This window comes from Flavobacterium sp. NKUCC04_CG (assembly GCF_019345525.1).
Classification (GTDB): domain Bacteria; phylum Bacteroidota; class Bacteroidia; order Flavobacteriales; family Flavobacteriaceae; genus Flavobacterium.
The window spans coordinates 1-57,671 of sequence record NZ_JAHKRA010000015.1 but is presented as its reverse complement, the minus strand read 5'-3'; the positions used below and the strand labels follow the sequence as shown (position 1 = coordinate 57,671).

Below are 57,671 nucleotides of genomic sequence, written 5' to 3'. Positions count from 1 at the left end.
GGTCAGCAATTTACATTACCGCATATTGATAATATCGATTCCTTTGAATACACTTTTACCTTGAGCAAAACCCAAACGGCTAGCCCGAATGATACTTTGCCGTGGGTTATATTTAACGGAGAAGCCTTTGCAGCAACTCTCGAAGAAACGGTCAGCCTTTCCTATAAGCTGTTAGACGTAGAAAAGCAAAGGGTCCAAAATTTTCAGCAAATTACCATTAAACCGTTGATTACGGAAGGTCCTAAAGCTTTAAAACTATATCAAGATCAAGAAAAAACCTTTGCATTTGCCAATCCGATTTTATGGGAAAAAGAAGGGGGCATTTCAGCTACTGCTATATGGAATTTTTCCAAATCGTTAAACACCGTTTTGCATCAAACTCCTGAAATCGATATAAAAGTAGCAGTACAAGACAGACCTGGAGCCAAACGCAGCATAAAAGACTTGGAAAAAGACAGCTATTCCTTTAGCACTTTTATACCTTTAACCGTAAAAAGAGCATCGTCCAAAAACGGATCAAAAATCAATAAATGCACCTTTGAAGTATTTGGAACCGACGCTACGGGTATTGATTTGCTTACCGCCTTGTTGGAAGATGATCAAAAGGAATTCCGCCCAAAGGAATTGACCATACTTTTTTCTTCGGATGCTACACAAGATAAGGTAAAAGCATTGCATTCTTATTCCTCAGAAGATTTGTTGCTTTTATTGATTAATACCAATCTATCTACAGAGACAAATCCAAAGTTTTCAAGCTTAGCCTTAACGGAACAAAAGATTTCCAATACACCTATCGCCACCTGTATCGAGCGAATTTGGAAATCATCCTTGGTGAGAACTGGGGGATACTACCTATATTTGGAAACCTCGGATGGAGGAACTTTGCCCGACAGTGTTTTCTCTGCAAACGGTGAAGCAGAACTCTATGTAATGATTACTTACGAAGGTGTAGTAAATGAAGTATCGCATAAACTTAAACCGTTTATGAATGCTTTGGTAACGACCAAAGCCATCAATGCTAGTCAGGAATTGTTGTTTGGAAGCTGGAAAGTCGATTTGGAAAACAACCATAACAACGTACTTGTACAAGAAGGTAAATTGGAGAGAAATGCCATACTAAAACCGGGTAATATAGGATTTGAATTGACTAGAATAAACCCAACCGCTCCAACAGAGGAGTTAATGGCAGAACTTTCACCGGATTATCAATACGAATTGGAACAACAATATAATTTAATCAACTTTAAAACGGTTGGGAGTGGTGATTTTAAAGCGATTACTTCCCTTTTACCGTTGAGCCCGCAAGACGTGGAAAACCAGGACAATGCCAACGATATCGACCAAGACTTATGGCGTTATGCTAAAGCCTTGCCGGTGGCACGTATTTATCAAACTGCGCAGACCAACTCCAAACCGTTGTGGTTTTCCGCTCAATCATCACCCTATTTAGGCCTGTCGAAAACCCTGGAACTCGATTTTAACTGGCAGGATAATTATGGTAATGTTTTGGATACTGCCATACCGAGTTTGGCGACTAAAATTGGCTATTTTGATCAACTGATACCGCTGTCAGCATGGCCGGTATTAACCGTGGATTTTGCGTTTGAAAAACAGCCGCAGTCCCAAGACAACTTCAGTTTAAATCTGGACTTTTATCCGGCAGATAATTACAGTTGGAATCCGGGAAGTCAAGATGCTGCAAACGACAAGATCTTGGTATTGCAACGAGCAGTAGCTGATTTAGAACAATATATCTCGATCTATTATCAGGTTGTAGAGCTTGATTTTAACGTTTCGTTTCAAGTAACCTTAGATCCTACACATACGTATCCTAAAACAGAAACAAAACAGACGGAATTAAAAAAGGGACTGCTCGTTTACTTAGAAACGGTTATCGAGTGGATAAATAATTTTATTGAAAATCCTGATTCAAACAATCAATTCGAAGGCGTAGCTGTTGCACACCAGCGTTACCGCTATCATTATAACTATAGGGATTGTATTGCGGATAGCCAGCCTAATGATATATTTGCACTTGCTGTGACCGTAGGTTTTTCGCGTTCAGAAGACCTTATCGATTCGCAATTCGTCTTATCAGCATCACCAAAGGTTTTTGTGCCGGGTGTACAGTCCGTAAGCTGTTCTATTAAGCCTAAATTAAAAGGATTCGAGTCGGATTCGGAGCAGCAACTGCAAAAAAGTGCCGACACGTTAATGCTAACAGCCTTTGCTAAACAATTTGAAAGCACTTTTAAGGAGGAAAGACTAAAAATGGCAGCTACTTATGTAAGTGAAACTGCCAGCAGTATTACTGGAGCAAAAGAAGAAGCTTTATGGGTAATCCGTTTTAAAGATATAAACAGTAAAAAAGCCGGAATTGGCTTTGACATCAAGTTTGAAGAAGTCGTTTGCTTTGCGCCACAGCCTTTAGTTAATTTTCTAGCAAATCTTACCAATATACCTATTTATCCATTTTCTCATTATCTAACAACTGAAGTGGAAGCCCCTGTTGTTATGAGTTTTAATAATGTGGATACAGAATTATGGGCGACTAGATTACTAAGCGGGTTAGAGGAGGTTTTGGCGCCCGATTTAAGTTTGCCTATAACGATGATTGATCATCTTAATGGTAGTAAAGAAAGCGCGGGAATCTTAGCGAACCTCCTAGAAGCTAAAGAGATATTAGCACAGGCCATAGCCTTACAAACCATTCCTATTCTAGAATACGACACCAAGCTTTTAGGAGGACAAGAGTTGGCTAGGGAGAAAATAAAACAACAATTATTAATCAATTTAGCCGATGGATATGCTTTAAATGCAGTTGTTCAATACCAAACCGCAGTGGATTCTCCTTACCCCGACAGCGATCAAATCGTGGCGCCTAATTTGTATGGAAAACCGTTTGCAGCCGTATCTTCAGATGCGGAAACCAATGAGAATTATGTGTTTTCGACGGCAAAAATACCGTTGCGGAATTTTAATACCGATTTATCAAAAAAATCAAATTCGTATCTTACTTATACCTTTTCGACCCAAAAAGCCAAATTGGATTCCAATCTCAGCTTAGCGATTGACTATCAAATTAGCCATTTGGAATTTGATATCACCAAACTTAAAGTTGCCGCTATTTCGGAATATTCTAGCGACTTGAGTGATTATGAACTATCGAAATGGTTAACGTTTATAGTTCCGCTAAAGGCTCAAAATCAAACCGACAAAATCGGCACTCAGATTCCGATACCTATTCGTCAATATCCGAACTTACCTGCATTTGGAAGTCAAATCTTTGTAGCTCCAATACCCGATAAGCGCATCAGTATTAACAAAGTCAAGTATTCCGATTTTTTGTTTGATTATACGATACAGGAGTATACCGCTCAGGACACTTATCACTTTGAAGTCTATTTCAATGCGAAGCAATCGGATTGGAAGGTGCTAGAAGAAGAAAAAGACCTAAGTATCAAGCAAAAAGAACTTTTTGTTGAATTGGCACAATTCGAATCGGTACGCGAAAATTTCAATGGATTTTTCAAAGATGAATTGCCTAAAGTCAACGCAGCAATCAGCGAAGCAGAATTAAAACGATTAAGCAATGCGTTAAATAGCTATAGGGATTTGGTTGGGAAAGTGGCGGATAAATGGCTTAAATTATATAGTCCAGATCCATCTTTATTGATGGATATTCCACCATTAGATGTTGTAAAAGTATCTTTTGATATTACGGAAAGAGATTCCGATTCGAGTACCGAATCTGGGTTATTTGAAATTATAGTTAGTAATTGGTCGGCTACGGCAAAAGATAAAGCGGTTGATTATGTGAACTATCCTATAGTACAAATCAATGGATATATAGCAGAAGTTTTCGTAACAAAGCAGTCCAATGCGTCGCGTAAAATACGTTTGCCAAGGCAAAGTTTTCCTCAAGATTATGTTGAAGTGAGTTACCGATATTATCAAATTATTGCAGGCAAAAAACAATATTTGTCCTTTACCGACGGAATAGCTATTAGAGAAAGAAGTATTTGTTTTGTAAATCTCAGTGTGCTTCAGATACAAAACGGCTGGGCTGGCTTATATATACAACGCAATGCCAACCTCAGTGGTAGAGAAAATGGCTTAAATACAAGTCCGGAGTTTGTTTATGCTACACCTGTAAAAAGGTTTAGCAATCCAATAACACCATCGCAAAAAATAACGCAGGAGATTCCATTGTTACCGCTATTGCCAGTATCAAATAGCTTAATGGATTATCTTAAAGGCTTACTAACAGAATTATTAGCCTCGTCAACAGGGCCTGTAAATCCAGTTAGGCTCAAGATTTGGGTTAATTATACTTATTGCTTACACGAAATTCCTATTCAATTACCTGTAGTACTAATGCCACCTACAGTATTTGATCAAACGGATGCCGCAGGTACAGGAATTGCAATAACAGCCCTAAATAAAGCCATTTTAGATTGGTTTCATAACAAAAAGCCCGCTCAACAGAAAGGTATATTGAGTTTTGCTGTTACGTTCTACTCCAGTATAGATGAAGACAATATTTTACCCTTGCTCAGCTTAGAAAAAATTACTCTAAAGATTGCTGCAGTTGCTGATATTACCAACCAAGATTTGGAATAAACCAGGTGACCGCTATAAATAAAAATAGCGGTCCAATATTATTTTTGAAATAGCCCGGGTATTGCTATTGCAGTATAGGTGTTTTTTTAATCGACGATAATTTCATCGATATTTAAAATTTTTTGTTGGACGCCATAGACAATTAGTCCGACCACATTTTTGACACCTGTTTTTAAAAACAAACTGTTTTTATGGCCTTCGACTGTTTTGGGCGAAATAAATAAAATATCTGCAATTTCTTTAGCTGTTTTTTGTTGTGCGATCAATCGCATTACTTCGATTTCTCGATCGCTTAAAGCCAATTTTAAATCGGGGGTAAAAAGGTGGTTTTTGGAAGTCATTTGTTCCCTTAATAGCGCAAATTGCTCGGGTTTCATATAAAAACCTTTACTATTGACTTCGCTGATAATTTCTATTAAGTCAGTGGGTTTGGTGTTTTTGGGAATAAAGGCGGCAAAACCGGATTTAACCATAAAACCGATTAATCCGTCGTTATAATGCGAAGACATCAAAATTATGGGTGTTGGAATACCCAATAAACGTATTCTTCTTAATAGTTCCACACCATCAATGTCCCCAATACGAAAATCTATAAGGAGCACATCGGGTAAAACCGTAAGATGCTCAAGGTTTTCTAAAAAGTCAAGACCGGAATTATAGGTGTTTAAAACCTCCATGTTTTCATTGCGCTCCAAAAAACCGGATAATAAATCGGTAATTAATACTTCATCGTCAACCAAGATTACTTTTGTTTTCATACGGGGTCTCTTTTTAGTAAAAACAAGAAAACAGTGCCGCTGGATTTCTCTTGTTTGTATTTGAAATTGGCATTTAATATATCGGATCGCACTTGGATGTTTTTAAGTCCTAAGCCTGGTGACCGTTTATCATAATCAAATCCCTTTCCATTGTCTATCATAGAAAAGATAAAAAACTTATTGGATAATCGTAAATTAAAATGGATCATACTGGCTTGAGCATGTTTATAGATATTGCTCATAAGTTCTTGAACTATGCGCATCAGATGCATTTTTTGATCGGTATTTAAGCTAAAATCTTCCTGTTTAGAAATGTAAAAATGAATGTTATAGAAAGCATTCCATTGGTTTAGTAAGTCTTTAAGGAGATGCTCTATGTTTTCATATTCCAATAAGGGAGGATTTAAATCATGAGAAATACGTCGGGTTAATAGTATGGTTTCTTGAATATTATCTACCATAACCTCTTCGCTTAAACCCGATTGAGATTTTAGATATAATATATTTAGAGAGTTTATCACCGAATCATGTAAATCACTACCTATTCTTTTTCGCTCTTTTTCTTGTGTTTCTACAGAAGTTAATTCAAGCTTTTTGATGTGTTTTAACCTTAAGTCTTTTATTATAATTTTGTTTTTCAGATGTTTTTTATAGTTTGCCTTTAGTAAAAAAACAAAGGCAATACTCAATAGTAGAACTAATATTAAACCAATTATAAACCATATTACTACGGTGTCTTCATCTTGCCAAGGGTGCATAATATTCTAGTATTTACAAAATAAAAAATTAAAGTAACAATTATATTTATAAGCCAAAACCAAAATTTCATTTGAGAACCCCAATTGATTAATAAGTTAATCGGTAGGTAATAAAAACAATTGAAAGAGGCATATACCAGTACACTTGCATTTAATAAAAAGAAAGGAGAACTAAATCGCTTCCAATTATTTTTTAGAAGTAAATAACAATAAAATAGGGCTAATATATTTAACGACAAGGTCGAAAGAAACCGAGTATAGGATTGTAAATTTTCAACATTATTAAAGTCAACAGTCATCAGCTCGTAAATCAAACAAATAAGCGTAGGTATGGGAATTAAAAAGCAAATCTTTCGTCCAGTTAAGGAAAAATATATCCAGGAAAACCACCCCAATTCTAAAACGCCAAATACCGGTATAAGTATTAAATTATTTCCGTAAAATTCTCCCATAAACCAACCTAAAATAGCAAAGACTAAACAAGTGCTTAGGTAGCCTAAGATCGTATATTTATAGATGCTATATGGTGCAAAATAAAAGGAATAAAAAAGTAAAGCAAATAAAGAAATGGGGATTAAAAAAGACAAATAATTGACAAATTCATAAATCTCCATAAACGACTATTCTTGTGGCTTTCCTAATTTTTTGACATATAACAATAAGGCAAAAGAACTTTCCTGATCATATTTAAACGGCGGTACCGGTCTGCAAGTATCTAAAAAATCTTGTCTACCATCCAAATTACTTAACACCAAATCGACTTGTAATTCATTGGAATTTACGTTTTCTTTTAGAGCAAAATTCACTTTTAATGGCATATTGGATTGAAAGTTGTTATTTGGTATAAAAAAGGCATTATAGAAAATGCTGCTTTCGATAACTTTATTTCTGATTTCTGGGTTTCTCCAGTTCGCAATCCGTTTTAGTCCATCTTCCGTTTCTATAGGATCGTCAAGTTGGGGTATTTCTTTACATGCCAAACAACTATAGATTTCTTTTGGTATCTGTTGCTCGTCAAAAAAGGATTCTAAACAATCGACGGAACTCGGAATAAAGTGAATAAAAAGCTGGTTTTTATAAAACCCTAAATAAGCATGTACATCGTCTTTGCTAATTTGTCCTCGTAAAAAATAGAAAGTATCTAAATCTTGATTTAATATTTTTATTAAACTAGATCTGTTTTCAGAAAATTTAGACCAATCCATAATACTTTGATAGACCCAATGTGTATTTTTAATTTGCATAAAACATCTAATTTTTTAAAGAATTGATTCGTCAAGAAAAGAATCAAAAAATAGTGAATAATCGGTTTTTGTTCGAACACAAATTAAGGAAAAAATTATAATAAAATCTAGTGAATTAAGGTTTATTATGTATTTTATTATTATAGAAAACCGTTAAATGATAAAGTATTTTTAGTTTAATTGGAATTGGATATTAAAAAAGTCATTTTGAGCTAAAAAAGGGATGTTTTTTATATTGCTGTGAAGCTATAGAAAAGCATACATCAAAATAACTTAAAGATTAACTAAACAAAAGAGGGCATAAGTATTGCGGTCAATGCATAGCGTATACTTATGAATTATAAAGAGAAAAAAAACTGTTTTTAACTGGATTTTCTTAGAAAATTTTGTTTGCTATAAAACAAGATATTGTGGTAAATATGTGCTTGAATCGCGCTGGGGTCAAGGGTGGTTAGAAGTAGTTTGTCATAAAGCTTTTTATAGGCTGCTGTTGGTCTAAAGCGTTCCCATTGGTAATCCTTAAATGCTTTGTATTGTTTGTAATTAAAGAGGTTGGTATTGATAACAACACCGCGCTTGGTTTCAAATACAAAATAAGTATTATAAACAGGGTTTAAAGTGTCTTTGGTATCAGGATAATTGGGGTTTCCTATTCCAACATCAAACAAACCGTCTATCCAATGTAATTTTAAAGGCGCAGCATTTTCTGTAATAATGTTCTTAGTATTGCTTATCAGATGTTGGTAATTGCCTTCTAGGGGAGTTTTTAAATCGCGTAAATACATTTGATTATTAACAATTTCATATTCTGCTATATACCCACGAGAAATAATGGTCGAATCCTTATTAACCACGGGTCTTTTCTGAGGATAGTAGTTAAAATAGGTCTCCATATGATGGTATCTATAATCCGATATCATACCGTCAATACGTATTTTGTCGGGATGATAGGTTTGGGCAACCAAAGATGTTGTACAACAAAAAATAAAAAAGTAGAAGTATTTCATGGGTCAACGATTATAAATCGCACAAATATAACAGTTACCTTGGGTTTTACACAACTTATCCACAAGGGAAATTGTTATATAAACCTTGTTTTCCAATGCACAGTACAGTCAATCTCTCATAGATATAGTGTTTTGTGTTGTAACCCATTTTATAAATTGTGATCAGTCCGTTGTGCACAGGAAATGGAGATTTCGTAATTAGAGGGAAACTGCTTTAAGTGGTTAATTGTATAAAGAGACTAAATACAAAGTAATAAAAAGCATAAATCCATTGAACAACAGTATGTTTTGAAATTGATTTTTGGAAATATTTTTCTTTCTAATCAGAACTACTATACTGATAATACTGGAAATAACTATAATTTGGATAAACAGTAAACAGACGCCATTTATACCCGAAATTAACTTGCTACTATAATCGTGTTTGTCGGTTTCAGCTGAGCTAATGTTTTTAAACAAAAGCGTTTGCTTTAATCGAATGTTGGTAGTGCTGATCCACTTTTTATCTGCTTCTATCGTAAATTCATGACCTTTTTCCGTGTAATAATGGTAACCAATCGACATTTCGCTCGAGCCAAACTTTGTGTGGCGCTTGAGGGTAAGTTTTCTGTAACCTATTAATTGATCGGCAATTTCTTTTTGCGGTAGCACCCAACGATCAATTAAAAACAAACTGGCTACAGCGACAATAGCAATTAAAATATAGAGGGTGGGTTTTCTGTATTTTTCCAACATACTATCGAGTAATTCTTTTTAAATTAAAAACGGTAAATCCGGTTTTTGAACACCACACTAAATAGCTGAAGCTTCGAGATTAATGATCGGCTTATGGTATCTCTTTTTTAAAGCAGGGTTTAGTGTTAAATAGCGAAAGTAATAAAAATAAAGAATCGTCTGACGAATTCAATTTGGTAAATTTCTAACAGTGGTACTGTTTTTATCGCTTTTAAAACATAAGACTATCCTGAGAATAAATAAAAAATTGCCGATAATTGTACGATTTTGTTTTGTTGTGAAAATGTATTATATTTAAGTAATGATGTTGTGTGCTGATGTTATTTGTTTTTTAATTGGTATTTGTTAACAAAAATTTATGTTTGTGTTTGTTTTATAATTAAATTAGCATTCAGTTTAAATCTTAAAAATACTAGAATCATGATTCGAAAAATACAAAACTCAGTTTTTTTGGTATTACTCCTAATATTTGGTATGGGGTGCAGTCAAGACGACACAGGAGAAATTGGAACAGAACCGATACCGGTACTGCAAAAAAAGCAATTTATCGTGGACAAAATATACGATTATAACGACGAATTGTTGGCAGAATATTTCTACAACAGCAATAACCAATTGATTAAGAGGACGGTTTATAGCCCTGTAGCTTATCCGGGTATTAAAGTGGCCGATAACGAGCTGACTTATACGGACGGAAAAATTACTAATATTAGTTTTGTGGATTATACCCATCCAGAATTCAATCACGATATCAAAGTATTTTATGACAGCGAAGGGAAAATCAGTGCAGACGAAACCATACAATTTGGAAGAAAAATAAGTCGTAGAGACTATTTGTATTTTCCGAATGGACAGCTTAGAAGTTTTGTTTCAGAAGGTCAGATGGAAAACTTCTTTTTTAATTATAAAAATACACAGAATGCTTTAGAGGTTAGAGTACTGCACTTAGACGACGACTCTGTAGTAATTAATGCGATGGACAAATATATTGAGAATTTTAGGAATTTTGTGTACGACGACAAGTCCAAACCCGATTTTGGCATTGGAAATATATTTCAGTTCGAACCCATGCCGCTATATGGAGAGGAAGCACAGCTAGAGAAAAACATCTCAAAAAACAACCTGATAGAATTTGTTAACGGTACCCAATGGAAGCACACTTATAATGAACAGAATTTACCTGAAACCATTGACGTAAAATGGAAAGATGTGGAGTTCAGTACTCCTATGGTCTTTAAAATTAAATACAAAGAGGTAATAAAGTAAGCATGGCTTTCATGTTTATTGAATTAAGGGTTTAGTGTAAATAGTTGTATAACATAAGGAATTAAAAACGGTTTGATTTAAGATTAAACCGTTAATAACCAATTGAAATCAAGCAAGACATCCGTTTTTAATCATAAAAAAAATCATCGTGCAAGAGCAGTAAGTTTTTTGGTTTGTATTTGCAAACTACAATTCAGTCGATATAGCCATTTTTTAAAGTAGTATTGTAAGGAAATTTAAAAAAGTATATCTTTAAATGATGAAACGATATGCAATCCTTTTTAAGCTGTTTTTTTTGACCTTGCCCTTAGTGGCACAATCCCACAAGTTAGCATTTAAAACTCCCCAAGGTGTTTTTAAAGTGGTGTTATATGATTTTACACCACGCCACCAACAATTGATATTGGAATCGGTTAAAAACTCGGTATATCACGACGCTTTGTTTAATAGAATTATAAAAAATTTTGTAGTTCAAGGCGGTGAGCATGACGACGATATTGCCCTTCGTGAAAGTGATCTTCCCGTAGAGCAACGTGTTAGATTAGCTCCGGAAATAGATAAACGGGCTTTTCATAAAATAGGCGCTTTAGGTGCTGGAAGAGATGATAATCCACAAAAAGCATCTTTTCTAAATCAGATTTACTTCGTAGTGGGAAAACCGGTTTCTGAAGCGGAATTAGCGCAACTGGAAATTAAAAAGAGCGTGAAATTCACTGCAGAACAACGGAAACATTATAGGGAACAGGGAGGTTTGCCGCGTTTGGATGGCGATTATACCATTTTCGGTGAAGTCTATGAGGGATTCGAGGTTTTAATGGAAATTAGCCAATTGCAAACCAATGCAAAAGACGCTCCAATCGATAAAATACCTTTTCAAATTACCGAAATTACAGATTAAGTGCTGGGTGAAAATCACCCTAGATTTTCCCATATACGGTTTTTTCTGATATTTTTGGTCAGCCAGGATATGTGCCAACCAAGCTGTGCAATCCTGGTGGATAATGGTTGTACCAATACCCAAAATCTTTTGGTCTATACATACTTTTATCCGATCTGAATTGCCACAGAAGTCAGGCAAGTACAATCTTAATAGAGCTTTTAACTTAAAATATCATCTCGTTAATTAGACTAGGGTGAATTGATAAATTTACTTGTTTTGCTAAAAACTGATAGTATATTTATTTGCTAACATTTATTTAAGAAGGATTATGTTTATAATTGTACCGTATGCTTTACTGTTAAAAGCATAAAATTTAACAAATATAAATGAAGTAATGAGGGAAATTAAAATCATAATTTTATTGTTTTTTATGTTTTTAGCATTTGCTAAAGCTCAGGAAAATCCAGGTAATTTTAACTTTGAAACGTTTGAAGAAGGTAACCCTACCACCTGGAGCATGATGGGAACTGATGATTATACAGTGAGTAAAGATAGCAAGGTCTTTAAAGAAGGTAAGTCGTCAATACTAATTGAATCTAAAACAGATTTAGATTCGACCTCTTTTAAAGCTGTGGTTCAATCGCTGCCTAATTACGATGGAAAATCCATCACCTTATCGGGATATATTAAAACCCAAGGAGCGGCAGCTGATGGTGGGGAGTTGTTTATTCGAATAGATCCGAACATCAACTATATAGGGATGAAAGGAACAGAGGTTACCGGAGATACAGACTGGAAATACTATGCGATTACGTTGCCTTTAGATCCCGAAAATACAGAGAGTATCGTCTTAGGTGGTTTATTTTCAGGAGGGGGAAAGCTGTGGTTTGACGATTTTAAAGTGACTATAGACGGTAAAGATATCAGTGAAGCCAAGGTTTATAAAAAAAGCTATAAGGCACAATTGGATACTGCATACGACCAAGAATCAGCTATAGTTTTTCCCGAACTCAGTAAACAAAAACAACTAGATTTAACTTTATTGGGCAAAATATGGGGTTTTTTAAAGTACCACCATCCCGAAATAGCTCAGGGAAACTACAATTGGGATTACGAACTATTCCGTTTTTTACCTGCCTATTTAAAAAGTCGTTCGATTGTGGAACGAGATGCCTTATTGTTGCAATGGATCGATAAGTACGGTGAAATTTCTTTGTGCGAATCTTGTGAAACCACTAGGGATGAAGCTGTTTTAAAACCGAATTTGTCAGCTGTAAAAGAATTGATTGGTTCTGTTGATTTAAAGCAAAAACTAGATTTTATATATGCCAATCGTTCTCAAGGACCACATTATTACGTAAAAAGCGTATTGCATGTGGGCAACCCAGAGTTTACCAATGAAAGTTCTTATGAAAACATGACTTTACCCGATGCGGGTTATCGCCTGTTAAGTCTTTTTCGCTATTGGAATATGATTGAATATTACTTTCCTTATAAACATTTGACCGATACGAGTTGGACAGAGGTGTTGTCGAAGCACCTTGTCAAATTTATTGAAGCAAACAATCGACTGGCTTATGAAACCGCGGCTTTACAATTGATTGCAGAAGTCAATGACACTCATGCCAATTTATGGGGTGGCGCAGAGGAAATTGACAATTACCGAGGTAAAAAATTTGCGCCAATTCGCGTTGGATTTATCGAAAACGAATTGGTTGTAACCGATATTTATAACCCGGAATTGTTGGCTGATTTAACGATAAAGGTAGGTGATGTAATCACCCATATAGAGGGGAGGCCTGTTGACGTTATAGTCGATAGTCTGAAACCTTATTTCCCCGCTTCAAATACAGCAGCACAATTAAGAGATATCGAGAATAAAGATTTGCTTCGATCTACTAAAGAACGTATGACCATTCAATACAGGGATTCAGAGAATAAAACTCAAACAGTATTACTCCATTTATATGACGAGGCTAACTTAAAAATGTATCATTGGTATAAAACGGACGAAAGTAAACCGAGTTATCACAAGATCAATGAGGATATAGGATATGTTACCCTCAGTACTATTAAAGATGAGGATGTAGTACAAATCAAAACGCTTTTTAAGCATACCAAAGGGATGATTATAGATATTCGGAATTACCCGTCGGCCTTTATGATTTACGCATTAGGGCAGTATTTTGTATCAAAACCCACTCCTTTTGCCACCTTTATTGCCTTTAACCACAACAATCCGGGCGAATTTTTGTTTGGGGAGCCTGCGATTCTAGAGCCCGAAGAGCAAACCTATTCCGGCAAGGTGGTGGTTTTAGTTGATGCAAATACGCAAAGTTCTGCCGAATATACCGCTATGGCATTTAGAGCGGGTAATCGCACAACCATTATCGGTAGTCAAACCGCAGGAGCAGATGGGAATGTAAGCAGGATCACATTACCTGGAAATTTGCGCACATTGATTTCGGGTATAGGAGTTTATTATCCAGACGGTAGAGAAACGCAACGAATCGGTATTGTTCCCGATATCGAAGTGAAGCCGACGATCAAAGGGATTCGCAAACAAAAAGACGAAGTTTTGGAACGGGCAATCCAATTTATAAATGAAAATTAAGTTGGTAAAAAACAAACTTATGTAAGTAATATCCGAATTTAGGAATGTGTTTTTACTTAAATTTTTTAAAAGAGACTAGACAATTATTAAAATGCCTAGTCCCTTTTAATAGGGATTTAACTTGATTAAAAAAAGCTAGTGTTACTGTTTTTGTGTGATTACCGGTTTGACCTTATTTGTCATCTTTTTTTGCTTTAAGAAAAATAAGTTCAGTTGCTAGCGTTTTTTAAAATACAGCTTGGAAATTGAAAGTTTGGAAAATTACCGTCACAGCTCTTTCACTTAATAGAACCATCATAAGTTGATAAACGAGTTAAATATCGCTAGAATGCTGTTTTTTTGGGAGGTAGAAATTTTGCTGTACCCCAAGACTGTTGGCCTATTCCTGTCAATGTCTGAGATACCAAGTTGGCATTGGGTGGGTTAAAATTTATGACGATGGGACATGTATAAAATGCGTAGCAATGAGGTTAGTTACAAACATTATACTGTAGTCGATGTCCAAATAAATCGCAATACAGAAGGGGACATCAGTTTTTATTAGTAGTTTTTTTGAAGTAGTTTTGTTTGACAGGGCAAGGGTTTCTTGAACAGTGACCGGGATGGATGCAGTATAATTAACCATAAACGGTTTTTAAATATGAGAATTTATGAAAGTAGGTTTTTTTCAGTACAACGTAATTTCAAGAGATAGAAAGGCTAATCTAGCGTATATAACTTCCAAGTTAAAAGATCAGAAATTCGATTTAGTAGTTTTACCGGAATTATTTACCAGTGGGTATGCCTTTGATGACAAAGAGGAGTTGTTGCCATTGGTTGAAAATTTAACCGATAGCGAAACCGTAGCAGTACTAACCGAACTAGCTAAGAATTGTGGCGGTTGTATAACGGGAACCATACCCGAGGGGTTCAACGGACGAATTTATAATACAGCCATACTCGTAGATTCTACGGGATTAATTGGGTATCAACGGAAAATTCACTTACCGGATTACGAAAAGCGCCTGTATGCATCTGGGGATGCTATTGAAGTGTTTCAATATCGGGAAACTACTATTGGTATGATGGTGTGTTTTGATTGTTGGTTTCCACCGATAAGCACCAAATTAAAACTACAAGGTGCTCAAATTGTCTGTCATTCCGCTTGTTTTGGCGGAGAGGTGACGCCTCGTATTTTACCGATCCGAGCTTTGGAAAATCAATACTTTATCATCAGTTGTAATAGAGTGGGGGCCGAATTGTTCGAGGGTGTACTCGAATCTTACCGCGGAGAAAGTCAAATCGTAGATACGGATGGCAATACGCTGTATAAGGCGGGAAATCAAGAAGAATTGTTTTTTGTAGACATTGATTTGGCTACGGTCAATAAACCGAAGTTCGGTAGTCTAATTACAGCTGATTTTTTGACCGAGCATCAAAAATACACTATAGAGCTTACACCAAAGCCTCTATAATTATTTGACAACGAGACCTTAGTATACAATTAATTATACTAGTGTTTATAATAGCAGTTATCCGCTGAACCGGCAGTTTGCATCCAACAATAATACAATTGATAGTCTGAGCTTTTGTTGACCGGGATTCTAAGGCATGACAATCGCTGTGATAGACTGCTATTGTTTACGAGAAACTCTTTGTTGGTAAGTCGGACATAAGCCGTCGGTGAGCAATTGGAAATCGAGCGCGAACTGCGTTTGAACGATGAAAGTCACCGATCCCAAACCTTTAAACAACATCGGGCTATGACTACTACCGTATTTTGAAGCGCGGTTCATTACCTTCTTTGCTTTTTTTTTAAATTTATAAAGTGGTAAAAATAGAAAAAAACAGAAGCCCCTGTAGGATAATTTACTCGGTAAATGACTGACTTATAAATTAAAAAGATTAGTAGGTCTTCAAAAAATGTTTTAAATTTAGGCGCTTATTTATTTTAAGGAGTGGTAAGCCTTCGAAAGGATCGATCTGGTGAACTGTTGCTGTTTTTGTTACGCAGTTTAAGAAGCATTTGCTTAAAAAGAAATTCTAAGGAGTATAGCAAAAAGACTTCCCTTCTTTTACTGCTATTTTAGTTTCATCGTAAAACCGTGAGTTAGAGGGTTTTTTTAGTTAACGAATCCACTGGGTTTGATAAATCCCGAAACGATACTGTCTGTCATACGGTTTAAAAAAAATTCAGATTAAATGTATAGAATTATTTGCCTTTGGTTGCTGTTTTCAACGGCTGTATTTGCACAGGAGAATTCGGTTTTCGAGGCTATCGGAATCTCAGAGCAAGCTTACTGTTTCGCCAAGCTTACAAAAGATCATAAAACCTATTTATATCATACGACAAGCGGTGTCATGGTCGATGCTATTGAAGATTACAATGCCGATATGATTGTCGTGATAAAAGACGGCTATTTCGGTATTATCACTACGCAAGGCCGTTTATTCGGAGCTATTGATTATGATGATGTTGAACTGCAAACGGATTATCGAGGACAGTGGTATCCCGCTATCCCATACAATTACAAATTTGCAATAACCAAACGCGCTGGAAAATATGGGATTGTAAATGGTGATGGAAAAGTTATCAGTGAACCCCAGTATGATGCAGTAAAAATAATCAGTAGTAAATTAATTGCAATAGAAGAAAATGGAAAATGGGGTTGGATATCGGCTGCAGATGGAGCGGTATTGCAAAAGCCGGTCTATGATGAGGTTGGAAAAAATTACGGCGATGAAAATGCCGTTTCGATTTATCGTCAGGGTAAAGCGGGTTTGGCCTTGATGAACGGTACAGTATTGATAGAACCTCAATACCGTTTTATAGGTTATATCAGCATACAGTCAACGAACTACCATAAAATACAACAAGATCAAAAATTTGGCTTGAGCGATACTAGTGGGCGTCCGGTTTTAGCCGTGGAATATGAAGCCTTAAATGCAGTTGGTGATGCCGCTTTGGTCAGTTTTAAGAAAGGTAATCTATGGGGATTGATTGATTTGCAGGGAAAAGAGGTCGTGCCAGCTGTATACACGAATATTTCGGACTTTACCAAAGGCTTGAGTATAGTGGAAAAGGATCATAAAAAAGGAGTGATAAATACAGCAGGTAAATTTGTGTTGGAGCTGAGGTATCAGGATATTGAATTTAGAAACTCCAAAGGGGAAAACTGGTATCAGGATGTCGTGGTCGCTGACGACTTTTATGGAGAACCGACCGAAGCCAGTCGGAAAAGACGCCAAGAAGAACTGGAGTTAACGAAATTACCCTATTATTTGTGGGTCAAACAAAACGAAAAAGTTGGACTGTTCCATTGGAATGGAACTCCTTTGATAGCTGCTGATCGCTTTACGACTATTGAATTTAAATACCAGAAGCAGCTGTTGTATTTTAGAACATTTATCAAGGATACTTATGGCATTTTTGATAAGAGTGGTACAGAACTGCTACCACCAAAGTATCGTTATAATTCCGATAGGTATTACAGCAGTTTAAAATACAGTTATAGTGAGCGCAATAGCGATCCCAACCTTATTCCAATATTTGATGAAAACCAACTGGGTTTGTATAATATGTCACAAAAACGTTTTATAATCCCATTGGGTGAACTCGATATTACCTGGTTGAATTCTCAGTACTTTATAGTACGAAAACCAATTGCGGACAGTTACACCAAGAAGTCGGCACTGTATAATCGTTCGGGGCAACAGCTACTGCCCTTTGACGAAGAAGTTGTGATAGAGAAAATATTCAACGACAAATTTGTCATGGTTCTACAAAACAATCAATACAAATTACTCGATTTAAAGGGTAATACAGTATATGAAAATCCGTTGTGGGACCGAGGTAACTTTTACAATCGGTACAGTACTCCAACAAATGATCAAACCGAAATCGGGGTTTTTCAAAGCGATTTATTAAAAATATATGGGGTAGCGGATAACCTGTTTATCTATCAAAATGGCGATCAAAGACAATTCACCGATTTTGTGTTTGTCAGCCCATTTTATCGGGGTTATGCCTGGGTTGTACAAGAAAAAGCAGCTGTGCCTAAGTATGGAATTATCAATTCTAAAGGGGAACTTGTTGTAGCGCCACAATACGAACAACTCGATGAAATTAGTGACTCACCCGACTTGATTCTGGTTCGTAAGGATCAGAAATATGGAATTATAGAGCGCGGTGGTAAATTGATACTCGATGCGATATATGATTATATAGATATAAATTCGTCTTATTCACTGGGTGAAATATCGCTAAATGGCAAGTACGGATTGGTAGATCGAAAGGCAAACATAGTGGTAGCGCCTATTTATGATGAATTGAGGAGAAATTATAATGGAACAGATCGTACTTGGCCACTGCTGGTCAAAAAGGATGGTTGGTATTATTTTTTAAATGAAAATGGTCAACAAGCTTTGCCAAGGGCCCAATCAAAAATCAATTAAGCAAATGATTAGAATATATTTATTGCTCGGTTTTATTCTTTACAGTACAACTCATGCACAAGTCGATGTTTTACCTCCACCGGCGACTCCAATCTCCCTTGCTCCTCCGCAGGCTGACTATTATGGTGTAGATAATGGTATTGCTGCTTTTATTAGTGGTTTTGCTAAGGTGATTCAAAATCGTAATACTTATTATATCGATGCAAACGGTACGGCAGTTTTTGATTATATCAAAGATAATGGTCGGGCTAGCTTGGGTAATAAATACAGTATTGAAGAATATCAGAAGCAGTTGTTGCAAAGCGATCGATTGCCTTGGGCGGTTTTGGATATTGTGAAACAGGGAAAATACGGTGTGCTGTCTCCGGCAGGCGACCTGATCTTGCCACCGATATACGATGAAATTGACCGGGTTGGAACAGCGTATTGGATGCTGTCATTAGACGGTAAAAAGACTTATTATTTACCTCATAAAAAGTTATTGCCTTTCTTTGATGATATCGGCTATTTGGACGGACGATATTTTGATGTACAGCAACAGGGGAAATGGGGGATATACGATGCTAAAGAAGGAAAAATGGTGATACAAGCCCATTATGATGCTTTCGATTATTGCGGCGGTTGTTCTAAGACAGCCAACTATGTTTATGCTTCTAAAAATGCCAAATGGGGAATCATCGATTGGCAGGAAAAAGTTTTAGTCCCTTTTCAATACGATCATCAGCATCGCAATATGCGCAGTGATAATTGGGTGCAGTCGTTTGCTAAAAACGGGCAAGCGGTCGTTATCAATATTGTTGCAAATAAGGAATTGGAGTGGAATGATGCCTCAGGTTTTATCATCAATAACCTATTGGTGTATAAAAAAGACGGTAAATATGGGATATACAATAAAGAAGGAGAACTGCAACTGCCGTTTATTTACGACAAAATAGAAAATCCGAACGACGAACCCTATGCTACTGGCAACGCTGATTATTTTGTGGTGAAACAAGGAAACTTGAGCGGAGTGATTGATGCAGGTGGTCAAGTAATTATCCCACTGAGCTATGATGCGGTAAGGATTTGTCTCAATCACTTTATAGCGACCAAAGCCAACATCAGCTATTTGTTGGACAAGAATAACAATATGTTGTTGACAGTCCCCAATGCAACAATCACGGCCGTTCATGAGGGGGAATGCAGCAATACAGACGCCTTACCGATTTTTAAGGTCAAACAACGGGCCTATTGGGGTATTTATTTTGCAACGACCCATCAGTACTATGAGCCTCAGTTTTACGATGTGACGATGGATTATCAGCCCAGCGGTGACTCGCCTTATTGGATAGTAGCAGATAGTCAGGGTGTAAAAACGGTTTTTGATGCAGCTGGAACGCTCGTCTTACCAGCGCTCTACAACGGCTATACCGTTAAAAAGGAATTTCCAGAACATTTGATTCAGGTCAAGCAACAGCAAGCGATTGGTATCTATGATACCAAGTTAAAACGCGAATTTATTCCGACCAAATATGCGGATTACTTTGATGTGATTGGAACGCGTAAAAAGGCAATTATATGCAGATCTGGCGATTATACTTCCACAAAAATAGAATTGAGAGATTGGAACGGTCAACGGATTACCAACCACCTTTTTACCGACATCATATCTTTAGACAGTATTTCCTATTTACTGACTGATGTAGAGCAATCGCGTTATGCCCTATATAAAACAGATTCGGGTTCTTTAACCCATTTGCCTTATAAGCAGATTGAGTTGATTGGATCGAATAAAGTAGTCGCTGTGCGTAAAGACAAAGCCGTTTGGTCCTTGTATCATACAAGCCGTTTAAAAGAACTGCCGGGTTCCTATTTGCTGCAATCCACAACAGAAGATTTACCCGCCAGTACAGAAGACCTACCGCTGCTGCATTACTTTAGAAATGGTATGGGGCTAATCAGTCTGCACAATAAAAATGGTTTTATCGATGAAGATGGAAAACAAGCTTTCAAGCCGATGTACGATTTTATAAAGGAGTATAACAGTGCTGGAATCGCTTTTGTGGGGAATTATAAAGAAAACGAGCGAACTATTAAAGGGGGCTATATAGATAAAAAAGGAAAATTCTTACTACCGTTACGAGATTTCAACTACGATGAAATCGACCACAACAATATGCTGGCATCGATGATGATCGTTTCTAAGGAGGATCCAAAGAAGCTGTCAACGAAAAAAGGCCTTATCAACAGCAAGGGAAAAGTATTAATTGATGCGCTATACGATGATATCTTTGCAATCAAAGACAACAAATATATAGTGGTGCTTTCGGGTAAAAAATACGGTCTTTTAGATGATCAAGGGAATTGGTTGATCAAACCGGAATACGACGATTTAGGGGTTATGTCCTATCATTTTGATACTTATTATTTTCCAAATCAATTGTTTCCCATGCCGGTAAAAAAAGACGGTAAATGGTTTTACTTAACGGCTAACGGTGATTTTTTAAAGATTAATGCCGAAAACCTGATTTACTAAAAGTAGATTTACAGCTAGCACGGTCACCAATCATAGTTTTTTAATAGTAACGGGTCTTGGACAAATGGTTTAAGAGTTGGCTACCGATACCACATTGCAAGAGGCGTTTGTTGCTGCCGAAAAATATGGCGTCAAATTAATCGTTTGCGAATTTGCTATGAAAGTCTACGGGGTCAGTATGGATTCGATCAATCCGTATATCAAAGGAACGCCCAATGCACATAAATATCTGTTTCAGTTGCAAGAACGTGGCTACAATACCTTATCGATCTAACGGGAATTAAAAGATTAAAAAAGGCCTTTTGAGTTTTTCAAAGGGCTTTTTTGATTAGAAGGCTTGTTAAAATACAATTTACGAGTATAAGGCAATTTGCAAACGGTAATGGCATAGTCGGCTTTATGGAGTTGATAGCGAGCAATATTTATAACTTTTATAAGTGATGTTAGTCTATACAGTCCATATCAAAAAAAATAATATATTTGATTTAACAATTTATTCCTACCTAAATGCGGTTGAGGAATCAATCGCGTTATAGGGTAATAGTACGAAATGTGCTAAATAAGCTAGTCGCGATCAACAAACGAATGGAAAAATGGCTAATCAAATAATTAGTTATCAAAACGACTTGTACATATTGGACTATATCGACAGTTAAGCAACTAAAAAACAATTATATGGAAATCAAACACAGTGAAACAACGAATAAAGGTGAATTTTATATCGAAGAAAACGGTGAGAAATTAGCCGAAATGACCTATTCCAAAGCGGGTGACGCCATGATTATTATTGATCATACGCAGGTTTCTGACAAATTGAGAGGAACAGGTGCAGGAAAGAAATTAGTGCTCAAAGCGGTGGAATACAGTAGAGCCCATAACATAAAAATTTTGCCACTATGTCCCTTTGCAAAATCGGTGTTTGATAAGGATCCGGACTTATCGGATGTTCTTTAAAATAACTGAATTTAGTGAGATAGGCAGGCAGTTTAAAGCTGATTATCTTTTATAGAAATTGCACTAAAAATCAAAAAACAAAATAACTATGAAATCAAAAATATTTTGCCTGGCTGTACTGAGCTTTGTCATTAATGTTAATGGCTATGGGCAGTCGAAACAGCCCACTAAAGTGCTGATTCAGAATGTTCAAATTTTTAATGGTTTGGACAACAAAGTTACTCAGGGCAATGTATTGATTGAAGGCAATTTAATTGCTAAAATATCGACTACATCCATACCTGCTGCAAACGATCAAACAATCAAAGTCATCGATGGTAAAGGCAAGTTTTTGATGCCGGGATTAATCGATGCCCACGTACACTTAATGTTTGAGTCTGTACCCAAATTACAAGCGATGACTGCAGATTTTGCGATGTTGAATTTTATTGCCGCAAAAGCATCTGAAAAGCAATTGTTACGTGGATTTACCACGGTACGGGATTTAGGAGGAGGCTCCTTGAGCTTGGCAAAAGCCATTGATATGGGATTGGCTGTAGGGCCACGAGTATATTCAAGCGGTGCTTTTATTTCACAAACGGGAGGTCACGGTGATTTTGGTTTACCGACTGATGTTCCCAGAAAAATAGGGGAGTTGTCGTATGCAGAACGCAGTGGTATTGTTGCTGTTGCCGACGGACAAGATGCGGTATTGATGCGAACTAGAGAACAATTAAGACAAGGTGCTACTCAGATTAAACTGATGGCTGGAGGAGGTGTAGCATCAGACTACGACCCTTTAGACGTTACCCAATATACCGATGCCGAGTTTAAAGCAGCTGTAGTGGCAGCGCAAAATTGGGGAACCTATGTCACGGTACACGCTTATACGCCTAATGCGATAAAAACAGCGATTAACGCCGGTGTAACCTGTATTGATCACGGACAGTTGGCCGATGAGGAAACCGCTAAATTAATGGCTCAAAAGGGTATTTGGTGGAGTTTACAACCGTTTCTGGACGATGAAGATGCCAATCCACTACCGGCGGGATCTCCGAACCGTTTAAAACAAATTGAAATGAGTAAAGGTACCGATGATGCCTATGCTTTGGCAAAAAAATATAAAATTAAAACAGCCTGGGGAACCGATGTTTTATTCGATAGCGAATCCGCTAAAAAACAAGGAAAAAAACTGGCTAAATTAAGTCGATGGTATACACCTTTTGAGATTTTAAAAATGGCTACTTCTACCAATGCAGAGTTGTTGGGGATGAGCGGTAAACGAAACCCATATCAAAAGGGAAAACTCGGTGAAATCACTGAGGGAGCTTATGCCGATTTAATACTTGTTGATGGCAATCCGTTGGAAAACATCGACTTGGTTAGCGATCCGGAAAATAATTTTCTACTGATTATGAAAGACGGTGTGGTTTATAAAAATACCTTGACGAAATAAATAATCGCTTGGTTGCAATAACTCTTTTAATGAAAAACCCGGATGCTGTTCGGGTTTTTTTATGTTCAAAATTTGCACAGAATTATTTTTCAGTGAGGTATTTCCAATACCGCTTCGGCACGTGTTGTAAGTGCAATTTCATATTGCGGCGCGCTTCGATATTGGTGCTTTTAAAATACGATTTCCATAGGCTCTGATATAAAACCTCTTTAGGATCTAGGGCCAATGAAACTTCGGACGGATTCAAATCGAGTTGTTCGGATTTGCTCAGTATCACCTCTTCAATAGTTGTTTTATCGTATAGGGCGCCATAGTCGCGCTTTACATCATAAATCAACCAAGTCTGATCGGCGTATCTGTTTTTAAAAAAAGCCAAGATCAGCGGTAATACGTTAAAGTCGGGTTCGATCACCGCCACATAGAGGTTATCCGCACTTTTTTGAAAGCGGATAAAAGCTTTCATTCGATGCCGTTCTCGACTGATTTTTTTGAGTGTTTGATGAAAATAAAGCACCTTGGGATCTCCGTAATCATTGAGGATGTCACGACCTTTGAATTTTTGAACCAGGAGGTAGTGTATGCATTGCCACGCAAAGGGATCTTCCGACAGATATGCGCGATACACCTCATTGGAAAAAGCAGTACCAAACTTCGTTTTTATCGTTTTACCAATACGTTCAGCCTTGTCGTCGATGGAGTCTATCGTTCTAAAAGGTGTAAAGATATCTTGTTGAAAATGCTGTTGTGCCACGGGTACCGCCTCCCATTCGCGCATTTCAAATGTTTCAAATACACTGCATAGCAGTCCGGAATAACTGCCGTCAAATACATAAATCATATTAAAACAAACTCAATTGATTGGCGGCGGGTAAACTTTGAAACTTACTATTGCCACCTTTTAAAATATGGTGTTTGACTTGATGCATTTGCAAGCTCCCTCGCGAAAATGCCGTATCGGCACAAACCATAAAAAAACGAGCTCTGTTATAAGCAATGCCCATCTTTTTTAATTGAAATTCGCGTAAAACTCCAAATTTTCGTGCCTGAATGATTTTCATGGCCGACTGTCTACCAATGCCGGGAATACGAATAATAGCGGGGTAGTCTGCTGTATTGATATCCACTGGAAAAAATTGCGGATTGCGCAAGGCCCAACTCAATTTTGGGTCGATGTCCAGATCCAAATCAGTAAAGCCCGGATTTAAGATCTCATCCAATTTAAATCCATAAAAGCGCAGTAACCAATCGGTTTGATACAGTCGATTTTCGCGAATCAAAGGCGGACGGGTTCCTATTTGTGATAGGTTTTTGTTGTCGTTGTTAATCGGAATATAACCGCTGTAATACACCCGTTTTAAATTGTAGTTCTTATAGTATTCGTCGGCGACATTCATGATTTCCAAATCGCTTTCGGGCGTAGCTCCAATCACCATTTGGGTACTCTGTCCGGCAGGTACAAATAGCGGTTTGTGTTTGATCACTTTCTGATCGCCCTGAAGTGCTTGAATTTTTTCGTTAACAAATTGTAGAGGTTCGCGTACCGATTGGTGATTCTTTTCCGGTGCGACTAATTTTAAACCCGCTTCCGTAGGCATTTCTAAATTGATACTCATTCGATCGACATACAATCCCGCTTCGAGTATCAACTCCTTACTGGCACCCGGTATGGTTTTTAAATGGATATAGCCGTTGTATTGCTGTTCCAAACGCAGTTTTTTAACGATACGTAACAGGCGTTCCATCGTATAATCGGCATCTTTAAAAATACCCGAACTTAAAAACAATCCTTCAATATAATTTCTGCGATAGAAATTCATAGTCAAATCTACGACCTCCTCTACAGTAAAAGCAGCGCGTTGCACGTCGTTGCTCTTCCGACTGACGCAAAAGGCACAGTCGTAAATACAGTAGTTGGTCAACAAAATTTTTAGCAGCGAAACACAACGGCCGTCTTCGGTATAGGTATGACAAATACCCGAAGCAGACGCATCGCCGATTCCCCCAGTGTTCTTGCGCTTGCTACCGCTAGAACTGCAACTCACATCGTATTTTGCAGCATCTGCTAAAATACGCAACTTCTCTTCAATGCGCTCCATTATGGACTATCAAGATATTATAATACAAATTTAGTGTATTTAAAACACACAGACTGAGAAATAATAGGTAACTATTCGTTAAAAAGTAGTCGCTGATTTCCCAAAGCTATATTTTGGGAATTGTATTATTTAATAGTTAAAATTTGTGATACCGTCATTTATTTTAATTAAATTTAAATAATTCTATAGCTTATGTTGAAATTTACTGAGAACGGGATTTATTGTGTGCCGGGTCAATTTTACATCGATCCGTGGAAAGCTGTAGACAAAGCATTGATCACTCACGGCCATGCAGACCATGCACATTGGGGTATGAAATCGTATTTATGTCACCATTTTACGGTACCAATTTTGAAGAGTCGTATTAGTGCGGATATTAATGTACAGGGAATCGCATATAATGAGATTATACGTATTAATGGAGTGCAAGTGAGTTTTCATCCGGCGGGACACATCATTGGATCTGCTCAAATTCGCATGGAATATAAAGGCCGAGTCGTTGTGGTTTCTGGCGATTATAAAATTCAAGATGACGGACTATCGACACCCTTCGAAGTGGTTAAATGTCACGAGTTTGTCACGGAAAGTACTTTTGGATTGCCGATTTACCGATGGCCTTCGATAGCCACACAGCATCAACAATTGCAACAATGGGTTATAGACAATCAGAAAATGGGTAAAACCTCTGTTTTTATAGGTTATTCATTGGGTAAAGCCCAGCGAATTATGAAGGCGATTGAAGGGATCGCTCCGATATATGTACATTACTCGATTGGGAAACTCAACGAGGCTTATAAACAAGTGGGTATAAAATTGCCTGAATACCAGGCGGCAGATTTTAGAGAATCAGTAGCTCATTTAGATCAACAGCTTGTGATACTACCACCGTCATTGGTCGATACCTCGGCTTTTAAAAAGATTCCCAATAAAGCCTATGCCATTTGCTCGGGCTGGATGCAGGTTCGAGGTGCTCGCCGTTGGCGTAGTGCCGATGCGGGTTTTGCAATCAGTGATCACGCCGATTGGGATGGATTAATTACTGCCGTTCAAAATACGGGAGCAGAAAAAGTATATGTTACCCACGGACAAACCGCGGTTTTTGCCAGATATCTGACGGAATTAGGCATAGAAGCAGTGGAACTGCAAACGGAATACGGAAATGAAGAAGACGATAAAACTCCGGAATAAAAGGACCTATGAAAACATTCGCTACTTTAATTCACGCTTTGGATAGCACCAACAAAACCACGCATAAATACGAGGCGATCTACCGTTTTTTGGACACGGCCGACGAAACAGATAAATTGTGGTTTTTGGCTTTGTTTACAGGTAGACGCCCCAAGCGTTCGGTCAATACCACCCTGTTAAAGCAATGGGCGATAACCTTAACGGGATTGCCTGAATGGTTGTTTGTAGAAAGTTATGCCACCGTCGGCGATTTGGGAGAAACCCTTGCTTTAATCCTGCCTCCAAGTGAACAGACCATAGAACAATCCTTATCGCAATGGATGGATCAGATTATCGCCTTGCGCGATGGCACGGAAGAAGAGAAACGCAAATTTGTAATTGATGCGTGGATGCATCTCAATCTCACAGAACGGTTTATCTTTAATAAATTGATCGGAGGTAGTTTTAGAATTGGTGTGTCCTCCAAAACATTAATCAATGCCTTTGCGCACTACTATCAGTTGGAACCCGCCGCGGTGACCCATAGTTTAATGGGGAACTGGCAAATGGATCAAGTCAATTTCGAAGACCTCGTTCACGGCAAATTCACCGAAGTACACAAGAGCAAGCCTTATCCATTTTGTTTGGCTTATGGCTTGGATAAAGAGACAGAGGAATTGGGGGAGGCAGCACAATGGCAGGTGGAATACAAATGGGATGGCATACGGGCACAAATCATCAAAAGAGACGGTGAAGTTTTTATCTGGTCTAGAGGGGAGGAGTTGATAACGGCTCAATTTCCAGAAATCGAACAAGAGTTTTTAAAGTGGACTGATGATTTTGTTGTTGATGGCGAATTACTGGTTGTGATTGAACACCAAATACAAAACTTTACTTCCCTGCAAAAACGACTCAATCGAAAAACGCTAACCAAGAAAATGTTGCAGGAATTACCTGTTGCAGTCTATCTCTACGATGTATTAGAATATCAAGGCACCGACATACGGGAACAGCCCTTAAGGAAAAGAAGAGTGATTTTAGAAAAAATAGTCAGGCAAAACCCGTCCACAGTGGTTGTGATTTCCCAAAGAGAACAAGCGTCCAATTGGCAGCAGGTTGCAAAAATTCGCTCCTTGTCGCGCGAACATTCCAGTGAAGGACTGATGATTAAAAACCTGGATTCCCCTTACCACAGCGGTAGAAAGCGCGGTGATTGGTGGAAGTGGAAATTGGATTCGTTAACGATAGATGCGGTATTGATTTACGCTCAAAAGGGCAGTGGTCGACGCAGCGGACACTATACCGACTACACCTTTGCCATTCGCAATGGCGATACCTTGGTTACCATTGCCAAGGCCTATTCGGGCCTGACTGATAAAGAAATTCAGGAAGTCAGCAAATTCGTTAATAAAAATGCTATAGAAAAGTTTGGACCGGTTCGGACGGTAAAGCCCGAATTGGTTTTTGAAATTGCCTTTGAGGGAATTGGTTTAAGCAGTCGACATAAATCGGGTGTTGCCTTGCGGTTTCCGCGCATCAAACGTTGGAGAAAAGACAAAACAGTAGCGGATATCGATACGCTAGAACAAGTGAAATCATTGATAAGCTAACTATTGAAAACAAAACTCAGCCAAACAGACGGTTATCTGCTCATTCACAATTGGATGGCAGAACGGGGTCAACAGCCTTTTGATTTTCAAAAGAAGGCTTGGTCGTACTATGCTCAGCACTATAGCGGTCTATTGGTTGCACCGACGGGTTTCGGCAAGACCTACGCCATTTTTTTAGCGGTTTTGATTGACTATATGAATCAACCCGAAACCTATGGTAAAGGTTTAAAGCTGATCTGGATCACGCCGATTCGGTCTCTGGCAAAAGATCTGGCAAAAGCGATGAAAGAAGCTATTGACAGCATTGGATTGGACTGGAAGGTATCGGTGCGCAACGGCGATACCTCGATAAAAGAAAAGGCCTTACAAAAGAAAAACGTACCCGATATACTGCTGCTAACCCCAGAGAGTTTGCATCTGCTGTTGGCGCAAAAAGATCGTGAAAAGATATTTGAAAACCTACAATGTATTGCCGTAGATGAGTGGCATGAATTGATGGGAAACAAACGCGGAATTATGGTTGAATTGGCCTTGGTCTATCTAACTCATGTTCGTCCCAAACTGCGCGTCTGGGGCATTACGGCAACCATTGGTAATTTGGATGAGGCCTTGGATGTTTTAATACCCCAAGCGGTAAAAAAGATAAAAATTAGCGCGAAAGAAAAAAAGAAAATACAAATCATACCCGTTTATCCCGATGAGGTAAGCCTGTTGCCGTGGGCGGGGCATTTAGGCGGTAAGTTGGTCGATAAGGTAGTGCCGATTATCTTAAATAGCCGCTCGACTTTGATCTTTACCAACACCCGCAGTCAGAGTGAAATGTGGTATCAATTATTGTTGGAAGCACATCCGGATTTTGCGGGTCAGTTGGCGCTACATCACGGATCCATCGATCATGCTTTGCGACAATGGATTGAAGAATCGTTGAGTGATGGTTTGTTAAAAGCCGTGGTATGTACGTCATCATTGGATTTGGGCGTTGATTTTAAACCCGTGGATACGGTGATACAGATTGGTTCCAGCAAGGGCATTGCGCGATTTTTACAACGTGCCGGACGTAGCGGTCACTCCCCACATGAAGTGTCTAAAATCTATTTTGTACCGACACATTCCTTGGAATTAATCGAGGTAGCAGCACTGCGACAAGCAATGGTCACCAACACCATAGAGGCGCGTACACCTTTGGTTTTGACCTATGATGTATTGGTGCAGTTTTTGGTTACTCTGGCTTTAGGAGGTGGATTTAAATCCGACGAATTATTTGAAGTCTTCCAGCAAACCCATGCCTTTCAATCGTTGGATGCTGAACAATGGGCTTGGTGTTTGCTGTTTATAACCCAAGGAGGTAAATTGGGGGAGCATTACGAGGAATTTCATCGGGTTTTGCGTCGCGACGATGGACTTTATGTAGTAGAAAACCGTAGAATTGCGATGATACACCGGATGAATATCGGTGTGATTGTCAGTGATGCGATGATACGTGTAAAATTCCTATCAGGTGGTTATATCGGTATGGTAGAGGAGTACTTTGTCAGTAAACTCAAAGTAGGCGATCGTTTTATATTGGCGGGGCGTATTTTGGAGTATATTCAGATCAAAGAATTAACGGTATATGTACGCGCATCCAAAGGCAAAGCCATCACACCGAGTTGGTTGGGAGGACGTTTACCTTTAAGCTCGGACTTAGGGCATTTTCTGCGTCAAAAAATAGGTGAATCTCAAAGTGAACACCCAAAGGATAAAGAATTGCAGTTTTTAAAACCCGTTTTGCAACATCAAAAACTGTACTCCCATATCCCCAGAGAAAACGAATTTTTGGTCGAACAAATCCATACGCGAGAGGGATACCATCTATTTATGTATCCGTTTGAGGGAAGAATCGTCCATGAAGTGATGGCAACCTTGATTGCCTACCGCATCAGTAAACTAGTAGCGATTAGTTTTTCGATTGCGATGAACGATTACGGTTTTGAATTGTTTACCGATCAGCCTATACCGCTCAATGAAGATATTTTAAAACAATTACTTACGGTAGAATCGTTGATGGCTGATGTTTTTAGCAGCATTAATGCCACCGAAATGGCCTTGCATAAATTTAGAGAAATTGCCGTAATTTCGGGTATGGTGATTCAGAGTTATCCCGGAGCTCAACGCAACAATAAATCTTTGCAGGCCTCGTCGAGCATTATGTTTAAGGTTTTGGAGGACTTTGAACCCCAACACCTGTTGCTGCGCCAAGCTTATACAGAAGTTTTTAACCAACAATTGGAAGAAGTGCGTTTGATGCAGGCATTTATTAGAATAGCGTCAAGTACCATCATCTATAAAGAATCTGATTTTTTCACGCCTTTGAGTTTTCCGATAAAAGTCGACAGTTTAAGACAGTCCTTATCCAGTGAAAATCTCGCTACCCGCATTGAGAAAATGATACAGCGCAATACCATTAAAAAGAAAAAGAGATAAAATGATCGAGCAGGAAATTCTATTTGCAGACAAAAGATGGATCATATCGAATCAACGAACGCTGTATTGGCCCGATAGGGAGATATTGATTTTATCGGATCTGCATTTGGGGAAAAGCCAGCATTTTCGCAAAAATGGCTTGGCAATTCCATCGTTAGTACACCAACGCGATTTAATCCGTCTGGAACGGCAGCTGGAACATTACAAACCCAAACAACTGATTGTCGTCGGCGATCTCATTCACGCAGCAGCTAATGCTGAGGTACAGCAACTAAGCGGAATTATAGGGTGTTTTCCCGACTTAAAAACCACTTTGATCAAAGGCAATCACGACCGTCATAAAGCGATGGTTTTTGAGCAGTTAGGTATAGACGAAGTGGTTGATTTTCTTGAAATCGATGGCATCGCCTTTGTACATCAACCGATAGTTAAGGCTGATGTCGCAGTGATAAGCGGACACATTCATCCGGGTATAGCCTTAACAATGACTACCAAAAAACAATTGCGATTGCCTTGTTTTGTCGTGCAACCCCAACAATTGATATTACCTGCTTTTAGCCTTTTTACAGGGTTGGATACTCAAAATCAATTGAAGAATGCGGTTTATTATGGCTTAGATGAAGAGGGGATTTTTATTTTATAAAAATGGTATTGCAGTTGCTGACTTAACAAGCTATCAAAATCATAAAAAATGCTAAAAAATATTGAGTACGGCTAGAAATGTCTAACTTTATTTCAGAATTAGGACCAACTTAATTTAGCTAAAAAAATATATTATGAAAATATTAAAAACCAGCCTTTTTATTGCCGCAGTAATCAGTACACAGTGGATGTCGGCCCAATTTAAGCAAGCGCCTTTGCCGTATGCTTACAATGCCTTGGAGCGTTCAGTAGACGCTCAAACTATGGAAATTCACTATTCTAAACACGGTGCTGCCTATACCAATAACTTAAACAAAGCCATTGCGGGTACACCACTTGAAAAGAAATCTTTAGAAGCCATATTAGGAAAAATATCTGCGGAAAGTCCGGCAGTAAGAAATAACGCTGGAGGACATTACAATCACGAATTGTTTTGGACGATATTGACACCAGAAAAAAATACCCAACCGTCTGTTAAACTATCCAAAGCAATAGTTGAATCGTTCGGTAGTATGGATGCCTTTAAAGAGAAGATGAGTAAAGCCGCTGCAGATCGATTTGGATCGGGTTGGGCTTGGCTGGCCGTTGATAAAAGCGGTAAATTATTCGTTAGTTCTACTCCCAATCAAGATAATCCGTTGATGGATGTAGTTGAAGAAAAGGGAACTCCTGTTTTGGGGATTGATGTTTGGGAACACGCCTATTACTTAAAATATCAAAACAAAAGAGCGGATTACTTAGCTGCAATTTGGGATATCGTCAATTGGAACGAGGTGAGTAAAAGATATGAAGCAATTGTTTCTATCAAGAAATAATCATTTAGAGATAATGAATAAAAAAAATCGACTGCCAAACGGCCAGTCGATTTTTTTTTATCGGTTTTCGGGTAATTTACAATTGCTTTATTTTGAATGACTTAAAAACTGAAGTAAATCTTTATTCAAATCATCTTTGTGCGTGATATTCAAACCGTGAGGGGCCTTTTTATACACCTTATAGATGGAGTTTTTAATCAATTGATGTGCTTGATCTCCGGCTGTGGCTATGGGTACGGTCTGATCGGCGTCGCCGTGTATGATTAAAACCGGTACATCAATTTTCTTGCATTCGGCTCTAAAATCCGTATCCATCCAGGCCTGCGCTGCTTTGATTGTAGCGTGTGCAGCAGCCTGAGAAGAAATGCTAAAATCAAAATCCAATTGAGCGGGATGTACCGTAGGATTTTTATCCGTATAGTTGTAAAATCCTTGGTGAAAGTCTTTTAAAAAGGCCAGTCGATCGGTTTTCAATTTTTGCAATATCTGATTCAAATCTTTCTGCGGAACTCCCTCCGGATTGTCTGCATGTTGCTTTACCAAAGGTATAATGGACGATACCAACACAGCTTGACTCACGTGTTTGGAGCCGTATTTGCTCAGATAGCGTATAACTTCACCGCCTCCCATTGAAAAACCGACCAAGGTGCATTTGTCAATTTTTAAATCGAGTATCAATTGATTCAAATCATCAGCCAATTCATCAAAGGAATAACCATCCCAAGGCGTCGCTGATTGACCAAATCCTTTTCTGTCATAAGCAATAACGCGGTAACCGTTGTCCACCAAATGAGTAATCTGGTATTCCCAGGATTTGGAACTCAAAGGCCATCCGTGTATTAATATAACAGCAGGTCCACTTCCGTAATCCATTATGTGTAATTCGCTGTTTTCATCTTTAACTTTTTTCATATGGAGCTATTTATAGTTTCGTAAAAAGGCAGTTGACATTGCGCGATTAAATAGATATAATTCAATCGAAACAGCCAAGGTAAAAGCGAAAATTCGTATCGATTAGTAAGTAGTGTGTATTATAAAAATAAAGGTTTATAGGTGTAAAACCTATTTTTTTTGGTAAAAATTAACAAAGAAATCAATAATTGTTGTTTTTAATGGAACAATTCGGTGTTTGAACGAATGGTCAAACAGCCGACGGTTTTGGATATGTAAAGCTGAAAAAGTAATTTTGATTCAGCTAAGAGTCTGGAGGGGGGTTGAAGAATCTACTGATTTATAAGGAAGGACAGTTGTGATTATCCGTGTAATTATATTAAAAAAAGACCTGTTTTTTGAGAGTCCATAAATACTGAATTAGATTTTAATAGTAACTTGCTGACTCTAGTTTTGGAATGAAGAAATAATAGCAAATAAGAAAAAAGATGTTTGAACGCGTAGTTTTAAATCCTTTACTGACTGCTGAGCTGATCGCGAAGTACGAGCATTTTTTTGTACCACAAAGTTTCGCAGCAAAAACGATCTTGTTGGATGAGGGACAAATAGCAGAAAAGGTGTATTGGATAAAAAAAGGATGTGTACGGGTGTGGATCAACCATCAAGGTAGCGATGTCACTTTCCAGTTTTTCTTAGAAAATAGCCTTGTAGCATCGATGGAGAGTTTTTGGAAGGGCATTCCGAGTCAGATTACTATAGAAACGATTGAAGCCTGTGATCTACTCGTAGCTGATAAAAAAGACATCAAAACCTTGATTGACGGCAGTTTGGATATACCGGTTTTTAGAGACCTGTTTATCGAGGCTCTTTTCGATCGTACTTTTGATTATATGCAGCACAGTTTATCGTTTATCAAATTGACGCCCGAGCAGCGCTATTTAAAATTACTCGCTGAACGCCCGGAGCTCGTTCAGCGGATTGCCCAACATTACCTCGCTTCCTATTTGGGGATTTCTAAAGTGCATTTAAGCCGAATCAAAAGTAAATTAGCTCTTAAATAATTGAATTTGATAACAAATGTTATCGTTCAGTCTTAGGAACTGTATTAATTTTATATTTTAATATTAAAAATTCTAAGGATGAAAGCTATAGCAGTAATGACCAAAGGGAGTGATCCTGTATATGTTGAAAAATACGAACAACCCCTTCCAAAAAATGATGGTGAAATACGTATTCATGTCAAAGCGGTTTCTATTAAAAACTTAGACCGCGCTATCGCGAGTGGCAAGCATTATTCTGCGCAGACTGCTGAATTTGTGCCGCGTGTAATTGGTACCGATGGCGTGGGATTGCTCGATGACAAAACACGGGTTTATGGTTTTGGAATGACGGGGATGTTGGCAGAAAAGGCCTTAGTTAAAAAAAACAGTTTGGTGATGATTCCAGACGGCTTGAGTAACGAATTGGCTGCGGCCTTACCCAATGCATTGATGGGATCGGTAATTGCACTAATGCTGCGTGCAAAATTGCAAAAAGGACAGCATGTATTGATTAATGGTGCAACGGGGATTACCGGAAAAGTGGCGATTCAAATGGCCAAGTACTATGGCGCATCGAAGGTAAGTGTAACGGGTAGAAATGAAGAGGTACTAAGTTCGCTGCTGGATTTAGGAGCGGATACGTTGGTCTCTTTAAAACAGTCCGAAGGTGATTTTATCGAGCAAATTAAAGCGATTGACTCTGAATCACCGGTAGACATCGTGATCGATTACCTTTGGGGACACAGTGCTAAGATGATTTTAGAGGCTTTAAAAGGTAAGGGGCATTATACACATAAAACGAAGTTTGTCAATGTAGGTGCGATGTCTGGGGATTTAATGGAATTGTCATCATCCATTTTACGCGGAACAGATATACAGTTGCTAGGGTCGGGTTTAGGAAGTTGGAATGACGAGGAAGTCAAGATCTTTTTTAAAGCCTTACTTCCTGAAGCCTTTAATCTGGCTGCTGCAGGTACTCTAAAAATGGATATTTCGGTATATCCGATGACAGCGATTGATGAAGTCTGGAACCCTTCCGTAATGTGGAACAGCAGGTTGGTGTTTACTGTAGATTAATAACAAATCGCAACCGACTTTTTTCAACGTTCTAATTGACTTTAAACATAAGACCACATCGGTAGTACAATTAATAAAATCGCATGCATCAAAATTTTTCAGATCATAAACCTGTATTTTTGCAAGGGATATCGATGAATAGGTAGGGACTACGGTACTTTCTGAAGTTTGGTACAGCGATTTTCAATTGCCGTGATTAAGTAACAAATAAAATGGTGTAGGCACAGGTTGCTTAAAATTAGGACTACAAATTCTATAAAAAAATGAGAAAAATTAAATTATATATAGCGACCTCCTTAGACGGATATATCGCGACTCTAGATGGTGGATTGGATTGGTTAACAGCATATCCCAACCCCGAGATATCCGACTACGGTTATAGCGATTTTTATAATACGGTTGATATAATTATAATGGGCGGTAGCACCTATCAGAGCATAGTGGATATGGACATTCCGTGGCCTTATGTGGATAAACAAACCTATGTAATAAGTCGTACTAAAAAATCTAATTCGAATATTGTTGAGGTCGTAGGCGAAGACATCATCTCAAAAGTAGCGGAATGGAAATCGACTCGTGGTGAAGATATATGGTTGGTTGGCGGAGGAGAGATGGTGGCTCTTTTTTTAAATAACAATCTGGTAGATAGTATGGAAATCACCGTAATTCCGACTCTTTTAGGCAGTGGTATTCCATTATTTCCTACAGTACAAAAGGCATCCAATTGGGCCGTCACTGATGTGATTAAACATAGTAATGGAGTGGTTACGACTCATTATAAAAGGGAAGACAAAAACAAAGCGGTAAAATAATATGAATCAAGCAGTTGGTCAGTGGGCAAAGTTGGTCCCCGAGTTGATCGTTTCGGATATCAGCAGCAGTCTGGATTTTTGGTGTGATCTGATCGGATTTTGTGTTGTATATAATCGACCGTTGGAGAAATTTGCCTACTTGAATTTAAATGGAGCTCAGATCATGTTGGAGCAATACAACGATTCGGACCGCGCATGGGAAACTGCGAAATTGGAAGCTCCGTATGGACGGGGAATCAATTTTCAAATAGAAGTATCCGATATACATGCGGTTATACAAAGACTGAAAATGGCAGATTGGCCGTTGTTTATTGCCCTGGAAGAACGTTGGTATACGGCAGATGCCGTAGCATTTGGTCAACTTCAATTTCTGGTACTTGACCCCGATGGTTATCTGTTGCGTGTGATAGAAGATTTGGGAGAACGGCCGATACAACAACCCGATCAAATCGATTGATACCATAACTAGCATACTTTACCGTTCCATTAAAAGCTTTTTTTAATCCTCGCTACTACAACAAAAATGAAAGAATATCTAGCTTCATTAAACATACTATCCACATCTGAATTAAATCAAATCGATGCGTATATCGTAAAACGAACGGTTGAAAAAGCCGCGGTACTACTCGAAGAAAACAAGGTTTGTCGAGAACTTATGTTTGTGGTTTCTGGGGTGTTGCGCAGTTATTATTGGAATTATAAGGGCGAACAAGTAACGAGTTGTATTGCTTTCGACAATGAATTTATGGCGGCTTATCCGAGTTTTATCCAACAACAAAAATCTCAGGAAACCATACACGCGCTGCAACATACCGAAATAGAAGCAATCAGCTTTGAAAATCTAGAAAAACTGTATGATAGCAGTATGGCTTGGCAAAAGATAGGACGTAAACTCGTTGAAAATCAATATGTTTTTATGAATCAGCACTTTACCGAATTTCAGCAGCAAAACGGCTCACATCGGTATGAATACCTATTGAAAAATTACTCCAAGCAACTCAATCTGATCCCACAGCACTATATAGCGTCTTACTTGGGAATCTCTACCCGACAATTGACGCGAATTCGCAAATCGCTTTTATAGACAATTGGCTACTTTTTACAGTCCTTGTCGATGCTACCTTTGAAAGAAAAATCACTACCACTTGTTTGAGTTTGATTGGACAGAAGTGGTCGTGATGTGATTTCAAAAACACTAGCTCAATATGAAAAATATTTTATTGGTAGGAGGCACAGGACTGCAAGGTCAATTGACGCAACAACTCCTGCAAGAACGACAAACTTCAGCGAAGCTTTTTATCAGCAGTAGGAAAGTGGGGTCAACGACAATACTAATCGATGTTGACCAACCACAGACCTTTCAAAACATACTGACGGCTCAAATTGACTTGGTTGTTATGTGTACGGTTGATCCTAAAAACGAATTAATGCAATTTTGTATCGAACGGGGTTTGGATTATTTAGACATTACAAAGACCAGTATGGCTATTGCAACAGCCCATAAACTGGCGCTATCCCAACAATTAAGAAGCAACATTGTCTTGGCATCGAGTTGGATGGGGAGTGCGGTTCCGGGATTGATTCAAGATGTGATGGAATGGCGTGATATAGAAGGGGTGGAATTGCTGATTTACTATTCTATGCGCGATAAAGCCGGTGCGAGTGCGGCGGATTTTATGGCGGAAAATGCAGCGAAGAAATTTCCAATTTACCGCAACGGTAAAGAGTATGATGTCAGGCATTTTGAAGGGCGTAAAAAACACCAGTTTGCTTTTTCCTCCTCTGTTTTTAATTTATATCATTTTGACGCACCCGACAATTATGTATTTCATCACATTGAAGGCATACCCAATGTTTCAACCGCGATAACCTACGGAGATAACCTATCAGGACATTTACTAAGTCTGATGCAAAAATGGCATGTATTTGATATACTGCCCATTTCGTTACGTAAAAAACTGTTCTATGCCAACGGCACAGGAGATAAAACCGCTTTTGACATACAGCTAACATCTAAAAAAGGGGAAGTAATGAAAATCGGTTTAATAAACGAACAAGGACAGGCGAATTTAACGGCTTTTTCTACGGTGATGCACATCGAAAAACTCCTTTCGGACGGGGAGTTATTGCCTGGTGTTTATTTCGGACATCAGCTGTATTCGAAGGGTGCTTTTAGTACCGCTTTAAGTCAAAATGTGAACATAAATATTAGCATTGCTTAACATGAAAAAAATTTTAATAATAGATGGACATCCGAATGAAAACAGTTTGTGTTTTGCATTGGGTGAAGCCTATAGGAGTGGTGCGCTCGACAGTGGTGTTACGGTCAAGAAATTGCGAATAGCGGATCTCGATTTTAATCCCAATTTGCGTTATGGATACCAACAGCGTACCGAGCTCGAGCCGGACTTGCTTGAGGCCTTTGACTTGTTGCAGTGGGCTGATCATTGGGTGTGGGTACATCCGGTTTGGTGGAACGGTATACCGGCATTGATGAAGGGCTTTATCGATCGGCTTTTTCTTCCGGGTTTCACCTACGAGCCTATTATTGGTTCGCTCCGAGTTAAACCGTTAATGAAAGGGAAAACCGCACACATCATCGCGAGCTTAGACCAGCCCAGCTGGTATTATCGACTGTTTTCTAAAGCGCCAAGTGAGTATCAAATGAAAGAAAGCCTAAAATTGTGTGGTGTCAAACCGATTAGAATGACCTATATCGGTATTGTAAAAGATGCTACGGTTAAACAACGTGAAAAATGGTTGGATAAAGTCAGGCATTTGGGTCAGAAACAACTATAATTTCGAATTTTAAATATCAAAAAAGCCTGTCTCATAGAGACAGGCTTTTTAATAACCTACAACCCCGTTAGGGCTGAAAGGATTACAAAACCCCGTAGGGGTGACATGATTGTTAGGCCTATACGCCCATGCGCAAAACAAACCCCGTAGGGGTGAAATCATTATAGAACCCCGTAGGGGTGACATGATTGTTAGGCCTATACGCCCATGCGCAAAACAAACCCCGTAGGGGTGAAAGAATTATGGAACCCCGTAGGGGTGACATGATTGTTAGGCCTATACGCCCATGCGCAAAACAAACCCCGTAGGGGTGAAATAATTATGGAACCCCGTAGGGGTGACATGATTGTTAGGCCTATACGCCCATGCGCAAAACAAACCCCGTAGGGGTGAAATCATTATAGAACCCCGTAGGGGTGAAATGATTATATACGCCTATGGGCTTAAAAAGTATAGGTTTTAGCAGTGACCTTATTGCCGAAAATTTCAATTGCCTTGGTATCTGGTGCTGCATAGCTAGCTTTGGCAGCAATAGACGGATTAGATGGATAAGTTCCGTTGTTATAAACCAATTCCTTCCATTCATTACCCGATTGTACAGACAAGACGTTCCATCCATTTTTCTCGCTAGGTTCGACAAATAGCGGAGGACGAGTTACCGTAAATTTGGTAATCAAGTTTAAATCCTCACTGAGTAATAAAACCGTACATCCGCCAGAACCACAGAAATAAGGAGAATTTAAATACACAAAAACCTCTTTTTTACCATCCTTGTTCAGATCGATTGTATACATTTGAAAGTGGCGCTCTTCGGCGCTAATTGCTTTTAAATCTTCGGCTTTTAAAAAGCTGTTGTTTAGATAATCTGTAATCTTGGCGGCTAATCCGTCATCAACGGTTTGCTCTTGAAATTCGCTGTTTACAGCGGGCTTACCAGCATCTTCAGTCGTCACTACCGTTTCAGTAGATTCTGGAGTTGCACTACTTTCATCTTTGTTTTGTTTACAAGAAGCTACAGCAAAAAGTAAAGCCAAACTCAATAGGGAGATTTTAATATTTTTCATAGTTTATTTTCTTTAGTATAGTCAATATCTATGCCGTTTTAGCGTGTTTATTAGCACAGTGCTTCAAATATCTATACTAATTTTATGATCGTTTCCAATTAACGAACAACTGCTGATAATTACGGTTTAAATTGATGGTATAGCTAACTTTGGTTCTCGGATCATCAAGCACAATACATATAAGATATGGCAAGTAAACAAGGCTAATCCCGTTAAAAACAACAGATCTGCGGGGATTAAATTGGTGATGGCGGATATAAAGAAAGTCACTATCAATTGAAGGGAACCCAACAAGGCAGATGCGGAGCCGCTGTTTTCATTAAACGGTTCCAAGGCTAGTTTTGTAGTGGTTGGGAATAAAATTCCCATACTGAGTTCCAAAAAGAACAACAAAACCAAAATCGGCTCAATGGGTTGTTTGTAAACGCACAACAATAAGAAAATGATACTGAGACCCAATGCTGCGAATACTGTTCCTTTTATGACTTGACGTACGGACCACCAACGCGACAAAACTGAATTAGAAAACCAGGCACCGAAAATTAAACCGATGGCGTTTATAGCAAAGATATAACTAAAGGCATTGGATGACAGTTTTCCGTATTCCATAATTAAATAGGGTGCGTTGGCTAAGTAAATCATCAATATACTATAGGTTAAACTACCGATGAGCGTATACTTTAAAAAGGTTTTTACCCGCAGTATTTTTTTAAACTCTCCGAGTAGATTTACGGGTTTTGAGGCTGACTTAATTCGGGTTTCTGGCAGGAAAAACACCACGGTTAACAAACAGATGATACCCAATATCAGTAGGGTAACAAAAGTGGATTGCCACTCAAAATGGGAGATCAGAAAATTTCCTGCAATCGGACCGATGATCGGTGCCACTCCGGATATGATAGCCAGTAGCGAGAAAATCTGCATCGTATTGCTCGCGTCAAAATATTCATTGACCACAGCTCGTGCAATAACTACTCCGGCACAACCGGCGAAAGCTTGGAAAAAGCGTGCCACCCAAAATTGCTCAATACTATTGGAGTAAATACAGGCTGCTGTTGCTGCAATAAATAACAGCAGTGATAGGATGGTTGGCCATTTTCGTCCATAGCGATCCGAAAGGATTCCCCAAAATAATTGTCCGACAGCAAAACCGGCTAAAAACGTAGATATGGAGAACTGCACGGATTTTAAATCCGTCTGATAATAATTGGCCATCTTTAAAAAGCCCGGTAAATACAAATCAATGCTAAAGGGTTCTAAAGCAGATAACAGTGCTAGAATTAGCACGACAACGAGTTGATTTTTCTTTAATTGTCCCATATTCTTTTTTTTGAGGATACAAAGGTAGTTTCAAATCAACGGCTTAAACTTATATAAAAAGGAGCTATCCTTGCACTTTCTTCACCTGTTCTCTAAAGTCTAATGGGGTTACTAAGGTCAGTTTCTTAAAAAAACGGTTAAAATACGTCACATCTGAGAAACCCAATATATGTGAAATGTCTTGGATATTATCGGTACTATAACCCACAAGGCGTTTGGCTTCAAGCAGCAAGCGGTCTTGTAGCTGTTGTTTAAGACTTTTGCCGACGGAACGCAATAAAATTTCATTCATGCGCTTGACGGACAACGCCACTTTATCGGCATAAAATTCATTTTTTCGCTCACTGATATAATGCAGTTCAACCAATTCAAGCAGTTTGTGAATACGCGCGTCTATGGTCACATGTCGTTGTTGTAATACCGGTAAATCCTGTAAGTGAAGGATTAATAATTCCAAGTATTTCTCCAAAACATTAGCGCGTTGTTGATCGTGAAACTCCTGTTCTATCAATAGCGATAAATGCTCAAATAAAGGTCGCATGCTAGCGGTGACTTCAAACTTTAAAGGAGCATTTTCAGTAAAACCTTGCTGTTTGGCCTCTTGAAATAAAATGCGGTGAAAATAATCTTTATCAATGGCAAGGTAGTAACCCGATACCGCAGTGGGGTCAAAATAATGTACTTGTCCGGGATAGATAATCCATATTTGTTGTGCCTCGAGCGGATAGGCGATAAAGTCAATTTCTTGTTGTTGATCGCTAACTTCTATAAACCAAAAAATCTGATAAAAATCAAATTGATAATGCTGACTAAAGTCGAACAAATCAAAATTGTCCTCAATTCGAAAAAACTCAATCGGAATATTTTTGTCCAGTTGCTGTACTTGAACGACTTGCTTTTTTGATTTCATCCATAGTGGTGTTTAAAGTTGAGTGGATTGAAGTGGGGGTAGTTGCAAATCAAAAGTATTAAAAATATAGGTAGTAAGTGTAGTGGATTTATTCAAATAGGGAAGTCTGATAAAAAAAATCGAATTTTTTTTTGGGGAATAAATTTATTATCGCAATATTGCGATATATAAATGCGGCTATGGGAATTACGAAATCAGAAATGTATACAAACGAGCAAAATCAACTGGCAGCGCTATTTAAGGTGTTGGGGCATCCGGCGCGAATTGCGATTTTGCAATACATCATCGATCAAAAGACTTGTATTTGCAATGATTTGGTCGAAGAGTTGGGATTGGCGCAAGCAACGATTTCGCAACATCTCAAAGAACTAAAAAGCAGTGGTATCATTCAAGGCAGCATTGAGGGAAAATCGATTTGTTACTGTATTGCCCCAGTGGTTTGGAAGGAATTTCAATCGGATTTCAATCGATTTTTTAATCAGGATATCAACGACAACAGCTGCTGTTAGCATAATAGCCTTTTTTTATATTTCAACATCGCAATATTGCGATGTTAAATAAAAATCGGCGAAATAATTATAAAACAAAACCTATAAAACAAATTATGATGTATTTATCAGAAATTAAAAAGGTCTTGCCTACTTTGGAAAATGTGGCATTTCAATTGGAAAATGGAAACTTTGTACCCGAGCACTTTCACGTCACTGAGGTGGGGCAAATCACCAAAACTTTTATTGATTGTGGGGGTGTGGTTAGGCATGAAAAGACGGTTAACTTTCAATTGTGGAATGCGGACGATTTTGAGCACCGCTTAAAACCGGCGAAACTGTTGCACATTATTAGCCTATCCGAAGAAAAGCTCGGTATGCAAGATGCGGTGATTGAGGTCGAATACCAAAGTGAGACGATTGGAAAATATGATTTGGAGTTTAATGGAACGCATTTTATCCTAAAAAATAAAACTACAGCTTGTTTGGCTGCAGATGCCTGTGGGATTCCCGCTGCTAAGCAACCGATGAAATTAACCGATTTGTCGAGTAGTACAGCAAATTCTTGTGATCCTAACTCGGGCTGTTGTTAATATATAGGTTTTTATGTACCCCACTTTAGTCGATTTTATAGGGGGAACTGCAAGCGAATTCGGTTGTTTCAGTTCAACCTAAGAAAACCTTGCAACCCTTGATTGATACGATAGCGCTGAATCAGTATGATGTTGCGGGTATCAACCTGCATTTTATCTGTACCCACAATTCGCGTCGAAGTATTTTGGCGCAGATTTGGGCACAGTTAGCCTGGCATTGTTTTGGGGTTGTCAAGGTTATTTGTTATTCTGGAGTTACGGAATAAATTAGCATAGCATCGACAATCGATAAAGGTGTTGGCGATTTGCAAGTTTCTTAACCCCTTGTTATTTGAAGCCCTGATCAATTTGTTATCAAAATGCGATATATCGCACATCTTCGAGGAACTTTTTTATTCTTGTGTTGGTTTTTTTATTATTCTATATTATTTTAAGGTTAATGTGGTTTTAATACTGCTGTTTTGGATATTTTATATACAAAAAAATGTGTATTTTTGTATAAATATGTTTTTAGTGTATTTTTTATAAAATTAATACTTAAATTTGTACCATCTCAAAACTAGCTGTCAAAGTATTATTTGACGCTAAATTTTATAATTGTTTTTTTATGATTTTTCAGCAATTATAGTGATTCTTTAAAAATATAATGAATGAGTTTATTCAAAATTAATTCAAGTTTACTCAACCACTCAACGATTTCAAAACTCCACAAGAGAAGCTTCGGTATTTTGTTTTTTGGAACTTTTCTAATTGTATTTGAAATTTTCATTCTCTATAAATATAGCGATATTTCGCTATTGTTATTAAATGGAGCCTTAGCTCTGGTTTCGTTAAAATTATTGGATAAAGGTAAGTGGAGTACTATAAATTACTGGTATTTACTTGTACCTTTTACAATATTTATATTATACGTTTTTGCCATATTAAATTTTCCTTCTACGATATTTTGTTATATATATTTGGGTTTAATTTTTGGATATGGCGTTTGGAATTTGATTGCATCATCTAGGTTTGATAATTATATTTTTAGAGTTTGGCTGAATTTGGGGGCTATCTTTCAGATTCTAATTGCCGTTGTCATTTTATCTTTCCGCTTAAATGAATACAATCTCTTTATTACTGAATTCGATCCGCGATTTGTCGTTTCGTTTTTCTTGGTGATGACTGCCGTTCTCAACTTGTTTTTTTATGGCTTTTTATTACATCATCGCTCGCTTTTAAATGAAATGAATACCGAAAATTTATGCAGAGAAACTGTGGATATCAATATTTTGGAAACGGATATCGATGTTCAACGGATTAATACATTTTTCGCGGAGTCCAAAGAATATTTAGATCCCAACTTTAGTTTTGACGATTTTGCTACGGCTTTAAAACAGTCCAAAAAAGATTTGTCAGAAATCTTAAACCACAAGTTGGGTGTAAATTTTTACACCATACTCGGAGAAAAACGCATAGCTGTTGCCAAGCGACTTATCGATGAAAATTATGATAAATTCACCATCGACTTTGTAATGCAGGAATCTGGATTTTATTCAAAATCGGCCTTCAATCGCAACTTTAAAAAATTCATAGGCATGACTCCCTCTGAATATCGAAATTCAGTTAAGTAATCCCCACCACTTATACACGAATCCACTTACACAAAAATCACAGTTTAACCAGTTTGTTTGTCCTTGTATGATCTCCAATCTCTGGTCTTTATGAGTGTTATTTCTTTTTCTATTTCATTTATAACAACAGGAATTATTATTTGTTTTTTTTAGTGCTAGAAATACTAGGCATTTAAAGATAGATATAATTAGTCTAATTGGTTGATTTATAAGGATTTTGTAAGGTGCTTTTAAATTATTTAAGTGTTCCAAATAATTTGACATGCCTTATAAAAATACGTATTCGGACTAGATAATTTTATGAAGCACTTGTCGTTTTTTTTTTATTCAATTTTACCTAGCATTTTGATTTATAGTTCAGATGCTTACTAGTATTCACCGTTTTCCTGTACAAGGAAATAGTAATCACTTGTATTAGTCTGACATAACTTTTGTTGTGCTGAGCATTTATCAAACTTTAAAACGAAGCTAAGGAGCCAAGCGTACAAATGCGTTTGCTATAAATGAAAGAAAAGCGATGAAAATTAATATAAAAAAGAAAAGAAAACAGCTGGTCTTGTTTTTTTTATGGTTGGTTATGTTTTTGGTATTTGTAGTGTTTTGCTATCGAGGTATAATCAAAGAGCCGGAAAAGAAAACATATCTGCAGGAACCCTCTCTGGAAAAATGCGCCCATATAAAAATTAAATGCTCGAAGCGGATTCGAAAAGATTTTCTTTTGAAAGAATAAGTTTGTGTGATTGTTTTATTTGCGATTTTAAAATAGTTAGTCATAATTTAATTTCACAGAATCTTAATGGCGCAAATAAAAGTAGAGTCCAAAGAAGGTAAGCATGTAGATAGTATTGCTGTAGAAGTTTGACTTTTTTGTCTATAACGTTATGATGCAGTAATGCAAGCCTTTCAGATCCGTTAAACTAGCGTTTTGAAAACGGTATTAGTCGGTAATGAATGGCAGAACAATGCAGGCTGTCTATTGCAGTTTGGCAGTCTGTGTTGTTTATGATGCACTTTAGAAAAATGTTTTTAATGCTTTTTCTACTTGTTAACATCAATAGTTAATACGCGTGATTTCGTGAAACACGACAATAATTAGCTATAATAAGTCTAAATAAGAATTAAAAAATGAAAACGATTATACAGATTCTATGTTTTTTTATACTTGGTATAGCAAGTTTAAATGCGCAGGAGCAAGCTCGAGAATTTCATGGTACTGTTTATAATGCAGCTTCTAAAACACCCTTAGCAGATGTAATAATAACACATGGCGAAAGCGGAGCCGTATACTTGACCAATGAAGCTGGTTTTTATAGGCTTATTGCCCGTGAAGGTGATCGTTTACTGTTTAGTCATCAAGGGTTTGAGAATATGGAAATCGTATTAAAAAAGCAAGGATTGGTGATGTACATGATTCCAAGTACTGATTTTATGGATGAAATTGTAATTCGTAAAAACAACAATATCAACGATATTGATATGAGAAAACTGACAGGTACTATAACGACTTTGGACTTAACAGCTTTAAGCCAGCGGACAGAAATGGACATGGGACGCTTATTACAAGGCCAGATTCCGGGGCTTACAGTTCGCTTTAGTGGAGAACTAGGGACTAAACCCGAAATAAGGATTCGCGGAAACCAATCTTTTTCGTACAAGCAAGACGCTAATGAACCCATGTTTATTTTAGATGGAATGGTCATCTCATCAGAGAATTTTTTGACACTGAATCCCGCTGATTATAAAGAAATAAAAGTTTTAAAGGATGCTGCCGCTTCTGCTCTTTATGGTATAAAGGCGGCTAATGGCGTTATTGAAATAACCTCAAAAAGGGGCTTTGAGGGTAAACCAATCGTTAATTTTAGTTTAAAGCAAGGTGTCACATTACGCGGAGAGCGTGGTACACAGCTGATGCAAAGTGCAGAAAAATTGGAATTGGAACGGCGTATAAAAAATCCGATCACACCTGGTTACCGATATTCGGAAGAATTTATAAGAAAGGAAAATCCCCAAGCTCACAATTTGGACGATTTGGTCCTTAAAGGGCGTAATACTCTTGACTCGTTGCGTTTGATCAATACCGATTGGTTTAAGGAAATCATTCAACCCAATTTGTTTAATTCTTATAATCTAAGCATCCGGGGTGGGAGTGAAAAAAGCAGCTATTTTTATGGTTTGAACTACGCCAATCAAGGCGGGAGAGTACCGGGTAATGATATTAATAGGTTATCAGCTCGAGCAAATCTGGATTATATATTATCTCCTACACTTACTATATCACTCAATAATGCGGTGGGTTTATCTACTATTTACAGTCAAAATGACCCGTCATTTGATCCTACGGCTTTGGTGTTTAATTTAAATCCTTATGAACAAAAAAATACTTTAGGGAATCATAAAGGGACAACATTATATTCTTATCCCGATCGAACGTATGAAGATCTAATCAATCAATTCTTTAGTAAGCGAACTACGAAGAGACTGAGTAGTTCTGCAATTCTGCGCTGGCAATTAGCCAAAGAGCTTGAGTTATCGGCAGTCGTTGGTGCTGATTATACTTTAGATCAACGTACAAATCGTATACCCCCAAGGGCTTTTTCTCAAAGGCAATACAAAAGTTATGAAAGTGGTGAATTGCAACAAGATAAGGGCGTAAATTATGAATTCACCTCCAATATTCGGGCTAATTATCAAAAACAATGGAATGATCATGATATCTATTTGGGGGTTAATGTTGATTATTATGTAAACAATAAAGAGCTCATTGGTATCAAGGGATATGGGATTCCAGAAGGAGTCCATACAGCCGCAGGGATTAATCAATCATTGACTGGCGAGCGGAAAGTGAAGTCGTATAGTTATACGTTAAAAGAAGCTCAAATGGGAATAGGTGCAGCTATGGGATATTCTTTTCAAAATACCTACGATATATACAGTAGTGTAAAACAAGATGCATCATCTTTATTGCCCGCGAATAAAAGATGGAATACCGCTTGGTCTGGGGGGCTAGGATGGGCCATAAGCGAATATGGCTTTTTAAATGCTAGTTCTATTATAGACATATTAAAAATTAGGTATTCATTGGGTTATATAGCTAGCATGGCTGAAATCAACAGCTCAGATATCCATCAGACCTTTGCATATAATCAAGCCGTATATGGAGATGGGCGTTTGTTAGACTTAGTAAAACTACCTAATCCAAATCTTAAACCCCAACAAACGATCTCTAGTAATTTGGGTTTTGAAATGGGATTATTTCACCGCATTAGTTTACAGATGAGTTTTTATACAAATACGACAAAACAAGCCCTATTAGACCTTCCCATCGCGCCTAGTAACGGTTTTTCTATGCTTAAAACCAATATTGGTGAACTGGAAAACAAAGGAATTGAATTTCAGTTAACAGGTGATTTTATCCGGTATAAAAATTTTAGGTGGAATGCTGCATTATCTTTTTCGACCAACAAAAACAAAGTCTTAAAATTGTATAATACCAATCAGATTTTTCTGACTGATGAAAGTTTGATGCCAGAATATGAAGTTGGACAACCTTTGGGCGTACTATATGGTTTACATGATTTAGGGATTTATTCTCTTGACGGTATGCCTCGTTTTTTAGGAGCAGACGGTCGCGAAATCACTTATAAAGACAAACTTAAAAGAGCGGATATTCGAAGTTTAGGTTATACGATACCTCCATATAATGGTTTTTTTAATCATGTTTTTAGTTGGAGAGATTTTAGTTTGTCCATGGATGTAAGTTACAGTTTTGGGGGTGTACTTTCCTATAGCAACGTGTATGTCAGGGATGCTGATAATAGTAATAAGAACGCTGTAAAAGGTCAGTTGGAAGAGATGTGGTTTGCTCCAGGAGATGAAAATAAACGCTATGCCGCACCGAATATAGATTCTAGTTTTTATGTGTTCAGTCAATACGCTAGTACGAAAACTACATTTAAGTCAGACTTTATCAAGCTGAATATGCTTCAACTGAGTTATGGTTTTTCCCCAAAATCACAGTCCGGTCTAGCCAATTATTTTAAGACAATAAATTGTAATATACAAGCGGAGAATCTTTATACCTATCGTATTGAAAGCGATAAAGGAGATTTGCATGGGGTTTTACAACCGGTAATATCATTGGGTATAAATGCCTCATTTTAAGGGGGTAATTAAAGTGGAGACAAAAGCTTTAGCCTATGTTGATCAAAGCAACAGTTAACAATATAAAAAGTATTTAAAATGAATAGAACTAAATTTCTAAGCGCATGGATTAAAAATACCTGTATAGTTGTACTGCTGTATCTACTTGGCTCGTGTTCATTAGAGATTTCCGAGGCAGACCAGATATCGGGATCGGAGGCCATAGGTTCGTTGGTGATAGCGGAAGATGTTTTGCGTCAGGCTTATGCAGATTTTCCTGCGGATAAAATGGAATTGACCATCTTATCAGAAGACTTAGTGCCGAGTTATTTGATTGCATATGACATAAATCTGCGACGCAATTATAATTGGGATAGCGAAAATATCCGAAATTTTTCAACAAATTATTGGGAGTCCTATTATAAATCCTTGGCATCGATTAATGCTTTATTGGCGTCAGAATCTGTGTTGCTTGCGAAAACCGCCGACAGATCGAAATGGTCGGAAATAAAAGGCAGTGCCCTAGGTTTAAAAGGCTTGATCTATTTTGAACTCTTACAACTCTATAGTGATAGAAATGAAAGTAACCCTATGGGAATCCTACCCCAATACAGTGTCTCCGTTGAAAATAACAGTAGACTGTCTTATTCGGAAAGCATCACCACCATTGCCCTACTTTTTAAGGAAGCGAGGTTACTTTTAGAAAAAGTAGAAGATGCAAAAATAGCATATATGTCTCTACAGGCAATAGCGTTATTGGAAGCACGATTAGATTTGTTTGCTAAAAATTACGATGGTGCAATTGATAAGGCGGAAAAGGCCTTGTTTCTAAATCGGTTAGAAATCAGTGATTATGCCGATTTATGGCATAATAAAGCATCTTCCTTAATCAAAGGAGAAGTGATTTTAGTTTTTGACCATCAAAAACCACCATTCAATTATCTCGATAGAAGTGGTACAGATGGAGATTTCTTTTACCTGCCTTCTTCCCTTATTTTTGAGGAAGCAGACATTCGATTTGAAAAGAGCTACTTTAATTTTGAGATGAAACACAACGGAAAAGAGAGTGTTTCAAGAAAATTATTGGGAAAATATCGAAATAAACTCATCGGAAATCCAGCAGCACCAATAGTTCAATTAAGGTATGCTGAATATTATTTTATTGCAGCCGAATGTTATTTTAAAAAGCAACAAGATGTCGAGGCTATTGCGGTTTTAAATCGCTTATTACAAGCGAGAAATGCGAGCCCACTGCCATCGTCTCTCCACGGACAGGAGTTGTATCTGCGCATACAGTTAGAAAAACAAAAGGAATTTATTGGAGAATCCCTCAACTACCTTGATTTAAAGCGATGGAATAAAAACATCCGCAGATTTAAAGTAGAGGATGAGAATTCATGGGACGAAATAGATTCGGATAATTTCCGCTGGACATTGCCTTTGCCTCGCCAAGAAATTCTTCAAAATATTCAAGCAATTCAAAATAAGGGATGGTAAAATAATAATAATAAAATGTATATAATAATAAACACCGCAATTATATGAAGTCAAATTTTACAAAAAGACACTTGTCTTTCTTAGCGTTTTTAAGCCTGATCGTTTTTTCGTGTGCAAAAGACGATAATGTCAATGCTCAATATATTGGAGAAAATAAAATCAGCCTCTCGGCTATAAGTTCATCGACCTTAATTGATAACGATCAGAATGAATTACTGATTGATCTAATCTTGGTCAAATCAGAAGATCAACCTATATCTCTGGAATTTGCTTTGGTTGATCATTTGGTTAATCAAACAGAGATTATCTACCTGGAGCATGCCAAAATCACTTTAGAGGCGGGTACAAAAACGGCTCAATTGAAAATTAAATCCCACAATTTACATTTGCTTAAAGAGAACACTTCTATGGGAATCGTTTTAACGCATAGTAGTTTGGAGGGACTAAAATTGGATAAACCCTTTCGATTTAACGTCAAACCCGCTGCGACAATGGAATCGCTGACTGCAGAGCAATTAGCATTATTGGATCATTATAAAACACAAGGATTGGATTTATATCCCCTTATGGGAGCTATAGAAGTAACTACAAGGGTTTATTTCCCGGGTGAGGGTTCTATCGATTTTCTCACTCAAAAATATGAACGAACACTAACGGGAAAAACAATGATTAGCTTAAGCGACAAAGCAACTAAGGACAAGCCGATTTTATCGATGACTCAAAATGCTATGGGTATCGAATCATATCTCTATGAGCTATTTCGAAATCTAACTATTTTGGACACGCAATACTGGTTGAATCCCGATCCTGAAATTGCGCAACCCGCACCGCGAAACATCATTGATTTGATTCAATTAAGCGCCAATTCCAACGAAAATTTCGATCTGTTACTCGACGATATTGAAATCTCATTGAACGATAAAAAAGTCAGTTTTATAGGAGAGCTTACAAATATATTTGACGATACTTATGCAGCTGTACCTTTTAAATATTCCTATACAGCATGGGATCGTTTAAAAGTGCTTATCGATCAAGGAAATCAAATTGCTCTTGAGAATTATCAGCAAGGTGGATCTGTTTATCCTGGACATCACATCAATTCCGACGATATTTTGACTGATAATTATCAAAATTCAACATGGAAAGCCACAACGGCAAATTTAGATGCAGATCAGCTTAGATTTAGTTTTATAATGGATCATAATCACGCAGCGGGTTATATCCGATTTGATGTAACATATCGTTTTTAATGAATTTTTTATTTTGCAGTATTTCAATTCTTTTTGGACTCTGCCCCTTATATATTAATGGGCAAGTCCTTAAAGATACTATTCCCATATCAACCAATGCGATTGAAGGCCAACTTCAAAATGGTTTGCGTTATATAATACATCCAGCAACATCCCCTAATAAAAAGACAGAGTACCGCTTAGTAATGAAAGTTGGTTCGATTTGTGAAACCGACAGTCAAAAGGGATACTCTCATTTTCTAGAACACATGCTGTTTAACGGAACAGTAGATTTTCCTAATCGTTCGCTAATCGAGCAATTACAAGCAAAGGGAATGAGGTATGGCGTGGATTTTAATGCATACACATCTTATGATAAAACCGTTTACATATTGTCGATGCCAGAACAGGAGTCGATGGATTTACCACTGACGATTTTAGAAAACTGGCTTCATAAAGCGCACATAACTGAAATGGATACGGAAAAAGAAAAAAGAATAGTGATTCAAGAAATACGTGATTTCAAAAATGAAGATGTTTTTTTTGCAAGTAAGTTACAGGGGACTATGCATGCAAAACGTTTACCTATTGCTGGTGAACAAGACATTAAAAACATCACTTCAAAAGATTTACAAGGTTATTATAAACAATGGTATCGCCCAGACTTGGCTACCGTTATTGTGACGGGAGCTATTGACCCAGAGTTGTTGGAAAACAACATTATTAAAATGTTTAAACCACTAGCTCTGTCATCGACTCTAACTGTGGATATACCGAAGTTTAGACCTGACATTTCGGGGAAGATTTACGTCGATACAAACGATAAACTCCAAGAAAATATTTTGGATTTGACTTTTTTTATTCCGGTTTTACCGCGCAAAACAATGTCGGATTACAAAAACGAATTAACAGAACAACTGTTTAAAATGATCATTAATAGTAGATTGGAGTTTTATGAATCAAGTAGCGGTATCCGATACAATTATGATTATTATCTCGCAGACATATATAATAGTGGTTTTGAGATTCGGTTTAAAACTCAAGAGCAAATACTGCGTCAAATGGCTCATTTAAGTGCTGTCCTACAGGAGTTAACTAAGCAGGGAATTAGCACCGAAGAGCTCGCTTACACAAAAGCTCGGTTGATGCAGAAAATGAAATTATCGCAATTCGAGGAGGACGCTGTGTCTTTAGCGGAATCATATGTTGACCAAGCGGTTTATGGTGATCGTTATATAAATCCATCCAATAAGAAGATTTGGGCATCTGAACTTTTGGATCATACGAGTATTGATGACGTACAAAAAAAAGCAGCACGCTATTTAGAAGTTAAACCCTTGTGGTTGTTTCAGCAGCTAGTGGACTCCGATACCCTAAAACAGTCGATTATCGACTTGGAAAACGCTTATAAAAAACTCCCGGTACCGTTAAAAAAGTTTGAATTTATTGAACCATTGCAATTGGCCCAGCAAGGATGTATAGCTTTTCAAGAATTTGATTCGTTGAATGTTCCCCGTACATTCTTAGTACCAGAAGGGGGCAATGATAAAAGAGTTTATAAAAATTTAAATGTGACTACATTTCGCTTACCCAATGGTATTCAGGTAGTTTTAAAAGCGATGCCGACAGCCGATTCAACGTTGCAATTAACGCTCTTTGGCAAAGGAGGTTTGTCTACTTTTTCACCCGAACAATATCCTTATTATCAAAATATGGGGGCGTATTTGGACTGGGGAGAACTCAACGGTATGGACGAAGAAACGATTTTAGAACTGTGTGTGGCTAAGCAGTTGTCGGTATTGACCAATATAGAAACCTTTTATCACGAAATTAGCGTTAAGAGTTTTAGGGGGGGACTGACAGATATGTTGAAAATGATTTATTTAAAACTGATAGAACCTACTGTTCCTCATCGCGCTTTTAATCAATATAAAGCACAAGTCAATGCCGCTGTTGATAATTCTGATTCCCAATGGAACAACATGCCTTATTTGAAATTACAAAAAGTAATAGAGGATTATAAAGCTAAAAAACCAGCAGTAATAGAACGCAGCGAGCGGGAAATTTTAGAAGTAATGTCGATAGATACCGTTTTTGCGAAGTTTAAAAATCTATTTAAACAAACCGATGGTTTAGTAGCGGTATTAACCGGGAATTTCGATGTTAATCAGGCGACTTCCGAAATGGTATCTTACCTTGGAGCTCTTCCAACCTCTGATAAAAAGCAACAATACTATGATTTTAAGGCCAAAAGAAAGCTCGGAGTTGTACGAAAAGTTGTAAGCGGAGCCGATACGGATAGATTATATACAAATTGTCTGATTAAGGGGCGATTTAAACCCGGTCTAAAAAAGAGTATGCAACTCTATATGCTACGCGCATGGCTTGAATTAAAATTTACAGAATACTCACGAGAGCAAAAGGGAATGGTGTATTCTCCTTTTGTTGAATTGGATTTTACTATTTATCCAGATTCTTGGGTTTATTATAATTTTGTTTTTTCCTCGAGTAAAAATGATGGAAGCGACTTAGAAAAAACCGTGTTGGATCTGATAAAAAGCGTGCAAAGCAATCTGTTAAAACACAGTGAATTAGAAATGCTTAAAAACGGAATCACTTTGCAAAAAAGTCAATTCTTAAACGAAAATAACACGGACTTATGGCATGCTAAACTCATAGATTTGTATTTGAATTTCGACGGTCTATCGTCCTATGAGAACTTTGATGAATTACTATTTGAAATTACAGCAGAAGATATGCTAAAAACAGCATTAGAAGTCTTGGACACCGATAATTATGGGATTTTCCACTTAAAAAACAATAATTTAAAATAAATGCAACGACATGGTAAAGATAATTCCACTGTATTATTTGGTCTAATTTACAAACTAAATATTTATATTGTGAATTTATTATAAACACATTAATAAATCAAATTGTTTGTTTGTATTCTTTGTGTTTTGTGTTTTATGTAATTATAAAGTAATAAATTTTACTGAATTTGCATTTTAAATGTAATGAGTAAAAACTATCTTTGCACAACATTTGTAGTCGCATTTATAAACCTTAGGATCTACTATTATAAAAAGACTCTAAACTGCGATTAGGTCATGATAAAATCCAATTATCGTATAAATCTTAATAAGTAAAAGAAATCAATTCTTTTTACTAGCCTGAAAAAGTAAACATAAAAACCAGCCATGTTTCATTTAAAAGATGTTTCTTCCATAGTTATATTGTGTAATGCAATATTTTTTATTATCAATTGTTTGCTAATCTGTTTTAACAGTAGAAACAGTAGAAGCAACATTTATATCATTGTATTTTTAGGGGTATTGATGGTAAATGCCTTGTACGACTTTTTGTTTGTATTATTTAGCCCTAATTTGAAGTTTTTTATTTTAGTAGCGCCGTTCGGATTGCTCTATGGTCCTTGCGTTGCATTATATTTGAAATCTCGATTCAATTTTTTAAAAACTTTTAAAAAGAATTATTACCATTTTATCATTCCCATTATTTTTTGGATGGTTTTTATATTGTTGTCGGTAAACCCGTATTTGTACCAAAAATTCGCGCTAGTATATATAGAATTAGTCGTGGTTTTTTCAGGTATACATTTGGCATTCTATGGACTGGTTTCCTTATTTTTATTATTTCGCAATAACATCAACAACAATACCGGGCTCAAAGAAGGAATGTGCTATTTGATCTTATGTCATTTAATTTTAAGTGGTATCTTGATTGGAAGTGCCTTTAACACAAAAATAAATGTTAGCTATTATATAGATTTTAGCATTGTTATGTATTTCTTTATTTTAGTAAAGGTGCTCATTATCAAGGTGATGATTTTTAGATCCTACACGACCAGCAATCCCGACTATTTCTTACTGGCTAAAAAAACAACGAATAGCGAAGCATTACCCAAACTTAAATATGGTCGTTCTAGAATTGAAAGCGAGGTACTCAATAAGAATGCCCATCTTCTAAGTGAATTAGAACTCGGTGTGTTTTTAGATTCGAGTCTTGATCTAAAATCTTTAGCAGTAATACTCGGTATCACAACTTTCGAGTTAAGTCAGACATTTTCGCTACAACTAAACACCAGTTTTTCTAGTTATGTCAACAACAAACGGGTGGAATTTGCAACTTTAATCATGGAAACCGAAGAATATGAAAATTTAGTGGATATCGCATTCCGTTCCGGATTTAATAGTAGAGCTTCTTTTTACAGAGCCTTTAAGGAACGTTATAATCTTTCCCCAGATCAGTACCGCAAAAAAAATATAGCAGCAAGTGAATAACTAAGCCAGATTTCTAAAGTTCGAAATCCGTCACTTTGTAGGGTATTCGTTGTGGTATATATTGATTTATCAACGCTATTTATTGCCAATAGTACAGTTTATGACTCTTTTAATAGACGTATTTACAGGCAAATAAACCAACTTTTAGTTGTTAATGTTACCTTTAAATGAATTTTTAGTTCGTTAAAACCATCCAAAAAAGCCTTTATAAGGCTTTTTTTTTGTCACAAACACCATTTTCTCCAACAGTTTCTTCAAAACTGTTAGTTTTTTAAATATACTGACTAATGACTTTTGTAAATATACATACAGGTATTTTAAATCGGAAAACGCCCGCCAACTTTTAGTGCTGATTTGATCGTGTTTTCATCAAGTCAGGAGATATCAATAATTATTTTAAATCGCTTTCTTATTTTATCTAATGTAAGTGCTGGTTTTTACTGCATCTGATTGCTTTATGACTCTTTTAAAGTGTTTCAGATTTCTAGGTATTCGTTCTACATAATTATTTACAGCCCTTTTTGCACCATTTTTTTCTTCTTTTGCTTGTAACTAAAAAGTAGCATATAAGTTCGAATATTAAAAAGTGCTAATCAAAAAAGCACTGACAACCTTATGGTTATCATGTTCTTCAGTTGGTGCGATAATTTTAAGATCGAGTATCAAACACCACTTGAAAAGACTAGTTAAACCAGCTTAATGGTACAGATGTTAATATCATTTCTGTATTGAAGATACCGATAGCTAGCTAAGGTTTTCCTGAAATATGGGATAGTAGTAGAGTTTATTGATTAACGTCTTGTTGTTTTTTATACAACTGTAAATAAGATAATTATAACATATTTAAAAAAGGAAAAGAATATCATCCACAATTCGAAAGTAAAAAATTAATAACATGAAAAAAGTTTTAATTCCTGCCGCACTACTTTTTACTATTTGGGGTACATATGCTCAAGTAGGTATCGGAACAATTAAACCTAATAGTTCTGCTCAACTTGATGTCGTTTCAAGTAATAGCGGTATTTTGATTCCTCGCGTTAAACTGAAATCAACCATCGATGGTACTACTATTGAGAACGGTAATGTAAACAGTATGCTTGTATTTAACACAGCAACCGCAGAAAATTTAGTACCGGGATACTACTATTGGTATAATGATAAATGGTTAAGAGTAATCAATGCCGAAGATCTGTCAGGATTAAAGCAAGGTACCCAAAGTACCTCACTTCTGGTAGATAAGGGGAATTTACAATTGACAGACAACGAAGGTAACATCATTTCAATTTCAATTTCATCGCTTAATATAGTTACCAAATTGGTCAATAATCAAAATGGTACCTATACCTATACCAACGAAGAGGGCATTGCTGTTACTTTAGATGTGAAGGATAGTGTAATTAAAAATTTTCAGGAAATATTAAATGATGATGATGTTTTAAATGAATTGATTAGAAAATTACAAGGTTCTACTGTCAGCGGAAATTTAATTTTTAACGGAACAACTTTCAAGTATAGCGATAACGAGGGGAACTCCCAAACCTTAACTCTTGCTGAATTGGTAAAAACCCACGAAACCCTAACAACTTTAACCAAGGGGAATGCGGGTACCTATACCTATAAATCGGAAAACAACTCAGAAGTTGTGATTGATGTGGTTGGTGATGTGAGTTCAAACTTTGACAGCATTGCAAACAACCCGGCTGTTTTAGAAAAACTAAAATCGATCATCAAATCCTCTGAGGGACCGGTTACTTTTGACGGAACAGCGTTCAAGTATAGCGATAGCGAGGGGAACTCCCAAACCTTAACTCTTGCTGAATTGGTAAAAACCCACGAAACCCTAACAACTTTAACCAAGGGGAATGCGGGTACCTATACCTA

At 37.3% G+C, this 57,671-nt stretch carries 43 protein-coding genes and 1 pseudogene (1 of these 44 running past the window's edge); 32 read left to right on the top strand and 12 right to left on the bottom strand.

Annotated features, from left to right (window positions below; translation table 11 throughout):
• Positions 1 to 4,623: the 3' portion of a LysM peptidoglycan-binding domain-containing protein gene (locus KO524_RS11855; protein ID WP_219294354.1), read on the top strand. Its footprint begins 3,168 nt before the window's first position; only the last 4,623 of its 7,791 coding nucleotides appear in the window; its start codon lies beyond the left edge, outside the window; it ends in the stop codon at positions 4,621 to 4,623.
• An 86-nt stretch (positions 4,624 to 4,709) separates the two neighbouring features.
• Here the strand turns inward: KO524_RS11855 and KO524_RS11850 are convergent, their stop codons facing one another.
• The 5 genes from KO524_RS11850 to KO524_RS11830 form a co-directional block, all read right to left on the bottom strand.
• On the bottom strand, positions 4,710 to 5,381 hold the full coding sequence (locus KO524_RS11850) for a response regulator transcription factor (protein ID WP_219294352.1): 672 nt from the start codon (positions 5,379 to 5,381) through the stop codon (positions 4,710 to 4,712).
• On the bottom strand, positions 5,378 to 6,139 hold the full coding sequence (locus tag KO524_RS11845; protein WP_255555249.1) for a sensor histidine kinase: 762 nt from the start codon (positions 6,137 to 6,139) through the stop codon (positions 5,378 to 5,380). The genes KO524_RS11850 and KO524_RS11845 overlap by 4 nt, the downstream gene beginning before the upstream one ends.
• A gap of 620 nt (positions 6,140 to 6,759) precedes the next feature.
• Complete coding sequence (locus tag KO524_RS11840) at positions 6,760 to 7,383, bottom strand: hypothetical protein (RefSeq protein WP_219294350.1); 624 nt, start codon at positions 7,381 to 7,383, stop codon at positions 6,760 to 6,762.
• Between the two features lie 362 nt (positions 7,384 to 7,745).
• Positions 7,746 to 8,390: a hypothetical protein gene (locus KO524_RS11835; RefSeq protein WP_219294348.1), complete on the bottom strand. Its 645-nt coding sequence runs from the start codon at positions 8,388 to 8,390 to the stop codon at positions 7,746 to 7,748.
• Between the two features lie 222 nt (positions 8,391 to 8,612).
• Positions 8,613 to 9,125, bottom strand: coding sequence for a hypothetical protein (locus KO524_RS11830; RefSeq protein ID WP_219294346.1), 513 nt, complete (start codon positions 9,123 to 9,125; stop codon positions 8,613 to 8,615).
• A 420-nt stretch (positions 9,126 to 9,545) separates the two neighbouring features.
• On the opposite strand from KO524_RS11830, the gene KO524_RS11825 reads away from it, so the two are divergent.
• The 4 genes from KO524_RS11825 to KO524_RS11810 all read left to right on the top strand — a co-directional run bounded on the left by KO524_RS11825 (position 9,546) and on the right by KO524_RS11810 (position 15,339).
• Positions 9,546 to 10,391 carry a hypothetical protein gene (locus tag KO524_RS11825; protein WP_219294344.1) on the top strand — a complete coding sequence of 282 codons (846 nt, stop codon included), beginning with the start codon at positions 9,546 to 9,548 and terminating at the stop codon, positions 10,389 to 10,391.
• 256 nt (positions 10,392 to 10,647) lie between these two features.
• Positions 10,648 to 11,289, top strand: coding sequence for a peptidylprolyl isomerase (locus KO524_RS11820; protein WP_219294342.1), 642 nt, complete (start codon positions 10,648 to 10,650; stop codon positions 11,287 to 11,289).
• Between the two features lie 376 nt (positions 11,290 to 11,665).
• Positions 11,666 to 13,885 (top strand): S41 family peptidase, encoded by a 2,220-nt coding sequence (locus tag KO524_RS11815; RefSeq protein ID WP_219294340.1) that lies wholly within the window; start codon positions 11,666 to 11,668, stop codon positions 13,883 to 13,885.
• A gap of 650 nt (positions 13,886 to 14,535) precedes the next feature.
• Positions 14,536 to 15,339: a carbon-nitrogen hydrolase family protein gene (locus KO524_RS11810; RefSeq protein ID WP_219294338.1), complete on the top strand. Its 804-nt coding sequence runs from the start codon at positions 14,536 to 14,538 to the stop codon at positions 15,337 to 15,339.
• A gap of 159 nt (positions 15,340 to 15,498) precedes the next feature.
• Here the strand turns inward: KO524_RS11810 and KO524_RS11805 are convergent, their stop codons facing one another.
• Positions 15,499 to 15,660: a hypothetical protein gene (locus KO524_RS11805; RefSeq protein ID WP_219294336.1), complete on the bottom strand. Its 162-nt coding sequence runs from the start codon at positions 15,658 to 15,660 to the stop codon at positions 15,499 to 15,501.
• 406 nt (positions 15,661 to 16,066) lie between these two features.
• Between KO524_RS11805 and KO524_RS11800 the strand changes: the two genes are divergently transcribed.
• The 5 genes from KO524_RS11800 (at position 16,067) to KO524_RS11780 (ending at position 23,223) form a co-directional block, all read left to right on the top strand.
• Positions 16,067 to 18,319 (top strand): WG repeat-containing protein, encoded by a 2,253-nt coding sequence (locus KO524_RS11800; RefSeq protein WP_219294334.1) that lies wholly within the window; start codon positions 16,067 to 16,069, stop codon positions 18,317 to 18,319.
• Positions 18,320 to 18,323: 4 nt separating this feature from the next.
• Positions 18,324 to 20,834, top strand: a complete 2,511-nt coding sequence (locus tag KO524_RS11795; RefSeq protein ID WP_219294332.1) for a WG repeat-containing protein — start codon at positions 18,324 to 18,326, stop codon at positions 20,832 to 20,834.
• A 76-nt stretch (positions 20,835 to 20,910) separates the two neighbouring features.
• The gene (locus KO524_RS11790) at positions 20,911 to 21,108 is read left to right on the top strand and encodes a DsrE family protein (RefSeq protein WP_255555248.1); all 198 of its coding nucleotides are present in this window, start codon (positions 20,911 to 20,913) and stop codon (positions 21,106 to 21,108) included.
• Between the two features lie 401 nt (positions 21,109 to 21,509).
• Positions 21,510 to 21,788: a GNAT family N-acetyltransferase gene (locus tag KO524_RS11785; RefSeq protein WP_219294330.1), complete on the top strand. Its 279-nt coding sequence runs from the start codon at positions 21,510 to 21,512 to the stop codon at positions 21,786 to 21,788.
• Positions 21,789 to 21,876: 88 nt separating this feature from the next.
• Entirely contained in the window at positions 21,877 to 23,223 is a 1,347-nt protein-coding gene (locus KO524_RS11780) for an amidohydrolase family protein (RefSeq protein ID WP_219294328.1), read from the top strand.
• 82 nt (positions 23,224 to 23,305) lie between these two features.
• Here KO524_RS11780 and KO524_RS11775 read toward each other — a convergent pair whose 3' ends face one another.
• Together KO524_RS11775 and KO524_RS11770 are read right to left on the bottom strand one after the other, a co-directional pair.
• A complete protein-coding gene (locus KO524_RS11775) occupies positions 23,306 to 24,061 on the bottom strand; it encodes a TIGR03915 family putative DNA repair protein (protein ID WP_219294326.1) in 756 nt (251 codons plus the stop codon).
• 1 nt (position 24,062) lies between these two features.
• On the bottom strand, positions 24,063 to 25,319 hold the full coding sequence (locus tag KO524_RS11770; RefSeq protein WP_219294324.1) for a putative DNA modification/repair radical SAM protein: 1,257 nt from the start codon (positions 25,317 to 25,319) through the stop codon (positions 24,063 to 24,065).
• Positions 25,320 to 25,511: 192 nt separating this feature from the next.
• Here KO524_RS11770 and KO524_RS11765 point away from each other — a divergent pair, with 192 nt between their 5' ends.
• From KO524_RS11765 to KO524_RS11745, 5 genes are all read left to right on the top strand, one after another.
• Positions 25,512 to 26,507, top strand: coding sequence for a ligase-associated DNA damage response exonuclease (locus KO524_RS11765; protein ID WP_219294322.1), 996 nt, complete (start codon positions 25,512 to 25,514; stop codon positions 26,505 to 26,507).
• A gap of 8 nt (positions 26,508 to 26,515) precedes the next feature.
• Entirely contained in the window at positions 26,516 to 28,096 is a 1,581-nt protein-coding gene (locus KO524_RS11760) for an ATP-dependent DNA ligase (RefSeq protein WP_219294320.1), read from the top strand.
• A 3-nt stretch (positions 28,097 to 28,099) separates the two neighbouring features.
• Positions 28,100 to 30,559, top strand: coding sequence for a ligase-associated DNA damage response DEXH box helicase (locus KO524_RS11755; RefSeq protein WP_370629738.1), 2,460 nt, complete (start codon positions 28,100 to 28,102; stop codon positions 30,557 to 30,559).
• Between the two features lies 1 nt (position 30,560).
• Positions 30,561 to 31,202 carry a ligase-associated DNA damage response endonuclease PdeM gene (gene pdeM / locus KO524_RS11750; RefSeq protein ID WP_219294318.1) on the top strand — a complete coding sequence of 214 codons (642 nt, stop codon included), beginning with the start codon at positions 30,561 to 30,563 and terminating at the stop codon, positions 31,200 to 31,202.
• Positions 31,203 to 31,335: 133 nt separating this feature from the next.
• Positions 31,336 to 32,016: a superoxide dismutase gene (locus KO524_RS11745; protein WP_219294316.1), complete on the top strand. Its 681-nt coding sequence runs from the start codon at positions 31,336 to 31,338 to the stop codon at positions 32,014 to 32,016.
• A gap of 87 nt (positions 32,017 to 32,103) precedes the next feature.
• Here the strand turns inward: KO524_RS11745 and KO524_RS11740 are convergent, their stop codons facing one another.
• Positions 32,104 to 32,928, bottom strand: a complete 825-nt coding sequence (locus KO524_RS11740) for an alpha/beta fold hydrolase (RefSeq protein ID WP_219294314.1) — start codon at positions 32,926 to 32,928, stop codon at positions 32,104 to 32,106.
• Between the two features lie 467 nt (positions 32,929 to 33,395).
• On the opposite strand from KO524_RS11740, the gene KO524_RS11735 reads away from it, so the two are divergent.
• The 7 genes from KO524_RS11735 to KO524_RS11705 all read left to right on the top strand — a co-directional run bounded on the left by KO524_RS11735 (position 33,396) and on the right by KO524_RS11705 (position 38,635).
• Positions 33,396 to 33,968 (top strand): Crp/Fnr family transcriptional regulator, encoded by a 573-nt coding sequence (locus KO524_RS11735; protein WP_219294312.1) that lies wholly within the window; start codon positions 33,396 to 33,398, stop codon positions 33,966 to 33,968.
• Positions 33,969 to 34,046: 78 nt separating this feature from the next.
• Positions 34,047 to 35,024, top strand: coding sequence for a zinc-binding alcohol dehydrogenase family protein (locus tag KO524_RS11730; protein WP_219294310.1), 978 nt, complete (start codon positions 34,047 to 34,049; stop codon positions 35,022 to 35,024).
• 263 nt (positions 35,025 to 35,287) lie between these two features.
• Positions 35,288 to 35,836 (top strand): dihydrofolate reductase family protein, encoded by a 549-nt coding sequence (locus KO524_RS11725; RefSeq protein WP_219294308.1) that lies wholly within the window; start codon positions 35,288 to 35,290, stop codon positions 35,834 to 35,836.
• A gap of 1 nt (position 35,837) precedes the next feature.
• Positions 35,838 to 36,293: a VOC family protein gene (locus tag KO524_RS11720; protein WP_219294306.1), complete on the top strand. Its 456-nt coding sequence runs from the start codon at positions 35,838 to 35,840 to the stop codon at positions 36,291 to 36,293.
• Between the two features lie 66 nt (positions 36,294 to 36,359).
• Entirely contained in the window at positions 36,360 to 36,920 is a 561-nt protein-coding gene (locus KO524_RS11715) for a Crp/Fnr family transcriptional regulator (RefSeq protein WP_219294304.1), read from the top strand.
• A gap of 121 nt (positions 36,921 to 37,041) precedes the next feature.
• Positions 37,042 to 38,058 carry a hypothetical protein gene (locus tag KO524_RS11710; protein WP_219294302.1) on the top strand — a complete coding sequence of 339 codons (1,017 nt, stop codon included), beginning with the start codon at positions 37,042 to 37,044 and terminating at the stop codon, positions 38,056 to 38,058.
• 1 nt (position 38,059) lies between these two features.
• Positions 38,060 to 38,635 (top strand): NAD(P)H-dependent oxidoreductase, encoded by a 576-nt coding sequence (locus KO524_RS11705; protein WP_219294300.1) that lies wholly within the window; start codon positions 38,060 to 38,062, stop codon positions 38,633 to 38,635.
• Between the two features lie 443 nt (positions 38,636 to 39,078).
• On the opposite strand, the gene KO524_RS11700 is transcribed toward KO524_RS11705, so the two are convergent.
• From KO524_RS11700 to KO524_RS11690, 3 genes are all read right to left on the bottom strand, one after another.
• On the bottom strand, positions 39,079 to 39,699 hold the full coding sequence (locus KO524_RS11700; RefSeq protein ID WP_219294298.1) for a hypothetical protein: 621 nt from the start codon (positions 39,697 to 39,699) through the stop codon (positions 39,079 to 39,081).
• A gap of 126 nt (positions 39,700 to 39,825) precedes the next feature.
• Entirely contained in the window at positions 39,826 to 41,019 is a 1,194-nt protein-coding gene (locus KO524_RS11695; protein ID WP_219294295.1) for a multidrug effflux MFS transporter, read from the bottom strand.
• A gap of 64 nt (positions 41,020 to 41,083) precedes the next feature.
• On the bottom strand, positions 41,084 to 41,929 hold the full coding sequence (locus KO524_RS11690; RefSeq protein WP_219294293.1) for an AraC family transcriptional regulator: 846 nt from the start codon (positions 41,927 to 41,929) through the stop codon (positions 41,084 to 41,086).
• A gap of 179 nt (positions 41,930 to 42,108) precedes the next feature.
• On the opposite strand from KO524_RS11690, the gene KO524_RS11685 reads away from it, so the two are divergent.
• The 10 genes and pseudogenes from KO524_RS11685 to KO524_RS11640 form a co-directional block, all read left to right on the top strand.
• On the top strand, positions 42,109 to 42,438 hold the full coding sequence (locus tag KO524_RS11685; protein ID WP_219294290.1) for a helix-turn-helix transcriptional regulator: 330 nt from the start codon (positions 42,109 to 42,111) through the stop codon (positions 42,436 to 42,438).
• 98 nt (positions 42,439 to 42,536) lie between these two features.
• Positions 42,537 to 43,010, top strand: coding sequence for a DUF6428 family protein (locus KO524_RS11680; RefSeq protein ID WP_219294391.1), 474 nt, complete (start codon positions 42,537 to 42,539; stop codon positions 43,008 to 43,010).
• A 98-nt stretch (positions 43,011 to 43,108) separates the two neighbouring features.
• Complete coding sequence (locus KO524_RS11675; RefSeq protein ID WP_219294288.1) at positions 43,109 to 43,276, top strand: hypothetical protein; 168 nt, start codon at positions 43,109 to 43,111, stop codon at positions 43,274 to 43,276.
• Positions 43,277 to 43,660: 384 nt separating this feature from the next.
• Positions 43,661 to 44,623 carry a helix-turn-helix domain-containing protein gene (locus KO524_RS11670; RefSeq protein ID WP_219294286.1) on the top strand — a complete coding sequence of 321 codons (963 nt, stop codon included), beginning with the start codon at positions 43,661 to 43,663 and terminating at the stop codon, positions 44,621 to 44,623.
• A gap of 1,125 nt (positions 44,624 to 45,748) precedes the next feature.
• Complete coding sequence (locus KO524_RS11665; protein ID WP_219294284.1) at positions 45,749 to 48,784, top strand: SusC/RagA family TonB-linked outer membrane protein; 3,036 nt, start codon at positions 45,749 to 45,751, stop codon at positions 48,782 to 48,784.
• Positions 48,785 to 48,862: 78 nt separating this feature from the next.
• Entirely contained in the window at positions 48,863 to 50,260 is a 1,398-nt protein-coding gene (locus tag KO524_RS11660) for a RagB/SusD family nutrient uptake outer membrane protein (RefSeq protein WP_219294282.1), read from the top strand.
• 44 nt (positions 50,261 to 50,304) lie between these two features.
• A complete protein-coding gene (locus tag KO524_RS11655) occupies positions 50,305 to 51,510 on the top strand; it encodes a DUF4929 family protein (RefSeq protein ID WP_219294280.1) in 1,206 nt (401 codons plus the stop codon).
• Positions 51,510 to 54,323, top strand: coding sequence for a M16 family metallopeptidase (locus tag KO524_RS11650; RefSeq protein WP_219294278.1), 2,814 nt, complete (start codon positions 51,510 to 51,512; stop codon positions 54,321 to 54,323). The genes KO524_RS11655 and KO524_RS11650 overlap by 1 nt, the downstream gene beginning before the upstream one ends.
• 366 nt (positions 54,324 to 54,689) lie before the next feature.
• Complete coding sequence (locus KO524_RS11645; RefSeq protein WP_219294276.1) at positions 54,690 to 55,790, top strand: AraC family transcriptional regulator; 1,101 nt, start codon at positions 54,690 to 54,692, stop codon at positions 55,788 to 55,790.
• An 895-nt stretch (positions 55,791 to 56,685) separates the two neighbouring features.
• Positions 56,686 to 57,671 (top strand): annotated as a pseudogene (locus KO524_RS11640) (hypothetical protein); the annotation flags it as partial.

Coding starts and splice junctions, on each gene's coding strand:
- KO524_RS11850 (WP_219294352.1), bottom strand. CDS start 5,381: ATGAAAACAAAAGTAATCTTGGTTGACGATGAAGTATTAATTACCGAT.
- KO524_RS11845 (WP_255555249.1), bottom strand. CDS start 6,139: ATGCACCCTTGGCAAGATGAAGACACCGTAGTAATATGGTTTATAATT.
- KO524_RS11840 (WP_219294350.1), bottom strand. CDS start 7,383: ATGCAAATTAAAAATACACATTGGGTCTATCAAAGTATTATGGATTGG.
- KO524_RS11835 (WP_219294348.1), bottom strand. CDS start 8,390: ATGAAATACTTCTACTTTTTTATTTTTTGTTGTACAACATCTTTGGTT.
- KO524_RS11830 (WP_219294346.1), bottom strand. CDS start 9,125: ATGTTGGAAAAATACAGAAAACCCACCCTCTATATTTTAATTGCTATT.
- KO524_RS11825 (WP_219294344.1), top strand. CDS start 9,546: ATGATTCGAAAAATACAAAACTCAGTTTTTTTGGTATTACTCCTAATA.
- KO524_RS11820 (WP_219294342.1), top strand. CDS start 10,648: ATGATGAAACGATATGCAATCCTTTTTAAGCTGTTTTTTTTGACCTTG.
- KO524_RS11815 (WP_219294340.1), top strand. CDS start 11,666: ATGAGGGAAATTAAAATCATAATTTTATTGTTTTTTATGTTTTTAGCA.
- KO524_RS11810 (WP_219294338.1), top strand. CDS start 14,536: ATGAAAGTAGGTTTTTTTCAGTACAACGTAATTTCAAGAGATAGAAAG.
- KO524_RS11805 (WP_219294336.1), bottom strand. CDS start 15,660: ATGAACCGCGCTTCAAAATACGGTAGTAGTCATAGCCCGATGTTGTTT.
- KO524_RS11800 (WP_219294334.1), top strand. CDS start 16,067: ATGTATAGAATTATTTGCCTTTGGTTGCTGTTTTCAACGGCTGTATTT.
- KO524_RS11795 (WP_219294332.1), top strand. CDS start 18,324: ATGATTAGAATATATTTATTGCTCGGTTTTATTCTTTACAGTACAACT.
- KO524_RS11785 (WP_219294330.1), top strand. CDS start 21,510: ATGGAAATCAAACACAGTGAAACAACGAATAAAGGTGAATTTTATATC.
- KO524_RS11780 (WP_219294328.1), top strand. CDS start 21,877: ATGAAATCAAAAATATTTTGCCTGGCTGTACTGAGCTTTGTCATTAAT.
- KO524_RS11775 (WP_219294326.1), bottom strand. CDS start 24,061: ATGATTTATGTATTTGACGGCAGTTATTCCGGACTGCTATGCAGTGTA.
- KO524_RS11770 (WP_219294324.1), bottom strand. CDS start 25,319: ATGGAGCGCATTGAAGAGAAGTTGCGTATTTTAGCAGATGCTGCAAAA.
- KO524_RS11765 (WP_219294322.1), top strand. CDS start 25,512: ATGTTGAAATTTACTGAGAACGGGATTTATTGTGTGCCGGGTCAATTT.
- KO524_RS11760 (WP_219294320.1), top strand. CDS start 26,516: ATGAAAACATTCGCTACTTTAATTCACGCTTTGGATAGCACCAACAAA.
- pdeM (WP_219294318.1), top strand. CDS start 30,561: ATGATCGAGCAGGAAATTCTATTTGCAGACAAAAGATGGATCATATCG.
- KO524_RS11745 (WP_219294316.1), top strand. CDS start 31,336: ATGAAAATATTAAAAACCAGCCTTTTTATTGCCGCAGTAATCAGTACA.
- KO524_RS11740 (WP_219294314.1), bottom strand. CDS start 32,928: ATGAAAAAAGTTAAAGATGAAAACAGCGAATTACACATAATGGATTAC.
- KO524_RS11735 (WP_219294312.1), top strand. CDS start 33,396: ATGTTTGAACGCGTAGTTTTAAATCCTTTACTGACTGCTGAGCTGATC.
- KO524_RS11730 (WP_219294310.1), top strand. CDS start 34,047: ATGAAAGCTATAGCAGTAATGACCAAAGGGAGTGATCCTGTATATGTT.
- KO524_RS11725 (WP_219294308.1), top strand. CDS start 35,288: ATGAGAAAAATTAAATTATATATAGCGACCTCCTTAGACGGATATATC.
- KO524_RS11720 (WP_219294306.1), top strand. CDS start 35,838: ATGAATCAAGCAGTTGGTCAGTGGGCAAAGTTGGTCCCCGAGTTGATC.
- KO524_RS11715 (WP_219294304.1), top strand. CDS start 36,360: ATGAAAGAATATCTAGCTTCATTAAACATACTATCCACATCTGAATTA.
- KO524_RS11710 (WP_219294302.1), top strand. CDS start 37,042: ATGAAAAATATTTTATTGGTAGGAGGCACAGGACTGCAAGGTCAATTG.
- KO524_RS11705 (WP_219294300.1), top strand. CDS start 38,060: ATGAAAAAAATTTTAATAATAGATGGACATCCGAATGAAAACAGTTTG.
- KO524_RS11700 (WP_219294298.1), bottom strand. CDS start 39,699: ATGAAAAATATTAAAATCTCCCTATTGAGTTTGGCTTTACTTTTTGCT.
- KO524_RS11695 (WP_219294295.1), bottom strand. CDS start 41,019: ATGGGACAATTAAAGAAAAATCAACTCGTTGTCGTGCTAATTCTAGCA.
- KO524_RS11690 (WP_219294293.1), bottom strand. CDS start 41,929: ATGAAATCAAAAAAGCAAGTCGTTCAAGTACAGCAACTGGACAAAAAT.
- KO524_RS11685 (WP_219294290.1), top strand. CDS start 42,109: ATGGGAATTACGAAATCAGAAATGTATACAAACGAGCAAAATCAACTG.
- KO524_RS11680 (WP_219294391.1), top strand. CDS start 42,537: ATGTATTTATCAGAAATTAAAAAGGTCTTGCCTACTTTGGAAAATGTG.
- KO524_RS11670 (WP_219294286.1), top strand. CDS start 43,661: ATGAGTTTATTCAAAATTAATTCAAGTTTACTCAACCACTCAACGATT.
- KO524_RS11665 (WP_219294284.1), top strand. CDS start 45,749: ATGAAAACGATTATACAGATTCTATGTTTTTTTATACTTGGTATAGCA.
- KO524_RS11660 (WP_219294282.1), top strand. CDS start 48,863: ATGAATAGAACTAAATTTCTAAGCGCATGGATTAAAAATACCTGTATA.
- KO524_RS11655 (WP_219294280.1), top strand. CDS start 50,305: ATGAAGTCAAATTTTACAAAAAGACACTTGTCTTTCTTAGCGTTTTTA.
- KO524_RS11650 (WP_219294278.1), top strand. CDS start 51,510: ATGAATTTTTTATTTTGCAGTATTTCAATTCTTTTTGGACTCTGCCCC.
- KO524_RS11645 (WP_219294276.1), top strand. CDS start 54,690: ATGTTTCATTTAAAAGATGTTTCTTCCATAGTTATATTGTGTAATGCA.